At 66.8% G+C, this 57136-nt stretch carries 49 protein-coding genes and 1 tRNA gene; 23 read left to right on the top strand and 27 right to left on the bottom strand.

Going from position 1 to position 57136, the window contains the following annotated elements; all coding sequences use genetic code 11:
* Window positions 1–39 precede the first annotated feature (39 nt).
* Entirely contained in the window at window positions 40–231 is a 192-nt protein-coding gene (locus tag ASC93_RS26860) for a hypothetical protein (protein WP_056450169.1), read from the top strand.
* Here ASC93_RS26860 and ASC93_RS26855 read toward each other — a convergent pair.
* From ASC93_RS26855 to ASC93_RS26820, 8 genes are all read right to left on the bottom strand, one after another.
* Window positions 219–1781 (bottom strand): glycine betaine ABC transporter substrate-binding protein, encoded by a 1563-nt coding sequence (locus ASC93_RS26855; RefSeq protein WP_200958409.1) that lies wholly within the window; start codon window positions 1779–1781, stop codon window positions 219–221. The genes ASC93_RS26860 and ASC93_RS26855 overlap by 13 nt on opposite strands.
* Before the next feature lie 30 nt (window positions 1782–1811).
* Window positions 1812–3059, bottom strand: coding sequence for an imidazolonepropionase (hutI, locus tag ASC93_RS26850; RefSeq protein WP_056449988.1), 1248 nt, complete (start codon window positions 3057–3059; stop codon window positions 1812–1814).
* The gene (locus tag ASC93_RS26845) at window positions 3052–3669 is read right to left on the bottom strand and encodes a HutD family protein (RefSeq protein ID WP_056449986.1); all 618 of its coding nucleotides are present in this window, start codon (window positions 3667–3669) and stop codon (window positions 3052–3054) included. The genes hutI and ASC93_RS26845 overlap by 8 nt, the downstream gene beginning before the upstream one ends.
* Before the next feature lie 24 nt (window positions 3670–3693).
* The gene (locus ASC93_RS26840; protein WP_056449983.1) at window positions 3694–5055 is read right to left on the bottom strand and encodes a formimidoylglutamate deiminase; all 1362 of its coding nucleotides are present in this window, start codon (window positions 5053–5055) and stop codon (window positions 3694–3696) included.
* Window positions 5052–5852, bottom strand: coding sequence for an N-formylglutamate deformylase (gene hutG / locus ASC93_RS26835; protein ID WP_056449981.1), 801 nt, complete (start codon window positions 5850–5852; stop codon window positions 5052–5054). Before hutG ends, ASC93_RS26840 begins: the two co-directional genes overlap by 4 nt.
* A gap of 95 nt (window positions 5853–5947) precedes the next feature.
* Complete coding sequence (hutH, locus tag ASC93_RS26830) at window positions 5948–7498, bottom strand: histidine ammonia-lyase (RefSeq protein WP_056450165.1); 1551 nt, start codon at window positions 7496–7498, stop codon at window positions 5948–5950.
* Between the two features lie 8 nt (window positions 7499–7506).
* Entirely contained in the window at window positions 7507–9213 is a 1707-nt protein-coding gene (gene hutU, locus ASC93_RS26825; protein ID WP_056449979.1) for a urocanate hydratase, read from the bottom strand.
* 113 nt (window positions 9214–9326) lie between these two features.
* A complete protein-coding gene (locus ASC93_RS26820) occupies window positions 9327–11009 on the bottom strand; it encodes an amidohydrolase (protein WP_056449977.1) in 1683 nt (560 codons plus the stop codon).
* A 171-nt stretch (window positions 11010–11180) separates the two neighbouring features.
* On the opposite strand from ASC93_RS26820, the gene ASC93_RS26815 reads away from it, so the two are divergent.
* A complete protein-coding gene (locus ASC93_RS26815; protein WP_056449975.1) occupies window positions 11181–11819 on the top strand; it encodes a glutathione S-transferase family protein in 639 nt (212 codons plus the stop codon).
* 10 nt (window positions 11820–11829) lie between these two features.
* Here ASC93_RS26815 and ASC93_RS26810 read toward each other — a convergent pair whose 3' ends face one another.
* Window positions 11830–12330 (bottom strand): hypothetical protein, encoded by a 501-nt coding sequence (locus ASC93_RS26810; protein ID WP_056449973.1) that lies wholly within the window; start codon window positions 12328–12330, stop codon window positions 11830–11832.
* A 256-nt stretch (window positions 12331–12586) separates the two neighbouring features.
* Here ASC93_RS26810 and ASC93_RS26805 point away from each other — a divergent pair, with 256 nt between their 5' ends.
* Complete coding sequence (locus ASC93_RS26805; RefSeq protein WP_056449970.1) at window positions 12587–13255, top strand: transposase; 669 nt, start codon at window positions 12587–12589, stop codon at window positions 13253–13255.
* A 20-nt stretch (window positions 13256–13275) separates the two neighbouring features.
* On the opposite strand, the gene ASC93_RS26800 is transcribed toward ASC93_RS26805, so the two are convergent.
* On the bottom strand, window positions 13276–13965 hold the full coding sequence (locus ASC93_RS26800; protein ID WP_056449968.1) for a 2OG-Fe(II) oxygenase: 690 nt from the start codon (window positions 13963–13965) through the stop codon (window positions 13276–13278).
* A complete protein-coding gene (gene ada / locus ASC93_RS26795; RefSeq protein WP_056449966.1) occupies window positions 13962–15050 on the bottom strand; it encodes a bifunctional DNA-binding transcriptional regulator/O6-methylguanine-DNA methyltransferase Ada in 1089 nt (362 codons plus the stop codon). Before ada ends, ASC93_RS26800 begins: the two co-directional genes overlap by 4 nt.
* 137 nt (window positions 15051–15187) lie before the next feature.
* On the opposite strand from ada, the gene hutC reads away from it, so the two are divergent.
* The 6 genes from hutC to ASC93_RS26765 all read left to right on the top strand — a co-directional run bounded on the left by hutC (window position 15188) and on the right by ASC93_RS26765 (window position 20739).
* Entirely contained in the window at window positions 15188–15907 is a 720-nt protein-coding gene (hutC, locus tag ASC93_RS26790) for a histidine utilization repressor (RefSeq protein ID WP_229412885.1), read from the top strand.
* 355 nt (window positions 15908–16262) lie between these two features.
* The gene (gene trxA, locus ASC93_RS26785) at window positions 16263–16589 is read left to right on the top strand and encodes a thioredoxin TrxA (protein WP_036236119.1); all 327 of its coding nucleotides are present in this window, start codon (window positions 16263–16265) and stop codon (window positions 16587–16589) included.
* 138 nt (window positions 16590–16727) lie between these two features.
* Window positions 16728–17990, top strand: a complete 1263-nt coding sequence (gene rho, locus ASC93_RS26780; RefSeq protein ID WP_056449963.1) for a transcription termination factor Rho — start codon at window positions 16728–16730, stop codon at window positions 17988–17990.
* A 136-nt stretch (window positions 17991–18126) separates the two neighbouring features.
* A complete protein-coding gene (locus ASC93_RS26775) occupies window positions 18127–18399 on the top strand; it encodes a hypothetical protein (RefSeq protein ID WP_056449961.1) in 273 nt (90 codons plus the stop codon).
* Between the two features lie 143 nt (window positions 18400–18542).
* Window positions 18543–18812, top strand: a complete 270-nt coding sequence (locus tag ASC93_RS26770) for a type B 50S ribosomal protein L31 (RefSeq protein WP_056449958.1) — start codon at window positions 18543–18545, stop codon at window positions 18810–18812.
* 166 nt (window positions 18813–18978) lie between these two features.
* Window positions 18979–20739, top strand: coding sequence for a glycosyltransferase family 39 protein (locus ASC93_RS26765; protein ID WP_056449956.1), 1761 nt, complete (start codon window positions 18979–18981; stop codon window positions 20737–20739).
* A 27-nt stretch (window positions 20740–20766) separates the two neighbouring features.
* On the opposite strand, the gene ASC93_RS26760 is transcribed toward ASC93_RS26765, so the two are convergent.
* Window positions 20767–21378, bottom strand: a complete 612-nt coding sequence (locus ASC93_RS26760) for an FxDxF family PEP-CTERM protein (protein ID WP_082548371.1) — start codon at window positions 21376–21378, stop codon at window positions 20767–20769.
* A gap of 284 nt (window positions 21379–21662) precedes the next feature.
* Between ASC93_RS26760 and ASC93_RS26755 the strand changes: the two genes are divergently transcribed.
* Window positions 21663–22136 (top strand): hypothetical protein, encoded by a 474-nt coding sequence (locus tag ASC93_RS26755; protein WP_056449952.1) that lies wholly within the window; start codon window positions 21663–21665, stop codon window positions 22134–22136.
* A gap of 21 nt (window positions 22137–22157) precedes the next feature.
* Here the strand turns inward: ASC93_RS26755 and ASC93_RS26750 are convergent, their stop codons facing one another.
* Complete coding sequence (locus ASC93_RS26750; RefSeq protein ID WP_056449949.1) at window positions 22158–24125, bottom strand: APC family permease; 1968 nt, start codon at window positions 24123–24125, stop codon at window positions 22158–22160.
* A 148-nt stretch (window positions 24126–24273) separates the two neighbouring features.
* Here ASC93_RS26750 and ASC93_RS26745 point away from each other — a divergent pair.
* Window positions 24274–24358, top strand: a tRNA-Leu gene (locus ASC93_RS26745).
* 167 nt (window positions 24359–24525) lie between these two features.
* Here the strand turns inward: ASC93_RS26745 and ASC93_RS26740 are convergent.
* The 3 genes from ASC93_RS26740 to ASC93_RS26730 all read right to left on the bottom strand — a co-directional run bounded on the left by ASC93_RS26740 (window position 24526) and on the right by ASC93_RS26730 (window position 26682).
* A complete protein-coding gene (locus ASC93_RS26740) occupies window positions 24526–24945 on the bottom strand; it encodes a DUF6188 family protein (RefSeq protein WP_157202137.1) in 420 nt (139 codons plus the stop codon).
* 295 nt (window positions 24946–25240) lie between these two features.
* Window positions 25241–26083 (bottom strand): nucleotidyl transferase AbiEii/AbiGii toxin family protein, encoded by an 843-nt coding sequence (locus ASC93_RS26735; RefSeq protein ID WP_056449946.1) that lies wholly within the window; start codon window positions 26081–26083, stop codon window positions 25241–25243.
* The gene (locus ASC93_RS26730) at window positions 26080–26682 is read right to left on the bottom strand and encodes a type IV toxin-antitoxin system AbiEi family antitoxin domain-containing protein (protein WP_056449944.1); all 603 of its coding nucleotides are present in this window, start codon (window positions 26680–26682) and stop codon (window positions 26080–26082) included. Before ASC93_RS26730 ends, ASC93_RS26735 begins: the two co-directional genes overlap by 4 nt.
* Window positions 26683–27050: 368 nt before the next feature.
* Here ASC93_RS26730 and ASC93_RS26725 point away from each other — a divergent pair, with 368 nt between their 5' ends.
* The 3 genes from ASC93_RS26725 to ASC93_RS26715 are packed head-to-tail and all read left to right on the top strand — an operon-like array spanning window position 27051 to window position 29005.
* Entirely contained in the window at window positions 27051–27761 is a 711-nt protein-coding gene (locus ASC93_RS26725; RefSeq protein ID WP_056449942.1) for a hypothetical protein, read from the top strand.
* Window positions 27762–27768: 7 nt separating this feature from the next.
* Complete coding sequence (locus tag ASC93_RS26720) at window positions 27769–28674, top strand: hypothetical protein (RefSeq protein ID WP_157202136.1); 906 nt, start codon at window positions 27769–27771, stop codon at window positions 28672–28674.
* Window positions 28675–28732: 58 nt separating this feature from the next.
* Window positions 28733–29005 (top strand): PAAR domain-containing protein, encoded by a 273-nt coding sequence (locus tag ASC93_RS26715; RefSeq protein WP_056449938.1) that lies wholly within the window; start codon window positions 28733–28735, stop codon window positions 29003–29005.
* A gap of 551 nt (window positions 29006–29556) precedes the next feature.
* Here ASC93_RS26715 and ASC93_RS26710 read toward each other — a convergent pair.
* A complete protein-coding gene (locus tag ASC93_RS26710) occupies window positions 29557–30156 on the bottom strand; it encodes a PEP-CTERM sorting domain-containing protein (RefSeq protein ID WP_056449936.1) in 600 nt (199 codons plus the stop codon).
* A gap of 247 nt (window positions 30157–30403) precedes the next feature.
* Window positions 30404–31144: an ABC transporter substrate-binding protein gene (locus tag ASC93_RS26705; RefSeq protein WP_056449934.1), complete on the bottom strand. Its 741-nt coding sequence runs from the start codon at window positions 31142–31144 to the stop codon at window positions 30404–30406.
* A 238-nt stretch (window positions 31145–31382) separates the two neighbouring features.
* Between ASC93_RS26705 and ASC93_RS26700 the strand changes: the two genes are divergently transcribed.
* Together ASC93_RS26700 and ASC93_RS26695 are read left to right on the top strand one after the other, a co-directional pair.
* Window positions 31383–34760 (top strand): MHYT domain-containing protein, encoded by a 3378-nt coding sequence (locus ASC93_RS26700; RefSeq protein ID WP_056449932.1) that lies wholly within the window; start codon window positions 31383–31385, stop codon window positions 34758–34760.
* On the top strand, window positions 34757–35797 hold the full coding sequence (locus ASC93_RS26695) for a two-component system response regulator (RefSeq protein WP_056449930.1): 1041 nt from the start codon (window positions 34757–34759) through the stop codon (window positions 35795–35797). Before ASC93_RS26700 ends, ASC93_RS26695 begins: the two co-directional genes overlap by 4 nt.
* Window positions 35798–35857: 60 nt before the next feature.
* Here ASC93_RS26695 and ASC93_RS26690 read toward each other — a convergent pair whose 3' ends face one another.
* The 6 genes from ASC93_RS26690 to ASC93_RS26665 form a co-directional block, all read right to left on the bottom strand.
* Window positions 35858–37009, bottom strand: coding sequence for a glycosyltransferase family 4 protein (locus ASC93_RS26690; protein ID WP_056449928.1), 1152 nt, complete (start codon window positions 37007–37009; stop codon window positions 35858–35860).
* 28 nt (window positions 37010–37037) lie between these two features.
* Window positions 37038–38303, bottom strand: a complete 1266-nt coding sequence (locus ASC93_RS26685) for a glycosyltransferase family 1 protein (RefSeq protein WP_307189034.1) — start codon at window positions 38301–38303, stop codon at window positions 37038–37040.
* The gene (locus ASC93_RS26680; protein ID WP_056450159.1) at window positions 38300–39217 is read right to left on the bottom strand and encodes a GDP-mannose 4,6-dehydratase; all 918 of its coding nucleotides are present in this window, start codon (window positions 39215–39217) and stop codon (window positions 38300–38302) included. Before ASC93_RS26680 ends, ASC93_RS26685 begins: the two co-directional genes overlap by 4 nt.
* A gap of 37 nt (window positions 39218–39254) precedes the next feature.
* Window positions 39255–40298, bottom strand: a complete 1044-nt coding sequence (gene gmd, locus ASC93_RS26675; RefSeq protein ID WP_056449926.1) for a GDP-mannose 4,6-dehydratase — start codon at window positions 40296–40298, stop codon at window positions 39255–39257.
* A gap of 360 nt (window positions 40299–40658) precedes the next feature.
* Window positions 40659–42971: an NADP-dependent malic enzyme gene (locus ASC93_RS26670; RefSeq protein WP_056449924.1), complete on the bottom strand. Its 2313-nt coding sequence runs from the start codon at window positions 42969–42971 to the stop codon at window positions 40659–40661.
* Window positions 42972–43105: 134 nt separating this feature from the next.
* Window positions 43106–43642, bottom strand: a complete 537-nt coding sequence (locus tag ASC93_RS26665; RefSeq protein WP_056449922.1) for a carboxymuconolactone decarboxylase family protein — start codon at window positions 43640–43642, stop codon at window positions 43106–43108.
* A 127-nt stretch (window positions 43643–43769) separates the two neighbouring features.
* Here ASC93_RS26665 and ASC93_RS26660 point away from each other — a divergent pair, with 127 nt between their 5' ends.
* Together ASC93_RS26660 and thiL are read left to right on the top strand one after the other, a co-directional pair.
* Entirely contained in the window at window positions 43770–44714 is a 945-nt protein-coding gene (locus ASC93_RS26660; protein WP_056449920.1) for an AraC family transcriptional regulator, read from the top strand.
* Between the two features lie 26 nt (window positions 44715–44740).
* The gene (gene thiL / locus ASC93_RS26655; RefSeq protein WP_056449919.1) at window positions 44741–45715 is read left to right on the top strand and encodes a thiamine-phosphate kinase; all 975 of its coding nucleotides are present in this window, start codon (window positions 44741–44743) and stop codon (window positions 45713–45715) included.
* Window positions 45716–45809: 94 nt separating this feature from the next.
* Here thiL and ASC93_RS26650 read toward each other — a convergent pair whose 3' ends face one another.
* From ASC93_RS26650 to ASC93_RS26640, 3 genes are read right to left on the bottom strand one after another with little or no spacing between them, the layout of a single operon-like run.
* A complete protein-coding gene (locus tag ASC93_RS26650) occupies window positions 45810–48389 on the bottom strand; it encodes an EAL domain-containing protein (protein ID WP_056449916.1) in 2580 nt (859 codons plus the stop codon).
* Window positions 48390–48399: 10 nt separating this feature from the next.
* Window positions 48400–50415 (bottom strand): ATP-binding protein, encoded by a 2016-nt coding sequence (locus ASC93_RS26645; RefSeq protein ID WP_056449914.1) that lies wholly within the window; start codon window positions 50413–50415, stop codon window positions 48400–48402.
* Window positions 50416–50420: 5 nt separating this feature from the next.
* Window positions 50421–50963, bottom strand: coding sequence for a YfiR family protein (locus tag ASC93_RS26640; RefSeq protein WP_056449912.1), 543 nt, complete (start codon window positions 50961–50963; stop codon window positions 50421–50423).
* Between the two features lie 384 nt (window positions 50964–51347).
* On the opposite strand from ASC93_RS26640, the gene ASC93_RS26635 reads away from it, so the two are divergent.
* From ASC93_RS26635 to ASC93_RS26615, 5 genes are all read left to right on the top strand, one after another.
* Window positions 51348–51830: a CinA family protein gene (locus ASC93_RS26635; protein ID WP_056450157.1), complete on the top strand. Its 483-nt coding sequence runs from the start codon at window positions 51348–51350 to the stop codon at window positions 51828–51830.
* A gap of 2 nt (window positions 51831–51832) precedes the next feature.
* On the top strand, window positions 51833–52732 hold the full coding sequence (locus ASC93_RS26630; RefSeq protein WP_056449910.1) for a metallophosphoesterase: 900 nt from the start codon (window positions 51833–51835) through the stop codon (window positions 52730–52732).
* Between the two features lie 15 nt (window positions 52733–52747).
* Window positions 52748–55549, top strand: a complete 2802-nt coding sequence (locus tag ASC93_RS26625) for a pitrilysin family protein (RefSeq protein WP_056449908.1) — start codon at window positions 52748–52750, stop codon at window positions 55547–55549.
* Window positions 55550–55695: 146 nt separating this feature from the next.
* A complete protein-coding gene (locus tag ASC93_RS26620) occupies window positions 55696–56025 on the top strand; it encodes a helix-turn-helix transcriptional regulator (protein ID WP_056449906.1) in 330 nt (109 codons plus the stop codon).
* Window positions 56022–57044, top strand: a complete 1023-nt coding sequence (locus ASC93_RS26615; protein ID WP_082548368.1) for a cation diffusion facilitator family transporter — start codon at window positions 56022–56024, stop codon at window positions 57042–57044. Before ASC93_RS26620 ends, ASC93_RS26615 begins: the two co-directional genes overlap by 4 nt.
* Window positions 57045–57136 lie beyond the last annotated feature (92 nt).

The following is a 57136-nucleotide window of genomic DNA, read 5'->3' as shown; positions in this document are numbered from 1 at the left end:
GTCGAGCGGGACAATGTGGTCACTGACGAGGACACGGACATGAAAACGCCGACAAAACCGCACAGCACGTCGATTGCCAGATGGGTCTACCGGGCCTGGCTGCGTTCCCGGATCGACACCTATACCCGCAGCCTGCACGCGATCGCCGTCCAGCGCGAAAACGACTTCCACGCGGAACGCATCCTGCACCACGCGATCTCCACCACCCGTTCGAAACTTCAATCCCTGTAGCGGCGGCGCGCCAGCAGGCGCTCGCACAACTCGAAGGTCGCCTGGGTCAGCAAGGCCAGCAACGCGGCCGGGATCGCACCGGCCAGCAGCATGTCGTTGTCGTTCAGCGCGAGGCCCGTCGTGATGCGCTCGCCGAAGCCGCCGGCGCCGATGAAGGCGGCGATGGTCGCCGTGCCGACGCTCATCACGGCGGCCGTCTTGACGCCGGCCAGGATCGTCGGCGCGGCGAGCGGCACCTCGACCAGCAGCAGCGATTGCCACCGGGTCAGTCCCAGCGCCAGCGCGGCCGTGCGCAGGCCGGACGGCACCTGCAGCAACCCCGTGCACGTATTGCGCACGATGGGCAGCAACGCATACGCGCACAGGGCGACGAGCGCCGGCACCGTGCCGATGCGCCCGAGCAGCGGGATCAGGATCGCCAGCAGGGCCAGCGACGGCACGGTCTGCAAAACGCCCGCCACGGCCAGCACGGCCTGGCGCAGGCGCGGCACGAGCGCGGCCACGATGCCGAGCGGAATGCCGGCGAGGCAGCCCAGCAGGACGGCCAGCACGACCAGCAGCAGGTGTTGGCGCGCAAGGTTGATAAAACCGTTGCCGAAGGTTTTGGTCAGCAGGCCATCGCGTACGACGTTTGCAGTGTGGGCGGGTTTCCCGTCCACGCGTTCAACGTCCGGTCGACCGTCGCGGCAATTCGTACGTGGGTTGGACGCGTGGACGGCGCAGCCGTCCACCCTACCCAGCCATGTCTTCGCAATTGCCGCGAAACCCTGTCCATCCAGCTCGGCCGCAGCATTCATCGCGATCATGTCGTTGGCCGTGATGCTGCCCTCCAGCCGCTCGATGGCACGCCACGCTTGCGGAAAACGCTGCGGCAGGTCGAGCCGGTACAGCAGCACGGCGTCGTAGCGCGGAAAGTATTGTTTATCGTCGTCCAGCACGCGCAGGCCGTACTGGCGGATCTTGGCGTCGGTCGAATAGATGTCGATGGCGTCGACCTGGCGCTGCGCCAGCGCTTCGTACGCGATGCCGTGGTCGAGGCCGCGCGGTTGCTGCGCCAGGCCGTAGCGCCGCGCGAGGCCCGGCCAGCCGTCGGCACGGCCGAGGAATTCGTGCGACAGGCCGATTTTCATGTCCGGGTGCAGCGCCAGGTCGGACAGGCGGCGCAGGTCGGCATCGCCGCGCACGGCCAGCGCGTACCCGTTGGAAAACCCCAGCGGCACGGCCACGCCCAGGCCCAGCGGACGCAGTGCGGCGCGCATCGCATCCAGCGACGTCGGTTGCGGATTCTTGAGGATTTCCAGGTCGATGGTGCCCAGGTATTCCGGATAGACGTCGATCGCGCCCGAGCGCAGCGCGCCCAGCACGATGGCCGTGTTGCCCAGGCCCTGTTTATGTTCGGCCGGCCCGGCGCGCGCCGCGGTCTGGGTGAGGATCTCGCCCAGGATGTACGACTCGGTGAAGCGCTTCGAGCCCACGCGCAGCACATTGTCGGCGTGGGCGGACGACAGGATGCCGGCGCAGGCGAGCACCAGCACGGCGAATCTCAACATGCTGCTTCCGATGGCGTTGTGGATGAGCGGTCAGGATAACCGATCGCGCCAGACGCCGGCGTTGACGACGCCGCGGCACGGGTTCGCGCCGATGGCGTAGGCCAGGTCGGCCGGGCGGGCGATGTCCCACAGGGCGAAGTCGGCGCGCTGTCCCGGCGCCAGGCTGCCGGCGTCGGCGCGGCCCAGGGCGCGGGCCGCGTTGACGGTCACGCCGCGCAGGGCTTCCAGCGGCGTCAGGCGCCACAGCGTGCACGCCATGTTCAGCGCCAGCAGCAGCGACGTCATGGGCGACGTGCCCGGGTTGCAGTCGGTGGCGACGGCCAGCGGCACGCCCGCGGCGCGCAACTGGGCAAGCGGCGGCATGCGCGTCTCGCGCAAAAAATAATAGGCGCCGGGCAGCAGCACGGCCACGGTGCCGGCCTGCGCCATCGCGGCCACGCCCTCGGGCGACAGCCATTCGAGGTGGTCGGCCGACAGCCCGCCATGGCGCGCGACGAGCGCCGCGCCGCCCTGGTCCGACAGCTGCTCCGCGTGCAGCTTGACCGGCAGCCCGAGGCGCCGCGCCACGTCGAACACGCGCGCCGTCTGGTCGTGCGAGAAGCCGATGCGCTCGCAGAACGCGTCGACGGCATCCACGAGGCCCTGCGCCGCCAGTGCCGGCAGCATCTCGCCGCACAGCATGTCGATGTAGTCGTCGGCGCGGCCCGCGTACTCGGGCGGCAGCGCGTGCGCGCCGAGGAACGTCGTGCACACGTCCACCGGCAGCAACGCGCCCACGCGGCGCGCCACGCGCAGCATCTTCGCCTCCGATGCCAGGTCGAGGCCGTAGCCGGACTTGATTTCCAGCGTGGTGACGCCCTCGGCCAGCAGGGCGCGGATGCGCGGCAGGCTGGCGGCCAATAAATCGTCTTCGGATGCCGCGCGGGTGGCGCGCACCGTGGACATGATGCCGCCGCCGGCGCGCGCGATGTCCTCGTAGGTGGCGCCGTTCAGGCGCGCTTCCCATTCGTCGCTGCGGTTGCCGGCGTAGACGATGTGCGTGTGGCAGTCGACGAGGCCGGGCGTCAGCCACAGGCCGCCGCAATCGTGGACACGCTGCGCCGGCGGCGCCTCGGCACGGGGTCCGACCCAGGCGATGCGTCCGCCGCGCACGGCCACGGCGCCATCCTCATCGATGCCGTAGCCATCGCCACCGCCACCGCCACCGCCACCGTCCAGCGTGGCGAGGCGGGCGTTCGTGTACAGGACGTCGGCGCGGCTTGCCCCTGCATCACTCATAGGCGCCGTCCTCGTGTTCGAGGTCGTGTTCGTCGTCGTAGTAATGGATGTCGACGACGAAGATGGCACCCTGTCCCGCCTGCAGCTTCCAGGTCGTGTCCGGGTCGAGCACGACGGCGTCGAAGCGCACCAGGTTGATGCGCTGGTCGTCGCTGCACAGCTCCAGGCTGTCGCCTTCGGCAAGGAACAGCACGGTGACGTCGGCGCGCGCGACGAACGTGGAGTCGCCGTCCAGCTGGCGGCGGCCGAAACGGTGCCAGCAACGGTCCGTGCGGGTCATCACGTTGAAGTCGGTGCTGGGGCCGCGATTCAGCTTGGCCTCCACGCGCGACTCGCCGTCGAACGCGGCGACCGGTTCGGCTTTCGACAGCAAGGTGGGCGCGCCGTCGATCTCGAGCGTCATGCCGTGGCCGTCGACCAGCACCAGCGTGCGCTCGACCCCGTGGAACATGGAAAACGGGCCGTCGTTCGCGATCGTGGCCAGGCTCACGCGCCAGTCGAATTCGTCGAAACCGGCGTCGGGCGGGAACACGGCGATCTCGGTCGTACTGCCGCCACCGTTTTTCCACGATACCGGCGCCAGGCCTGCATACGGGATCAGCATCGTCATGACTTGCACCTCATCGTCTGAACATCAATGTGCGTGCAGTGTACGCACGGCCGCCTTGTAACGCTGCGCGATCGCATCCTGCGCCTTGTGGCGGCCGCCCTGCACCACCCAGTGGCCGCCGGCCAGCACGTCGCGTACGAGATTGTCGCTGCCGCTGAACAAAAAGCGGCCGAGCACTTCGTGCGGCGGCACCCCGTCCAGGTTCGGGTGCGCGCCGTCCAGCACGAGCAGGTCCGCGCGCCGGCCCGGTGCCAGCACGCCGAGACGGCGCCCGGCCGCCTGCGCGCCGCCCAGCAGCGCATGTTGCCACAAGAAGCTTGCGACGTCGCGCTCCTCGCCATGCACCGCGATATTGCGGCGCTGGTGCGCGAGGCGCTGGCCGTATTCGAGCCAGCGCAGTTCTTCGACGGGGCTCTGCGACACGTGGCTGTCGCTGCCGATGCCGAAGCGCCCGCCCGCCGCGATGTATGAATCAAAGGGGAACAGGCCGTCGCCCAGGTTCGCTTCCGTCGTCGGACACAGCCCCGCGACGGCGCCGCTGCCTGCCAACCGGTCGCGCTCCGCGTCCGACAGGTGCGTGGCATGCACGAGGCACCAGCGCGCGTCGACGTCCACTGCGTGCATCAGGTAGTCGACGGGACGCATGCCGGTGGCCTCCACGCACTGCGCCACTTCGAGCTGCTGCTCCGCGATGTGGATGTGCAGCGGCCGGTCGCCCGGCAGCGCCTGCGCCAGCTCGCGCAGCTGGCCGGCCGATACGGCGCGCAGCGAATGCGGCGCCGCGCCCACTTCCAGCTGCGGCCCGCGCAACGGGGCCAAGGCCTCGACGATGCGCAGCACCTGGGCGGGGTCCGTGCGAAAACGTTCCTGCTCCGGCTTGAGCGGCGTGTCGTTGAAGCCGGCATACGCGTACATCACGGGCAGCAGCGTCACGCCGATGCCCGATTCGTGCGCGGCCTGGGCGATGCGCTGCGCCGTCTCGGCCGGGTTGCCGTAGACATGGCCGCCCGGCGCCCGCTGCACGTAATGAAACTCGCAGACGGCCGTGTAGCCGTGGCGCAGGCATTCCGCGTACAACTGCGCGGCCACGGCTTCCATCTGCTCGGGCGTGATGCGGTTGGCGACGCGGTACATCAGGTCGCGCCACGTCCAGAAGCTGTCCGGACCGTCACCGGCACGTTCCGTCATGCCGCCGATCGCGCGCTGGAAAGCGTGGGAATGCAGGTTGATCATGCCCGGCAGGACGTAGTCGGCGCGCGCCACGCCGAGCGGCGGCGCGGCCTCCGGCGCGACCCGGGTCAGGTCGCCGCGCACGTCCCATTCGAGCAGCACGTCCCGGTGCCAGCCGCCGGCCAGCAAGGCGTGGCGCGCGAACAGGGCATTCATGCGTGTCCTCCCGCGCGGGCCCACGCGACGGCCGCCCCGATCAATTCGCGCAGCAGCGGCTGCACCCTGCCGGCGACGTCGGGCTGGTAGTCGAACGGCGGCGCTTCATCCATGTACAGGCATTGGCACATCTCGAGCTGGATCGCGTGCACGCCGGCAGCCGGGTCGCCATAGAAGCGCGTGATGTGGCCGCCCTTGAAGCGGCCGTTGAAGACGAAGGAAAAGCGGTCCTGCGATTCGGCCACGCGCATCATCTCGCCCTGCAGCTGCAACGAGCACGAGCGGCCGTCGGCCGTGCCGAAGTTCAGGTCGGGCAAACGGCCCTCGAAGAAGCGCGGGACGACGGACGCGATCGAATGCGCTTCCCACAGCACCACCTGGCCGTGCAGCGCGAGCAGCCGATCGAGTTCCGCGCGCAGCTGGCGGTGATACGGACGCCAGTACCGTTCCAGGCGCCGTTCGATGTCGGCGGCGTCCGGTTCCTGGCCGGGCAGGTACAGGCGCTCGCGCGCGAACGTGTCGACGGGACACAGACGCGTCGTGTCCTGGCCCGGGTACAAATTCGTGTCCTCGGGCGGCCGGTTCAGGTCGACGACGTAGCGCGACCAGCGCGCCGACAAGGTCGACGCGCCGAGGCTGCCGGCGAACGCGTACAGGTCGGGCAGGTGCCAGTCCGTGTCGGCCCGGACCAGCGCGCACGGCGCCATGCGCGCCGCGATGTCGTCGGGAATGTCGGTGCCGGCGTGCGGCATCGACAGCAGCAGCGGCACCGAACCCGCCTTGAACCTGAAATCCATCGTGACTCCGTAGTAGGGTGGGCACCCCGTGCCCACCATGCATTACCGCGACGCGCGTTCGGTGGGCACAGGCCGCCCACCCTGCCAGTTCGCCCTTAGTGCAGCGCGGCGAACAAATCCTTGCACGCGGCCGACAATTCGCCGTCCATCACCATCCGGCGCGCCGCCTCGATGTCCGGCGCGAAGAACCGGTCGGCGTCGAATGCCGGCACGTGCTCGCGCAATTTTGCGTGAACATGTTCCAGGTGGCTGGAGCTCGTCAGCGGGCGGTGGAATTCGATGCCCTGCGCGGCCGCCAGCAGCTCGATGCCGACGATGACACCCGTATTGTGCGCCATCTGGCCGAGACGGCGCGCCGCGAATGTCGCCATGCTGACGTGGTCTTCCTGGTTCGCGGACGTCGGCAGGCTGTCGACGCTGGCCGGATGCGCCAGCGACTTGTTTTCCGACGCCAGCGCGGCCGCCGTCACGTGCGCGATCATGAAGCCGGAATTGACGCCCGGCTCGCGCACGAGGAACGGCGGCAGGCCGGACAAGGTGGCGTCGATCAGCAGCGCGATGCGGCGCTCGGCCAGCGCGCCGATCTCGGCGATCGCCAGCGCCAGGATGTCGGCGGCGAAGGCGACCGGTTCCGCGTGGAAATTACCGCCGGAAATCACTTCCCCGGAATCCGGGAACACGAGCGGGTTGTCAGTCACCGCGTTCGATTCGATCAGCAGGGTGCGGCCGGCCTGGGCGATGAGGTCCATCACGGCGCCCATCACCTGCGGCTGGCAGCGCAGGCTGTACGGGTCCTGCACGCGCTCGTCGCCGACGAGGTGCGACGCGCGGATCGCGCTGCCCGCCACCAGCTGGCGATAAATCTTCGCCGCCGCGATCTGGCCCGGCTGGCCGCGCACTTCATGCACGCGGGGGTCGAACGGGGCGTCGCTGCCGCGCGCGGCGTCCAGCGACATGCTGCCTGCCACCATCGCCGCTTCCAGCAGGCGCTCGGCCAGGAACAGGCCGTGCAGCGCCAGCGCCGTCGACACCTGCGTCCCGTTGATCAGGGCCAGCCCCTCCTTCGCCGCCAGCACGACCGGTTCGATGCCGGCGGCCGCCAGCGCGGCGCGCGCATCCATGATCTCGCCGCGCATGCGCACCTCGCCCACGCCCAGCATCGCGAGCGTCATGTGCGCCAGCGGCGCGAGGTCGCCGGACGCGCCGACGGAACCCTGGCAGGGAATCGCGGGCATGATGCCGGCGTTGTACAGGGCGATCAGCGTGTCGACGATCAGCGTCCGCACGCCGGAATACCCGCGCGCCAGGCTGCCGATCTTGGTCAGCAGGATCAGGCGCACGACGTGGTCCGGCAGGTACTCTCCGGTGCCGACGGCATGCGACAGGATCAGGTTCTGCTGCAGCTGTTCGAGCTGCGCCTGCGGGATGTGGCGCTTGGCCAGGATGCCGAAGCCGGTGTTGATGCCGTAGGCCGGATCGCCCTTGGCGACGATGGCCTGCACGGTGGCGGCCGACGTCTCGATGGCGGCATACGCCTCCGGTGCGAGGGTCAGCGCGCCGGGCGTGCCCCAGGCCGCGCGCAGGTCGTCCAGGGACAATGCGCCCGGTTTCAGGATGAGGTGATGTGCTTGTGTCATGGTGTCGATATTCTGCATTACTTGATCATCGGGAGGCGCAGGCCGAAGCGCTTCGCCGTCTCGATCGCGAGTTCGTAGCCGGCATCCGCATGGCGCATCACGCCGGACGCGCAATCGTTGACGAGGACGCGGGCCAGGCGTTTATCGGCGGCCTCCGTGCCGTCCGCCACGATGACGACGCCGGCGTGCTGCGAATAGCCCATGCCGACGCCGCCACCGTGGTGCAGCGACACCCACGTCGCGCCGCCGGCCGTGTTCAGCATGGCGTTCAGCAGCGGCCAGTCGGACACGGCGTCGGTGCCGTCGCGCATGGCTTCCGTCTCGCGGTTCGGGCTCGCGACGGAGCCCGTGTCCAGGTGGTCGCGCCCGATCACGATCGGCGCCTTCAATTCGCCCGTGCGCACCATCTCGTTGAACGCGAGGCCGGCCAGGTGGCGCTCGCCGAGGCCCAGCCAGCAGATGCGCGCCGGCAGGCCCTGGAACGCGATGCGGTCGCGCGCCATGTCGAGCCAGCGGTGCACGCGCGCGTGCTGCGGGAACAGCTCCTTGATCTTCGCGTCGGTCTTATAGATGTCTTCCGGGTCGCCGGACAGCGCGACCCAGCGGAACGGGCCGCGGCCCTCGCAGAACTGCGGGCGGATGTAGGCGGGCACGAAGCCGGGGAAGTCGAAGGCGTTTTTCACACCCTGGTCGAACGCGACCTGGCGGATGTTGTTGCCGTAGTCGACGGCATGCGCGCCGAGCGCCTTGAAGTCGAGGATCGCCTGCACGTGGACGGCGCACGATTCCGCCGCCGCCTGTTTCAATGCCGCGTGCTGTCCCGGGTCGCGCTGTGCGGCCTGCCACTGTTCGATGGTCCAGCCGCGCGGCAGGTAGCCGTGGATCAGGTCGTGGGCCGACGTCTGGTCGGTGACGACGTCGGGCACGAGGCCGCCTTCCCTGGCACGGCGCACCAGCTCCGGCAACACGTCGGCCGCGTTGCCCAGCAGGCCGATGGAAACGGCTTCCTTGCGTTCCATATGCGTCTTGATCATCGCCAGCGCGTCGTCGATGTCCCTGGCCTGCTTGTCGAGGTAGCGGGTGCGCAGGCGGAAGTCGATGCTGCTCTGCTGGCACTCCACGTTCAGCGACACGGCACCGGCGAACGTCGCGGCCAGCGGCTGCGCGCCGCCCATGCCGCCCAGGCCCGCGGTCAGTATCCAGCGTCCCGCCATGTCACCGCCGAAGTGCTGGCGGCCCGCTTCGGCAAACGTCTCGTAGGTGCCCTGCACGATGCCCTGGGTGCCGATATAGATCCAGCTGCCGGCCGTCATCTGGCCGTACATGAACAGGCCTTTGCGGTCGAGCTCATTGAAATGCTCCCACGTCGCCCATTTCGGCACGAGGTTCGAGTTCGCGAGCAGCACGCGCGGCGCGTCGGGATGGGTCTGGAACACGCCGACCGGCTTGCCGGACTGGATCAGGAGGGTCTGGTCGTCGTCCAGCTCGCGCAGCGACGCGAGGATCTGGTCGTAGCACGCCCAGTCGCGCGCGGCGCGGCCGATGCCGCCGTAGACGACGAGGCCTTGCGGGTTTTCCGCCACCTCGGCATCCAGGTTGTTCTGCAGCATGCGGTAGGCCGCCTCGGTCAGCCAGTTCTTGCACGTGAGTTCGCTGCCGCGCGGGGCGCGGATGACGCGGGTGGGATCGAAACGCGGGTCGCCGGTGGGAGAGACTGTGGTCATGTTGGACTCCTCGAAAAGGATGCGCGGGAATAGCGGAGCACATCGGCGCCGCCCGCATTCCAGAAAGTCTAAGTTGTCTATACAACTACGTCAACCTATTCCGCGTGGGCGGCTCACTTTTTCTGCCAGACCTGGCGCCCGCCGACCCACGTTTGCAGTACGCCGATCTTGTGGATGTCATAGGGCGAAATCTTGAACATGTCGCGGTCGACGACGATGAAATCCGCGTACTTGCCGATTTCGAGCGAGCCTAGCGTTTTTTCCTGATGCCCGGCGTACGCCGCGTCGAGCGTGAAGCAGCGGAACGCTTCCTTGAGGGACATCTCCTGCTCGGGATACCAGCCGGCGATCGGATTGCCGGCAGCGTCCTGGCGCGTGACGGCCGCGTGGATGCCGAAGAACGGGTTCGGCGCTTCGACCGGGAAATCCGAACCGCACGCGATGCGCGAGCCCTGCTGCAGGAACGTGCGCCACGCGTACGCGCCCTTGATGCGCTCGGGGCCGATGCGCTGCTCGGCCATGTTCTTGTCGGACGTCGCGTGCATCGGCTGCATCGACGGGATGATGCCGATGCTCTTGAAGCGCGGGATGTCGGCTGGCGTGACGACCTGGGCGTGCTCGATGCGGTGGCGCAGTGCTTCTCCGTGATTGGCCGGGATCTCCTTGGCGAACGTGTCGAGGATCTGGCGGTTGCCGGCGTCGCCGATCGCGTGCACGTTGACCTGGTAGCCCTTCTTCATCGCCTTGGCGATCATCGCGTCGATTTCGCCGTTCGAGTGGAACAGCAGGCCGTGCGAATGCGGGTCGTCCGTGTACGGCGCCAGCAGCGCGGCGCCGCGGCTGCCCAGCGCGCCGTCGGCATACAGCTTCACGGCGCGCAGCGCGTACATGTCGTGGCCGTACGTGTTGAGCGGGCCGTTGTTCGACAGCTGGTCGAAGTCCGCGCCGGTGCCGCCAATCATGGCGTAGATGCGCGCCGTCAGCTTGCCGTGGTCGGCGTAATCGCGATACAAGCGGTCCTGGCCCACGCCGATGCCGGCGTCGTGCGCGCTCGTGAGGCCGACGCTGGCCATCTTTTCCAGCGCGCGGTCGAGCATCGTGCGGGCTTCCTGCTCCGTCGGCTGCGGCAGCACCTTCTCGATCAGCCCCTGCGCGGCGTCGACGAGCACGCCCGTCGCGTGGCCGGCGGCGTCGCGCACGATCTTTCCGCCGGCCGGATCAGGCGTCCGGTCCGTGATGCCGGCCAGCGCCAGCGCGCGCCCGTTGGCCCAGCCGGCGTGGCCGTCGACGCGTTCCAGCCACACCGGGCGGTCGGCGACGGCGCCATCGAGCTCCTGCGCCGTCGGGAAGCGGCCCAGCTTCCAGTTTTCCTGGTTCCAGCCGCGTCCGCGCACCCAGGCGCGATCGGCGTTGGCGCGCGCGTACGCGCCGATCGCGGCCAGCGCCTGCGGCAGCGACGTGGTCGCCGACAGGTCGAGCTGGGTCAGCATCTCGCCCAGGCCGAACACGTGGCCGTGGGCGTCGATGAGGCCCGGCAGGACGGTGCGGCCGGCCATGTCGACGTGCTTCGCCCGAGTGGCCCCGGTTGCTGTTTTTGCCGCCACGTCGCCCGCCGAGCCGACGGCGAGGATGCGGCCGGCGTCGTCGAACGCGAGCGACGCGAACTGGACGACGTCGCCCTTCGCGTCCAGCGTGTAGCCGTTGGCGTTGTCGATGACGGTGGTGGCGTGGGCCGTGGCGGCGGTGAGGGCCAGGGCGATCAGGGTGTGCCTCGTTTGCTTGTGGCGCAGGCGCATCGCGGTCTCCGTTCGATGGTGGATGAACCGGGGTACGGTTCAACAGCAAGAAACAGAGTGTATAGAATTTTACATTCTGGTCAATCGCCGGGCCGGCGTTCGATCGCAAGAACCGGAGGGTGCGGCGCGGCGCGCGATGGTCCAATCGTGGCTCAACCAATGGAGACCACGATGCTCACCCTGTACGATTACCTGCCATCCCAGAACGCCTGGAAAGTCCGCCTGCTGCTGAACCACCTCGACATGCCCTACCGCACGGAGATCGTGCGCATCTTCGAAGGCGAAGGCCAGCGCCCCGGATTCCTGGCCGTGAGCCCGACCGGCGCGGTGCCGGCGCTGCGCCTCGCGGACGGCCGCACGCTGGCCGAATCGAACGCCATCCTGACGTATCTGGCGCACGGCACGCCATATTCTCCGGCCGATCCGTTCGGCCAGGCGAAGGTGCAGCAATGGCTGTCGTTCGAGCAGGACCACGTGGCGTCGATCGCCACCTTGCGCCACTGGACGCTGACGGGCAAGCTGGCGCGGCGCGCACCGGCGCTGGTCGAACGCCTGCGCCGCGTCGCGCACAAGGCGCTGGCGATCCTCGAGCGCGAGCTGGCGGAACGCCCGTTCATCGCGGGCGACACGTACACGATCGCCGACATGTCGCTGTTCGCCTACGTCCACCGGGCCGACGAAGCCGCACTGGCGCTGGCCGACCATCCGCATGTCGTCCGCTGGATCGCCCGGGTGCGCGCGCAGCCGGGCTTCCTGGGCACCGTGTACCCCTACTCGATCGACCCGTTTTCGGGCGGCGACCTCCCCTGAACGCGCGCGTTCATTCGAACTGGATGCGCGTGATGTAATAAGGCGAATACGCGGTGCCCTGGCCCTGCCAGATGATGGCGTCGATGGTCTTGCCGGCCGCGTTGATGTCCTTGAGCGGCACCTCGACGACGGCCCAGGTCTTCGCCTTGGGCTGGATGACGTAGTCGGCGTCGATCGCCTTGCCGTCCGCCATGGCCTTGACCATCAGGGTCTGGCCGCCGTCCTTGCCGCCGTTGATGACGAAGGTCAGCTTGCTGTACCCCTCGGTGGAAAACGCATCATGGTGCAGCGCGAGGGCGCTCCATGGATCGCCCTCGACGCGGATCGGCTTGCCGTTGCCGATGGGGACCGCCAACTGCGTCCTGGCCCAGCTCCAGTTCTGGAAACCGTTCTTCAACTCGTCATCGTAGGCGACGAGGGGTTGCGGCAGGTTCCCGGCCCGGGCCAGGCTCCCGCCGGCCACGCCGGCCGCGCCGAGGGCGGCCAGGAACAGGCGACGCGATACGCTCATGCTTGTCTCCGTTGGAATCGTTTTTATGCCTGCGGCAACGCAGGTATGTCGATGTTACGACCGAAACATATGCATGCCTGGCGCCTGGTAAAAATTATGCGCCGCCTGGCAAATTTCATAACGTCGGGGTCAGAGCCCGGTTTTTGGAAAGTTCCTCACGCCCCTGGCCCGGACACTGTTGCACGGTTGATCTTGCTCACCCACGCCGCGGGACGATTTTGTATCCTCTCGCCTTCCGCCGCCTCCTGTTTTCGCCATGCCACGTCCGCGCCGCCTCGTCCTGCCGTCGGTTCCGCTCCATGTCATCCAACGGGGCAACAACAGGCTTCCGTGTTTCACCTGCCGGAGCGACTATCTCGTCTATCTCGACATGTTGCGTGAATGCGCATACGACTGTGGCTGTGCCCTGCACGCCTACGTACTGATGACCAACCACACTCATTTACTTTTCTCTCCGGATGATGAGCATGGCGCGAGCGTACTGATGCAGCGCCTGGGCCAGCGTTACGTGCAATACTTCAACCGTCGTCACACACGTACGGGAACCTTGTGGGAAGGCCGCTTTCGCTCTTGCCTCGTGCTCGACGAGCAATACTTTCTGGCATGCCAGCGCTACATCGAGCTGAATCCCGTCCGCGCGCAGATGGTGGACGAGCCGGAGCACTACCCCTGGTCCAGTTACCGGATCAATGCGTTCGGACAGGACAGCTCCCTGATCAAACCGCATCTTGCTTATCTACGTCTGCATCACGAAACGATCCCGCGCCAGGCTGCATACCGCCAGCTATGCGGGGAAGCGTTGCCCGATCAACTCCTCGCAGAAATCAGGGACGCCAGCAATGGCAACCGTTCTCTCGGCATCGAAGAAGCGAGAGCCACGGTGCTTGATGATGCGGTAGCACAATTTCCAAAAACCGGGCTCTGACCCCGGTTCTGGCGCCGGTATCAGGCGGCGTCGTGGAAGATGATGCCGAGGGTATGCCGATGGCCGCTGCGCACGCGGCTGACGCCGTGCCGCATGTTGACCCGGTAGATGCCGCGCGTGCCGTTGACGGGGCGCGTGTGCACGGGGAAGACGACGGCGTCGCCCTGCCCCAGCGGCACCACCTCGGCGCGCGACTGCATGCGCGGACGCTGCTCCGTCAGGACGAATTCGCCGCCGCTGAAATCGACCCCGGGGCGCGCCAGCAGCACGGCCACCTGCAGCGGGAACACGTGGTCGCCGTACAGGTCCTGGTGCAGGCAGTTGTAGTCGCCCGGGCCGTATTGCAGCAGCAGGGGCGTCGGCCGCAGCTGGCCCGCCGCGTGGCAGCGCGCCAGGTAGTCGGCGTGCGCGTCCGGATAGCGTTCGTCCAGCCCGAGCGCGGCCTGCCAGCGGTTGGCGATGCGCGCCAGCGGCGGATACAGCGCCGTGCGCAGGCTTGCCAGGCCAGGCGGCAGCGGATACGCGTAGTAGCGGTACTCGCCGCGTCCGAAGCCGTGGCGCTCCATCACGACGCGGCTGCGGAAGCGCGCGTCGTCCGTGTAACCGGCCGCATAGGCCGCGCACTGGTCGGGGTCCAGCAGCGCCGGCAGCACGGCGCATCCGAACGCATCGAGGTCGGCGCCGGCGCGGTCCCAGTCGATGGCCGTCATGCCTCGGCCTCGCGCTGGAGCAGCGCCTGCTTGCGCTCGACGCCCCAGCGGTAGCCGGAGATCGAGCCGTCGTTGCGCACGACGCGGTGGCAGGGAATCGCCACCGCCACCGGATTGGCGGCGCAGGCCCCGGCGATGGCGCGCGCGCCCCGCGGCATGCCCAGGCGCGCGGCCAGTTCGGCATAACCTACCGTCTGCCCGGCCGGGATCTGGCGCAGCGCCTGCCAGACGCGCTGCTGGAACGCGGTGCCGCGCACGTCGAGCGGCAGGTCGAGGCCGAGGCGCGGCGCTTCGACGAACGCGACGACCTGGGCCACCGTGCGCTCGAAGCCGGGTTCGGCGCCGATCAGGTCGGCCTTCGGGAAGCGGTCCTGCAGGTCGCGCACGAGCGCGTCCGGATCGTCGCCCAGCAGGATGCAGCAGATGCCCTTGTCGGTGGCCGCCACGAGCAGCGCGCCCAGCGAGCACTGCGCCACGGCGAAGCGGATGGCCTCGCCGCCGCCGCCCGCGCGATAGCGCCTGGGCGTCATGCCCAGCATGCCGGACGATGCGGCATAAAAGCGGCCGCTGGAATTGAAGCCGGCGTCGTAGGCGGCCGCGGTGACGCTGCCTGCCTGCGCGAGTCCCTGCTTGAGGCGCTCGGCGCGCCGCGCCGCCGCATAGGCCTTGGGCGTGATTCCCGTATGGGCCTTGAAGATGCGGTGGAAGTGGAAGCGGCTCATGCCGCAGGCCTCGGCCAGGCTGGCGAGATCCGGTTCTTCCTCGGCGGCCTCGATCAGGCGGCAGGCCCTGGCCACGGCGTCGGCCTGGCGTTCGGCCAGCGGCGGCGCGTCCGGACGGCAGCGCAGGCAGGCGCGGAAACCCGCCGCCTCGGCGTCGCCCGGCGTCGCGTGGAAGGCCACGTTGGCGCGGCGCGGCGTGCGCGACGGGCACGAGGGCCGGCAGTACACCCCGGTGCTGCGCACGGAATAATAAAACTGGCCGTCGGCGTCGCGCGCGCGGGCGACGACGGCCGCCCAGCGCTCGTCGTCGGTGACGTAGGCGGCGGGTGTGGCCGCGGATTGGCGGATGGTGGCGGTGTTCATCTCGTTCTCCAGATTCTCGATGGCCCCATCGTAAGCGCGGGCGTGGCGGCAAACACTTCGGGTCTTGCTTTCGAATTCGCGGTGTTAGAATGGCGCCTCTAATCGCCGAGGTGGCATCCAGAATTCCGGAGAGTAGTTTGGACGAACAGATCGCGCAAGACAGCACGCCCATTTTCCAGCGCATCAAGGACTACCTGCTCGGCGAAATCGCGTCGGGCCGCTGGAAGGAAGGCGACCTGGTGCCCTCCGAGCAGGCGCTCGTGCGCCAGTTCGGCGTCTCGCGCATGACCGTCAACCGCGCGGTGCGCGAACTGACGGCGGAACAGGTGCTCACGCGCCGCCAGGGGTCGGGCACCTACGTCGCGCCCCAGAAATACCAGGCGACGCTGGTCGAGATCCGCAACATCGCCGACGAAGTCCACGCGCGCGGCCACGTGCATGCGAGCCGTCCGCGCCTGCTGGAACAAAGCCCGGCGGGCGAGGCGCTGGCGCACCAGTTCGAACTGGAACCAGGCACGTCGTTGTTCCATTCCCTGATCGTGCACGACGAGAACGGCCGGCCGATCCAGGTCGAGGACCGCTGGGTCAATCCGGCCTGCGCGCCGGCCTACCTGGAACAGGATTTTTCACGCATCACGCCCAACGAACACCTGATGACGGCCGCGCCGCTGCAGGGCGCCACCTACAGCATCGAGGCGCTGCCGGCGCCGCGCGACGTGGCGGAGATGCTCGACGTCGCCCCCGGCACGTCGTGCCTCGTGCTCAAGCGCCGCACCACGTCGAACGGCCGGGTGGCGTCGGTCGTGACGATGTGGCACCCAGGACATTTGTATAAATTCACGGGCAGCGTCGGCTGACGATGCCACTTGGACCACGGCGCGAAAAATAGTTCCGCCCGGGTCGCCACATCGACCGGACTTCCGTGATAATGGCTGCGGTCAATCAGGAACGCTGCGCATGCCGCGGCATATGTTGAGATTTTGTACAAAGCTCACGAACACGTTCCAAAAAAATCGGTTATTATTCCGATTAAACCCCGCCTGACATCCTCTTGCAGCTCTTCCACTATTGAATATTGCACACATCGGCACCACCTTTGTGCAGCAAGCCAGTCTGACAAGTACGGGAACCGGCTGACACTACCGAGCAGGATCGATGAAGGTCCAAGAAGACCTGCAGGGATTAATTGACCTACCTCTCACTGAGGAAAACATGAGCGAAAACATCAAACACATCAGCGATGCATCTTTCGAAACCGACGTGCTGAAGTCCGAGCGTCCGGTCCTCGTCGACTTCTGGGCCGAGTGGTGCGGCCCTTGCAAGATGATCGCGCCGATCCTGGAAGAAGTCGCGAAAGAATACGATGGCAAGCTGCTGATCGCGAAGATGGACGTCGATGCGAACCAGGCCGTGCCGGCCAAGTTCGGCATCCGCGGCATTCCGACGCTGATCCTGTTCAAGAACGGTGTCGCAGCCGCCCAGAAAGTCGGCGCCATGGCAAAAGGCCAGCTGACTGCTTTCATCGATAGCAACATCTGATACCATTGGTGGCGGCAGCGCGCCCGCACTGCCGCCTGTTCCGGACCGGGTAGGCGATCGATTCCGATCCTATCCCTTTGATTAACCCACGCAGTCCCCTCCCCTACCTTTACATTCCCGTCACGGGACACCCGACACATGCACTTATCTGAACTGAAGGCAATGCACGTCTCCGCCCTTCTGGAGATGGCGATCAGCCTGGATATCGACAACGCAGCTCGCCTGCGCAAACAAGAACTGATGTTCGCGATCCTTAAAAAGCGCGCGAAACAAGGCGAACAGATTTTCGGCGACGGTGCGCTCGAAGTGTTGCCGGACGGGTTCGGTTTCCTGCGTTCGCCGGATGCGAGCTACATGGCTTCGACGGACGACATCTACATCTCGCCGTCGCAGATCCGCCGCTTCAACCTGCATACGGGTGACTCGATCGAGGGCGAAGTACGTACGCCGAAAGACGGCGAGCGCTACTTCGCGCTGGTGAAGGTGGACAAGGTCAACGGCGAATCGCCGGAAGCCTCGAAGCACCGCATCCTGTTCGAAAACCTGACCCCGCTGCATCCGAACGAGCCGCTGCGCCTCGAGCGCGACATGAACGGCGCGGAAAACATCACCGGCCGCATCGTCGACCTGATCTCGCCGATCGGCAAGGGCCAGCGCGGCCTGCTGGTCGCCTCGCCGAAGTCGGGCAAGTCGGTCATGCTGCAGCACATCGCCCACGCGATCACCGCCAACCACCCGGACTGCACGCTGATCGTGCTGCTGATCGACGAACGTCCCGAGGAAGTCACGGAGATGCAGCGCTCGGTGCGCGGCGAAGTCGTGGCGTCGACGTTCGACGAACCGGCCACCCGCCACGTGCAGGTCGCGGAAATGGTGCTGGAAAAGGCCAAGCGCCTCGTCGAGATGAAGAAGGACGTCGTGATCCTGCTCGACTCGATCACCCGCCTGGCACGCGCCTACAACACCGTGATCCCGGCGTCGGGCAAGGTGCTGACCGGCGGTGTCGACGCCAACGCGCTGCAGCGTCCGAAGCGTTTCTTCGGCGCCGCCCGTAACGTCGAGGAAGGCGGCTCGCTGACCATCGTCGCGACCGCGCTGATCGAGACCGGCTCGCGCATGGACGACGTGATCTACGAGGAATTCAAGGGCACCGGCAACATGGAAGTCCACCTCGAGCGCCGCCTGGCCGAGAAGCGCGTCTACCCGGCGATCAACCTGAACAAGTCGGGCACCCGCCGCGAGGAATTGCTGATCAAGCCGGACCAGTTGCAGAAGATCTGGATCCTGCGCAAGCTGCTGTACTCGATGGACGAGATCGAGGCGATGGAGTTCATCCTCGACAAGATGCGCGCGACCAAGAACAACATCGAGTTCTTCGACCTGATGCGTCGCGGCGGCTGATTCCAGTCGCAGGCATCCCACGAAAAGGCGAGTCGTACTCGCCTTTTCTGCTTTTTGCGCTACGATTCATTTAGGTCAAGTCCCGGGGTGGTCAGGCGCGGAGAATCCGCACCGAGACCACCACCAGGAGATTCACATGACTCCCCACGAATTGCATGACGCCCCGGCGCAGCGCAACAAGGAGTTGCTGCTCGACCGCCGGCTGACTGTCCTCGAAACGCGCTTCGATACGACAATGACCATGCTGCCCAACAAAGCCGACCTCTCGGAACTGAAAGCCGAACTCAAGACCGACATCCATGGCGAAGCCGCCCGTCTGAGCAAATGGATGGCGGCAACAGCCGTCACGATGGTCCTGGGCTTCGCCGGCATGATCCTGACCATGATGGGGCGCCTGCACGGCGTCTGAGCGCCGCCGGTTGCCTTGGCGGCACGGCTGGCTTATAATCGCCGGTTCCGTATCCACCCCTGGCAAGTGATCGGCAATCGGGTCAAGAAGCAGGTCGACCGACGAAGTGCCGTTTGGCTACCAACTTAAACCAAGGCAAAACCATGAAGACCGATATCCATCCGGATTACCGCGAAGTCGTGTTCCACGACCTGTCCTGCGATTTCAAATTCATCACCCGTTCGACCATCTCCACCCGCGAAACGATCAATTTCGAAGGTAAAGATTACCCGCTGGTCAAGATCGAGGTGTCCGCTGAGTCGCACCCGTTCTTTACCGGCAAGCACAAGATCGTCGACACCGCTGGCCGCGTTGAAAAATTCCGCCAGAAGTTCGGCACGGTCGGTTCGAAGACCAGCGTCGCCAACGGCTAAGTCCCCGACGAGCGAACACCGGAAGGCCTGCGGCCTTCCAAAGAAGGAAGCCCGCAGGCTTCCTTTTTTTTTCGCGTTACGCTTCGTAGCAATGCCACCCGCGACGCTTTTCCTTGCTCCCCTTATACTACGCGACATTAATTTACTGCATTACTTCGCGCTATCGATGAAACCCGTCCGCCTTCCCGCCGCCGCCACCCTCGCGCTGCCACGCTGGGCTTTGTATGCACTCGGCCTGTTGTACATCCTGCCGGGCCTGATCGGGCGCGATCCGTGGAAGGATGACGCCGCCAGCTTCGGCATCATGTGGACGATGGCGCACGGCGGCATCCACGACTGGCTGCTGCCGAACATCGCCGGCCTGCCGTCGCCCGATGAGGGGCCGCTGACGTTCTGGCTGGGGGCATTGTGCATCAAGCTGTTCGGCTGGCTCGTGGGCGACGTGCTCGGGGCGCGCATCTCGACCATCGGCATCTTCGCGCTGGGCACGATATCGCTGTGGCACACGGCCTTCCACCTGGGCCGGCGTTCGGAAGCCCAGCCGCTGCGCCTGGCCTTCGGCGGCCAGCCGGAACCGGACGACTACGGCCGCACGCTGGCCGACACGGCCGTCCTGATCTATCTCGGCTGCCTGGGCCTGCTGCTGCACAGCCACGAGACGCTGGCCGTCACCCTGCAGGGCGCGCTGCTGTCCTGGTTCCTGTTCCGCGCCGTGCGCTACATCGAGGACGGCACGCCGCGTAACGCCGTGCTCGTCGGCGCCGTGCTGGGGCTGCTGATCCTGACGCGCGGCTTCGCCCCGTCGCTGGCCCTGCTGGCCGCGCTCTACCTGTGCACCCGCTTCCTCAAGCTGCCGACGGCGCCCCTGCTCCGCCACCTCGGCCAGGCCGCCGGCACCGCCCTGCTCATCACGCTCGCGTGGGCCGTGCCGGCCACGCTGGCGCATCCGTACGGCCTGTCGCCCGTCTCCGGCTGGCTGACCTGGAACGCCGAGCAGCTGAGCGTGCCGGGCTGGCATGCGATCAAGGCCTTCTTCCGCGTCGGCATCTGGTATTTCTGGCCGGCCTGGCCGTTCGCCGCCTGGGCCGCCTGGGCCTGGCGCCGCCAGCACGGGCTGCTGCACATCATCCTGCCGACCTGCTTCGTCGGCGTCCTCGCGCTCGTGGTCCTGTGCGACCCCGTGCCGGAACGCGGCGACCTGCTCAAGCTGCTGCCGCCGATGGCATTGATGGCCGCGTTCGGCCTGCCGACGATGAAGCGCGGCGCGATCAATGCGATCGACTGGTTCTCGGTGATGGTGCTGACCCTGCTGGGCGGCCTGGTCTGGATGTTCTGGATCGCCAAGCTGACGGGCTGGCCCGCGCAACTGGCCAAGAACGCCCTCAAGCTGGTGCCGGGCTTCAAGCCGGAATTCGGCATCGTCGCCTTCCTCGTCGCGGCCGCGACGACGGTCGGCTGGATCTTCCTCGTGCACTGGCGCCTGTCGCGCCAACCGTCGGTGCTGTGGCGCGCCGTGGTGCTGTCGTCGGGCGGCCTGATCCTGCTGTGGGTGCTCCTGATGACGCTGTTCCTGCCCGACCTGAACTACGGCAAGAGCTACGCCAGCGTGGCCCAGCAGATCGCCGCGCGCCTGCCGGCCGACGCCGACTGCATCGACACGAACGTCGGCGCACCGCAGCGCGCCTCGTTCGCCTACTTCGGCCACCTGCCCTTCGCCCCCGTCGACGGCGGCGAGTGCCGCTTCCTGCTGCTGCAGGACAGCGTCGCCCGGACGGCCCCCGTTCCGGACAGCGCAATACAGAACGGCGCACCCGTGCGCGGCGGTGCCGCGCTTCCCTTCCACGCACGCGACTGGACGCTGCTGTGGGAGGGCCGCCGCCCGTCCGACCGCGACGAACGCTTCCGCCTGTACCGGCGCGTGCGCTGATCCGCAGCGCGCCGGCGCGCTATCCGTTCAGGACGGACGCCGGATGCGCCTGTCGTCCGCGCGCACGAACTGGCGCCGGCGCCAGGCCAGCGTCGAGCACACGCCCAGGCCGGCCAGCAGCATGCCCCAGGTCTGCGGCTCCGGCACCGGCGAGATCGTCAGGTCGGCGCCGAACGCCCCGCCGCCGACGCCGCGCACCTGCCCATCCACCTGGATCGCGTAGGAACCGCTCGTCAGCCCATAGCCGGAGAGCGACCAGGAATCGGGGGCATCGGTACCGGTCCCGGTCCCGTCGATGCCGGCGATCGCCGTACCGAGCATGGCCTTCGTGACCGGATCGTAGCGATACAGCGAGAAGCCCGTGATCAGGAGGTCCTTGGCCTGCGGCGTGTTGAGGTAGGACGACGTCAGCGAGGCGGCAGCGTCGAATGGCGTGCCGACGTCGAAGGTGAAGATATCGGTGAAGGTGCTGCCGGTGGTCGATTGCGCAAACGTATCGCCGAAATGCGCATTGAAGCCGCCGAGGCCGTCGTCCGCCGTCACGAGCGGCGCCGTGCGATCGACCGTTGCCGCCCCCGCGCCTTGCGCCATGAGGGCTGCGCCCGCGACCACGGCCAGAACGAGAGATTTGAGTGTCATGATAGTTCCGTTGAAAGATTAATCGGACTCGCTATCCAGGAACGCGTGTCTTGCACCGATCCGTCGCCACAGCTTAAATTCCGCAAGCCTGACCAACCGTTAGGTCTCGCACAAATTTCACTCATTTCTGTTCAGAAAAGAATTTTCCTTCTAGGAATTTTTCGTTCTAAAAACAGTTCATTTCGGAAAAAGCGAGTTTGAGGGAAGTCAATCCGCTGCGAAGGCGCTTGATCAAAATGGAGTATGCGGCCGGTCCCAGCCGTCGTTCAACGAAAGGACTCTCCATGAAAAGCGTGACGTTTTCCGAGATCGAGCGCGTCCGGAAGGGACCGCATCGCCCATCCCCGGCCGTCCCCGTCCAGCGCGCGGCGCTTTTATTGCTGAGCATGGTGCTGGGCCTGCCCGCCCTTGTCCTCGCCTTCCACCTGATCGATCCGACGGCGCCGCTCGGCTACATCGTCGTGCCGGTGCTGCTGGGCGGCCTGCTGCCGGCCGTCGCGCGGACGCTTCCCGGCCGGTTCGAGGTCACGACGCGCTTCTCCGCCTGCCACCTGGTCGGCACGCTGGACGACGCCATGGAGCGGCTCGGCTATGCGGCGGACGAACGCAGTCCCGGCACCGTGCGCTACCGCATGCGCACGGCGCGCTGGCCGACATGGCGGGGCGCCGACATCACGGTCACCGTGCGCGATCACATGCTCGAAGTCACCGGCCCGATGTGCACGCTGCGCGCCCTGCGCGGCCAGCTCAGCTGCTGAGCCTGGCCTCGCCGGCCGGCCTCACACCTTCATCGGCAGGATCACCATCTGCAAGCCTTCCAGGTGCAGCCGGCGCTGCACCGCCAGTGACGCCTGGTTGTGCAGCAGCCGCGTGAACCAGTTGTCGGATGCGAAGATCAATTTACTGGTGAAGAAAATGGTGTTCGGGTACTCGCGGTTGATCTGCTCGCACATGCGGGTCACTTCTTCCACCGCGTCCGTGCCGAAGCCGATGTAGGACGCCGACGCCATCCCATGGCTCTGGCAGAAATCGACGAAGTATTCCAGCGTCCGCGCCGCATCCTTGCGCATCTTTTCGAGCGCACCCTCGCCGCCGTACGCGTGCGAGTCGACCGTGCGCGCGTTCACGAACAGGAAGTTCTTGAAGTGGCCGGGGAACATGCGCAACACCCACAGCAGCGCATGCAGGCCACCGCCACGGGAATTACCGACGATGAACACGGCCGTCTGCGCCTCCGGCTCCGGCTCGGCGACTTCCTTCACCGGGCCGAACGGCTGGTTGGCGAACACCCGGTCGACCGAGCGGATGGCGCGCTTGGTTTCGCGGTAGTGGTTGCGGATGAAGATGCACAGGCCGGCGATGGCGGCGATGATGAGCGCCGTGGCCCAGCCGCCCTGCGTGAAGCGCTCGACGAGCAGCACGGCCAGGATGCCGGCGCAGATCACGAAACCGACCAGCGACAGCAGGAAGCGCCGCACCCAGCGCACATTGTCGGTGTCCTTGCGATGGCGCCACCAGTACAGGCACAGGCCGAACAGCGAGATCGCGAACGTCAGGAACACCGAGATCGAATACAGCACGACGAGCAGCGTGACCTGGCCGCGCGTCCAGAACAGGATCGCCAGCGCGGCGATGCCCATCACGAGGATACCGTTCTGCGTCACGAGGCGCGTGGACAGGTAGCGGAACTGGTGGGGCACCCACGAATCCGACGCCATGTTCGACAGCACCGACGGCCCGCCCAGGAAGCCCGTGTTGGCCGCCACGAACAACAGCCCGGCCTCGAAGGCGAGAGCGACGGCGAGCACTACCTGGTTCACCAGTTCGCTGCCGAGGCCCATGTGGGCGATGATGCGGCGGAACGTGGTCGCGTTCAGCGTCTCGCCGGCCGTCGGCCGCGCATCCCACAGCAGGTACAAGAGGATGATGCCGCCGGCCGTGATCGCCAGCGACAGCGCCATGTAGAACATCGTCACCTTGCCCGTGCGGACGCGCGGCTCGGCCAGCAGGTTGACGTTGTTCGACACGGCCTCCAGGCCCGTATAAGTACCGCCGCCCTGGGAATACGCGAGCAGCAGCATGCCGGCCACGCCGGTCCAGCCGATCTGGCCGGCGAGCGAGCCCGTTTCGGCCATCGTATTCGGCAGCAGCTGCGGCAGGTGCGACGCGTGCGCCACGATGCCGTACACGATCAGCACGATGTGCGTGGCGACGAAGCCGAGGAAGATCGGCAGCAGGATCTGGATCGCCTCCTTCAGCCCGCGCAGGTTCATCACGATCAACAGGCCGATGAAAAACGCTTCGGCCCAGAGTTTATAAGGCTGGAAGCCGAGCGGCAGGAACGACGCGAGCGCATCGACGCCGGACGCGATCGAGATCGCGATGGTGAGCACATAGTCGAGGATCAGCGCGCAACCGGACACGAGACCCAGGTACGGCCCGACGAGCTTGGTGGCCACACGGTAGCCGCCGCCCCCGGTCGGGAACAGCTCGATCACCTGGTTGTAGGCGAGCGCGATGATGAACACCGTGACGGCGGTGGCGACGGCCATGTACAGGCCGAGGTGCGTATGGGGACCGAGCGCGCGAAAGGTTTCTTCCGGACCGTACGAGGAGGAGGACAGGCCGTCCGCCCCGAGCCCGACCCAGGCCAGGAAGGCGACCAGGGCCATCGAGTGGCGCGTCTCGCTCTTCATGGGATCGAGCGGCTTGCCGAGGATGATCTCGCGTATTTTCTTATTCTTCATCGTCCAGGCCGCTTCAGGGCGGCGCGTTAGCTCAAGTAGGCGAGATCATACGCCGGAACGCCCCCTGCGCCCACTGCCGGCAATACGCCATCCTCGCGCGCTGGTCAGTTTGGCATCACATGTGCTAATATGCGCGCCTGCGCTTGCAGCCTCTGTGGCGGAATTGGTAGACGCACTTGACTCAAAATCAAGCGCCGAAAGGCGTGCCGGTTCGATTCCGGCCGGAGGCACCAACAGCTTGCATCGCACGACCCCTCAAAATCCCGCAATCTACTGTTTCTTCAATACTTTCAGGGATTTAGCCCTTCAGTCCCTTGTGCTGAAGATCCGCACATTACCGCAAATCGCCGCATCTTCCGTCGATCAATTACGCACAAATTACGCGGCATTTACGCCTGACTTACCACTCTTTGGTCACGTCGATCGAATCCCCCGCAATTTGGAGGTGGTAGGACTCATACCCCTGCTCGTCCACGACCAGTAGCAATTCTGAACCGTCAGAGAACTTCAGGCTGAGTTGATTGTTAGCTTGGCGTTCAACTGAGGTAATCTCCTGTCCGAGGAGCGGAAGCAGATGAGCCGCCTTCAACGACAGATCCGCATTGCGAGCAGTGATGATCTCTCCCGATGGCGTTTCGAGCCTGAAGCCAGCTTCGATCCAGATAGATGCGCCGTCTTCGTATTTTGGTGTGCCAGCCACTACGGCTCGAACTCGTGTAAATGCCATGGCAAGGGAGTGGCGTCCGATCGAGATGTTTGCCAGTTCTTGGGCTACGAAATCCTGCAAGGGGAAATCATCGGGAATTGAAAATCCAGGCATTGGTTTCTCTGAAAAGATCAGGTACAGGTACGCAGAATTTACGCGCCAGGGCTATAAGCAGTTGATTTTATTGTAGTTCGGATTCCGGCCGGAGGCACCACCTACTCATCTGTAGTAGTCCCGCAAAGTCCAAGAAACCGCGTTTCTCCCTCTGGGAACGCGGTTTTTTTGTGCGCCGAAGTTTGAGCTCGTCCATTACCAGCCCGCGTTTTTGTATCCATACTTTGTTCACGGATGCCGAACGCCAAACGTCATGGACCTAAAATGCCTAAAGCGTCTGCGGGCGAGTCCGATCTCAGTCCCCAATTGCAAGCAAGCGTCGCAGCGTCGCTATCACCTCATCTAGGCCCGGGGCTTCAAGCTTGCTTTTGGAGAGAAACGCGCGCCACTGCTGCTGCTTGACCGGGCTCGCCAAAAAGGCGCTGCTCAGCCCCATCGGGACGGTCGCAGGCACTTCGGTTCGTCGGCGCGCGAACGTCGCCTGAACAGCTTGTCGCAGGACAGCGGCATCGATCTCGACATAGGTCGCAAGGAACCAGAGATCAAAGTAATCTTTCATGCGCGTATTCGCCATGCCGAGGCTGACGATCGCTTCGTACTTCTCTGCGATCACGGTGTACACCGGATAGGCGCGCAGCGACGGTGCCTCGACATCGTCCAGAAGAGCCGGGAACTGCACGAGTTCCGGAGCCGGCGTGACGGCATCGCCGTAGCCCACATCAATCTGCACCGAGCAGCGTGCATTATCCAGAGTGCCGGTCAGGGTGACGCGCACGCCCTCATAATTCGCCTCTTTGCGAACCGGTGCCGCCCGCACGCTCGCGTGGTCGAAGAGGATGCCATCATCGGACGACGTCGTGCAGACCTGCTGAAAGACCGCGATCAAATGGTCGATCTCCGAGGGACCAAACCCGAGGAGGTCGATGTCCCGGGTTGGCCGATGCGGCTGGTCGAACCACAGGTCGAAGAGCAGCGCACCCTTCAACAGGAACTGGTCGGCCCACGGCGATACGCTCAATCGGTACAGCAGGCGTTCAAGCGAATACCGCGTCAGCATCAGGTTAAAGTCCGCCCTCTCGGCGCGTGCGCGGTTCAGTAGGCGCGCGCGGATGGATGCGGCGCGATTCGTCACCTTCATGCTACCCCTACGGTTTCCAGGTACGGACGCATGACGTTCGCCACCCTACAGATCTCGGCGTAGCGCCACAGTTCATCCATCGTTGTGCGCTTACCGTTCCAGGCTTCGCGCAGCGCTTCCAGGGCGACGTCGAGACCGATCTTATTGCGGAATTTGAAGCAGTCGGCAACCGTCTTCGCCACGCCGAACACGCGCACCTGCGTACCGGCGACATCGACCGTCTCCACACCTTCGGTCATCGCCGGTCCGGACATGCGAATCACGCGCAGAGGTGGATAGTCGAAGCGCGGCGCGTGGGCCTTGTGCGGGATGGCGAGCCACACGTCGGAGGACTGCTGCGTCGTCAGGTCGTGGAAGCGCAGCGCGGACAGCAGACATAGCACGCCATTTTCGCTGCGCGCGGCCACTTCGGCGAAGGTGTCGTAGGCAGATGCTGCGCGGTCGGGCAGAACATACAAGCCGCGACCAAGCTTGAGCAGCTTGCCTTCATCGGTCAGCGACGCGAGGAGCGCGCGCGATGCGCCGGCACTGTCCACGTCACGGGTACGCAGCACGCCCTTGGATCGCGCCAGCTCAAGAATTCTGTCGGCCTGGTTCATCTCACCAGTCTATACAAAATATAGGTAATTATCCATATTTGCCGAGGTTTTGTTCATCATCTCAGCCGGTGTTGGGCAAACACGCTGCGATTTCGTCATGACGAAATTTGTTATCCCAAACCTGTCAAAAATTGCCCAATTGAAACAAAAATATGGATATTGAACAGTGCCACATTACAATAGCAATCAGCTCAACAGCAGGGACAACAGCCGATGTCCGCCATCCCCTATTACGAACAGCATGCAACTCGGCTGGTTACCCAGTACGAGTCGCTATCATTTGAGGACGTCCACGCGGACCTGATTGCCATACTGCCGGCGCCGGGCAGCACGAGAAGGATGAGCCCCAAACCCAAGCGTCGCGACCGGTGCCGGGCGAGGTCACGGTGGCGCAATTGCGGAAGATTTTCACGGACTCGAAGCGCGCCACCGACGCGTACCTGCAAAGCATTGCGAACGAGGTGAACGCTGACCTGGCAACCTTCAAGCTCGACACACCATTGCGGCGGGCGCACTTTTTCTCGCAGGTGAAGGGTGAAACCGGCAACAGCATGCAACCTGTACGGGAGAGTTGGGAATACTCGCCAGAGGCGCTGCTGAGCTTCAGCGAGTACTATCGGGCGCACCCGAAAGAGGCTGAGCAGGATGGTTACCTCAAGGACCCGAAAAATTCCAAGAAGTTCATCCGGCATGCCGACCAGAACGCCATCGGCAGAAAGCATTTCCTGCGTCTCAACAACAATCGTCTCGACCATCCCGACGACGGCTCCAATTTTCGCGGACGCGGGCTCTTGCAAATTACTGGCTATGAAAAGTATTCATTATTCCCCGCGGAATATTCGCGCTATTGGTCCGGGCCGGTGCCCAACTGCGTCGACGATCCCGACTTGATTGTCAAGTATCCTTACTCGATTCGTTCGGCGATCTGGTTCTGGATGAAATACAAGGTGTACGAAGTGGCGGACAAAGGCGCCACGCACCAGGTCGTCGCAAAAGTCACCCAGCGGGTCAACGGCGGCAACAACGGCCTGAAGGAACGTCGGGAAGCGTTCGACGTCGCCTATCCCGCTTTTAAGTGAAAACGAAATGAACAACATGAAAAAACTGTTTGCATCTCTGGCGGTGGCCAGTGCCTGCTTGAGCATAGTGCCCGCTGACGCGGCAACCCCATCGTCGAAAATAGAGAGCGTGACACTGAGCGCCGTGCGCAAGCCGCCAACACGCTACGAGGGGACCCTGTCCAACAAGCGCATCCTGATGGTGCTGTCACAGGAAGGAACGACCGTTGAGGGGGCCTACGCCTACATGAAGCAGGGTGCGCACGACGCGCCCCGCTGGATCGACCTGAGCGGTACAGCGAATGCCGCGGGCGGCGTCACGCTGGTCGAGAAGTTCAAGGATAAAGTGACCGGCCAGTTCGACGGCAAAATCGCCGGCAACATCTTTTCGGGAACATGGCGTTCGCCGGACGGCAAGAGCCTGGAATTCACGGCGACCGCCGTCGGGGCGGCGGACAACCTCAGGATCGTGGCCCGCGTCGCGAGCACGGGCGGCGACACGAAGTTGAAGGGGCTCGACATCTATCGCGACCAGAAGCTGACGCAATCGATCCCGGCCGACGCAAACATCTTCACATCGCTCTCGAATCTCCATTACGACAATCGCGACCTGAATTTCGACGGTTATCCCGATCTCGCGGTACCGGTCGAGAACGGCGAACAGCTCTACTGGCTGTACGACCAGGCACAACACCGTTACGTGGACGCGCCGGCGTCGCTGCGCGACATTAACGTCACGCACACGCGGTACAGCACCGATGAGATCTACGAGGAGTACAGCGGCGGATCCAAGTACAAAGGCATGAACGTCTACAAATATACAGACGGCAAATACTGCCTGATCGAGGAAAACATGGTGTCCGGCGACCCCGAGAAGGCCAAGATCAGCAAGAAAAAATATCCGGTCTCGCAATGCAAGGCCAAGGAAGACTGATGGCGCGCGAGATAGCGATGCGCTCCAGTCGACGTCATTCCGCCATCGGCAGAACCCCATGACGAACGCGGGCTTCGTACGCGTTGGCGACAAGACCGAGTGTGGCGGCACCGTGCTCGAAGGCGATGCCACCTGCGTCAGCCACGGGCGCGCTTACGCTTTCCAGGGCGCGCGCGTCTCCTGCCGCAAACGCTGCGTGATCGCCGAGGGCGACATGCGCCACATCCTCTCCAACGGGCGACCGCGCGTCGTGCATGGCATGAAGACGAGCGGTGGATGCGTCTGCGAATCCACGCTGAACGGCACCGATGGTATTGGCAGCGGTGCGTGAGCGGATCGGCCCGGCCGACGTACGCAAAGCGCAGGCCGCCGCGTATCTCGTCGTCTTCTCCTGGCCATCTCTCCCGGGGAAACGACAGTGAACTAACATCGTCGACAAGGGTCAAAGTGATCAGCGGGATTCCGCATTCGAAAACCGCACCCATACCCTAACCGGCTTTGTATCCATGCGTGTACCCATGCCACAGCTGAGCCCGCAACGAAAACCCAGCAGCCACGCGGCTTCCAGCAAACTCATCGATTCCGGCCGGAGCACCAAAACACTGCATCACCACGCATCACCACGCAGCACCACGATCAAAACCCGCGGCTCTCATGGAGGACGCGGGTTTTTTGTTGTGCTGCGCCGTGCTTGGTCACGGCTTCGGTATGGGGCAATCCGCGCAGCGATCCGCGGTTGCAGCGCAACCGCAAACGGTCTTGAGGGCTGGCACCGGCAACGGCGGCGAGTGGCAAAGGCGCCGTGATGTCATCCACGAGTCAAACCGGGCCCTGCGTAGAATCCGGGAGCCGTTCCCTTCCAACGGGTGCCCCCAAACCGGATCAAGCCGATTTCCGGCGTCGTGCGGCAGCCAGAGCCGCGAGGCTGAGGCCAATCAGCGCGAGCGAGCCAGGTTCAGGCACCGCGTTGTCACGGATGGCTGCCGTGTCCGAGACGCGCACAAAATTATTATTCACCAGATAGGCATACTGGGTGCCAGGATTGGCTGCAACGTTGAGACCGTTCAGTGAGAATACGTAACCGGTCGACGAAGCCGTCACGATGTCGCCAGTGGCAACGACACCGATGGCCGAACCGAAGGCGTCGTGAATCGTCACGAGCAGATCGTTGTGATGCACGTCGTGATAGTCGGCGTAGGCGCCGGTGCAAGTGTTGCCAGTCAATGTTTGCGAGGGGCCGCCGTTTACGTTTGCCAGCACCGATCCGCTCACGTAGTTGCCACAGCTACCCGAATTGGACGCAAAGAAATCTTTAAATACGACGGCGGCGACTTCCCCGCCGCTGGTCACGTTGAAGGACACCGGATCAAATTTCGCCTCGTATTGGTTGCCACCGAGCGAGGTGAGCGTCGGGGTGGCGTGGGCGAGCCCAGCAAACGAAATCAAAGTTGCACCGGCAATCCTGGTCCAAAAGCTGCTCATCTTTAATCCCTAGTCAAGTATTGTTATAAACAGACGGAATTTTTCTGAGCAATAATTATTCCATATCATCTATCTAATTGATTATATTCAACTTGTATTGAATTTTCTTGCGTCGGCAGGGACATACGAACTGAATGTGTAAATGTTTCCGACACCGTGCGCATCGGGATCGGCTTGCCCTGGTTGCGCACGGCGACGATGGCGCGCTCGTGTTCCCGATGCCGTCATGTCGATCGGCACGGCCAGCCTAGTGCGCCGGCAATCCCCAATCGTCATACTTGTGCACGATCGCACGCGTCGTACCGTCGCGCTCCATGGCTTCCAGCGCCCCGTTCATGCGCGCCACCAGGGCATCGGGCACAGCGCGATTGCAGGCCAGGTAGACGCGGATGCGGTTGAACACGAACACCGGCACCACCTTGCCGGCATAACCCATGCGGTCCACCGTCAGGCTGTCGCGGCGGATGCTGGCGGCCCACAGGTCGATGCGGCCCATCATGAGTTTGCGGGGGTTGATCGAATCGATGGGCGCGGGGTCGACGTTGAACCCGTGCGCGCGCAGGAACTGGTCGCGCGCGTCGCCGTTGTAGGTGCCGACGCGGTAGGCGCGCGCGTCGTCCAGGCTGTGCAGGTCGTAGTGGCGGTCGGCGCGGCCCATCATGACCCACTCGGCCTCGCCGATCGGTCCGACCCATTTGAAATGCGGTTCGCGCTCGGGCGTGCGGGTGGTCGAGTAGACGCAGGCGTCGCCGCGTTCCAGCGCGGCCGTGTAGGCGCGCTTCCACGGCAGCAGGTCGATCGAATAGCCGATGCCGGAGCGGGCCATGATCTCGCGCACCATGTCGGTACCGATCCCGGTCACGCGGTCGCCGTCGCGCATGCTGTACGGTGCCGAGGTCTCGGTGGTCAGGTACAGCCGCGGTGCCGGCTCCGCCCGGGCCAATGTGCAGGCCAGCGCCAGCAGTGCGGCAAGAACTGTCGTTTTCATACGTCGCACCCTATGCGGGCGTCCCCGGCGGACGACCCGTTTAACTAGCATAGCAGCAACATCACAAATGCGGCAACGCGTAACAACTCAGCAACATTGTCCGTCTTCCGGTGGCGTCCATGCGACAACTTTCGTGTTCATCCGGCATTTGATGCTGACAGGAAAGACTTTCAGTTCTGAAAATGCCATACTGACGAGTAACAACCAAATTCGTCATTCTCTCGAAAAATCACACGCCATGCTGTCCGTGTTCACGCTCCCTTCCGATCCGTCGCTGCTCAGCTACGGCATGTACACGCCCAAGCTGGTCGCCTTGTCCGTGCTCGTCGCGATCTTCGCCTCCTGGATGGGCCTGCAGATCGCGGGCCAGGCCGCCGCCAACCGCGGGCAGCGCTGGGTCGTCCTCGGCACCGGCAGCCTGGCGCTCGGCGCCGGCGTGTGGGCGATGCACTTCATCGGCATGCTGGCCTTCGACCTGTGCACGGACGTCGACTACGACCCGACCGCCACCATCCTGTCCAGCCTGCCGAGCATCGGCGCCTCGTTCGTGGCGCTGGCGGTCATCGCGCGCAAGCGCCTGAGCGGCTGGGGGCTGCTGGCCGGCGGCGTGCTGGTCGGCGCCGGCATCGGCGTCATGCACTACGCCGGCATGGCCGGCATGCGCATGGGTCTCGAATTGCGCTACGACCCGTTCATGTTCGGGATGTCGATCGTCGTCGCGGTGGTGCTGGCCACGCTGGCGCTGTGGGTGCGCTTCGGCCTGTCCAGCCTGTCGCACCGGCTGAGCGAACAACGGCGCCTGCTGCTCGCCGCCGTCGTGATGGGCTGCGCCATCGCGGGCATGCACTACACCGGCATGGAGGCGGCGCGCTTCGTCGGCCACGTTTCGACGCTGACGCCGCACAGGGCCAGCAACGACACCTTCCTGGCACTGGCGATCACGCTGATCGTCGTCGCCTTCACCGTCTTCGTGCTGGCCGCCAATGCCCTGCTGCGCTACCGCCAGGTATTCCGCGAACTGTCGCGCAGCGAAGCATGGATGCGCGCCCTGCTCACCACCACCGTCGACGGCGTGATCACGGTCGACCGCCAGGGCACCATCCGCGAATTCAACGCCTCGGCCGAGCGCATCTTCGGCTGGAGCCGCGAGGAAATCGTCGGCCAGAACATCCGCCTCGTGATCGGCAACGAGTCCGCGTCCGAGGAAGTCGGCCTGCTGCGCTCGCTGCAGACGGGAGAAATCAGCACCAGCGCGCGCGGCGCCGACGTGACCGGCCGCCGCAAGGACGGCAGCATCGTGCCGATCCGGCGCGCCCTCGGCCATGCGCGCCTCGACCAGCAGGACCTGTTCGTCTGCTTCATCACCGACATCAGCGAGCGGCGCAAGATGGAGCAGGCGCTGCGCGCCAGCGAGCAGCAGTTCCGTTCGCTGATCGGCAACATCCCCGGCATTTCCTACCGCAGCAGCCTGATCGAGGGCGAGCCGCCGATGCTGTTCATCAGCGACGCCGTCGAGCGCGTCACCGGCTATCCGGGCCGCGACTTCCTGGGCGCGGCGCCGCGCCGCACCTTCGCGCCGCTGATCCACGCGGCCGACCGCGTGCGCGTGTCGGAGACGATCGCCACCGCGCTGCGCGAGGACCGCCCCTACCTCGTCGAATACCGCCTGCTGCACGCGGACGGCAGCAGCCGCTGGATGTGGGAGAACGGCACCGGCGTGCGCAACGAGGACGGCGAGCTGTGCTGGCTGGACGGCGTCATCCTCGACATCACGGAACGGCGCCAGATGGAAGACGCGCTGCGCGAAGCCAAGGAAAACGCCGAACAGGCGGCGGCGGCGCGCGCCAGCTTCGTCGCCAACATGAGCCACGAGATCCGCACGCCGATGAATTCCATCCTCGGCTTCACCGACGTGCTGCTGGACGGCGAACTGAACACCGACCAGCGCCGCCACCTGGACACGATCCGCAGCTCGGGCCGCGCCCTGCTGCGCCTGCTCAACGAGATCCTCGACACGGCCAAGCTGGAAAAAGGCGCGGTGGAGCTGGAGCAGAACGACTACAACCTGCTGTCGCTGATCGACGAACTGTCGTCGACGCTGGCGGCGAACGCGCGCGCCAAGGGCCTGCACGTCGACATCCAATACGATCCGGCGCTGCCGACCTGCCTGCGCGGCGACGAGCTGCGCGTGCGCCAGGTGCTCACCAACCTGCTCGACAACGCGATCAAGTTCACGGAAAAAGGCAGCGTCACCCTGCGCGCCGAGTTCAAGGACGAACAGCTGCACTTCATGGTGAGCGACACCGGCATCGGCATCCCGCCGGCGCGCCTCGCCGCCATCTTCGAGCCGTTCACCCAGGCCGACGCCTCGATGACGCGCCGCTTCGGCGGCACGGGCCTCGGCACCACGATCAGCAAGCAGCTGGTCGAGCTGATGGGCGGACACATCTGGGCCGAAAGCGAGCTGGGCCAGGGCACGACGTTCCACGTGGTGCTGCCGCTGGTGCTGGCGCGCTTCGCCCCGCAGCAGCCGCGCGTGCGCACCGCCGCCGCCCTGCCGCCGCTGCGCGTGCTGGTGGCCGACGACGTGCCGCAGAACCTGGAACTGCTGCAACTGCTGCTGGCGCGCCGCGGCCACACGATGACGGCCGTCGGCGACGGCGCCGCCGTCGTCGACATGGCGGCCCGCGAGCGCTTCGACGTGATCCTGATGGACTTCCAGATGCCGACCATCGACGGTCTCTCGGCCACGCGCCTGATCCGCCGCCAGGCCGAAGAAGCCGGCAGCCCGCGCGTGCCGATCATCGCCATGACCGCCAGCGTCCTGGCCGAGCACCGCCGCGCCAGCGCCGAGGCCGGCATGGACGGCTTCGCCAGCAAGCCCGTCGACTGGTTCGCGCTGTCGCATGAAATCGCGCGCGTGCTGGGCCTCGGCCCGGGCCAGCAGGCGGAAGACCTGCCGGCGCAGGAACGCCAGACGCACAACCGCCACGTCGGCCTGCGCCGCTGGAGCGGCAAGGAAGACGCCTACCTCGAAGCACTGGCCCACTTCGCCGCCCAGCACGCCGACCTCGGCGCGACGCTCGCGGCCCACGCCACGGCCGCCGACTACCGCGCGCTGCGCATGCAGGCGCACAAGGTCCGCGGCATCGCCGCCAACCTCGGCCTGGAACTGCTGGCCGACGCGCTGGCCAATCTGGAAGGCCTCGTCGACAGCGACAGCGGCAAGCTGTATCCCGGCGCCGAGACTGCCCTGGACGCGGCGCTGGACGGCCTGGGCAGCCTGCTCGAGGCATCGCTGGATGCGATCCGCGCGGCGCAGCCCGTGCCGGCCGGCGCGTTGTCCGCCACGGCGAAACACCAGGCCGCGCGTCCCGTGGCCGACATGGACCGCGCGCGCCGCGCCGGCAACGTCCTGCGCGACGCGCTCAAGCGCGGCGGCCTGGACGACGCCGCGCTGGCCGGCCTGGCCGCCGCCGCCAGCGGGCATCCGCTGGCCGCGCGCGTGGCCCAGGTGCACGCCGCCATTTCCGATTTCGAGTTCGACCTCGCCCTGCAACAACTTGACGCCATGCTGGCCGCCATCGACGAACCGGCACAGGAGATTATCGAATGACCACCGTCAACCAGCCGCTGATCCTTGCGGTCGACGACGAAGCCAGCAACCTGCAGCTGCTGCGCCAGATCCTGCAAGACCATTACCGCCTGCGCTTCGCCAAGGACGGCCCGCGCGCGCTCGAGCTGGCGCGCGAGGAGTTGCCCGACCTGATCCTGCTCGACGTGATGATGCCCGGCATGAGCGGCTATGAAGTGTGCGCCGCCCTCAAGGCCGACCCGGCGCTGGCCGCCGTCCCGGTCATTTTCGTCACCGCGCTGAACGACACGGACGACGAGCTGGAAGGCTTCGAGGCCGGCGCCGTCGATTACATCACCAAGCCCGTCAGCCCGCCGATCGTGCGCGCGCGCGTGCGCACCCACCTGTCGCTCGTGCGCATGGAAGAATTGCGCGCGTCGCGCCTGGAAATCGTCCAGCGCCTCGGCCTGGCCGCCGAATACAAGGACAACGAGACCGGCCTGCACGTCATCCGCATGAGCCATTTTGCGCGCATCCTCGGCCTGGCCGCCGGCATGACGGAAGCGGAAGCGGACGACCTGCTGCACGCCGCGCCCATGCACGACGTCGGCAAGATCGGCATCCCCGACCGCGTGCTGCTGAAACCCGGACCGCTCGATCCGGACGAATGGAAGATCATGCAGGCGCACGCGCAGATCGGCGCCGAGATCATTGGCCGGCACGAGCACGGCGTGCTGGCGCTGGCGCGCAACATCGCCCTCACCCACCACGAGAAATGGGACGGCACCGGCTACCCGAACGGCCTGGCCGGCGATGCGATCCCGCTCGAGGGCCGCATCTGCGCCGTCGCCGACGTGTTCGACGCCCTGACGTCGATCCGGCCCTACAAGAAAGCGTGGACGGAAGAAGAAGCGCTCGACTTCCTCGTCAAGCAGAAGGGCCGGCATTTCGATCCGGTGCTGGTCGACCTGTTCCTCGCGCAGATGCCGGCCATCCGTGCGATCCGTACGCGCTGGGCGGAGGAAAATGTGGCGCCGACGCCGACGCCGACGCCCGTACCGATACCCGTGGCGGCCTGATTTGTTCGCGTGCTGCGGTGGGCACCCTGTGCCCACGCGGACGTGCGCGACGTGTTGACGTTACCCGAGCCGGGGCGCCGCAGTGAATTGCACTTCCGCCTTGCGCGCCACCAGTTCCTGGTACAGGCGTGCGTAGTTGTCGGCCATCTGCGCCGACGTGAACAGCTGCCAGTACCGTGCCTCGGCCCGCTGCCCCATCTCCTGCGCCATCTGCGGATCGTTCCACAGCCTTTGCATGGCCGCGCGCAAGGCGTCGTGGTCGGACGGCGGCACGACCAGGCCCGTCTCGCCGTGCACGTTGATGTAGGTGGTGCCCGTGCCGATCTCGCTGGAGATCATCGGCTTGCCGTACATCGCGCCTTCCAGCAGCGAGATGCCGAACGCTTCCGAACGCAGGTGCGACGGGAAGGCGACCGCGTAGCACAGCTTGAGCAGCGCGGCCTTGTCGACGTCGTCCACGGCGCCCACGAACTGCACGCGCGTGAGGCCCAGGCGTGCGGCGTGCGCCTTGAGTTCCGCCTCGATCGGCCCCGCGCCGACGATCACGACCGGGTAGTCGGTGCCGGCCACGGCGTCGAGCAGGATGTGCAGGCCCTTGTAGTAGCGCAGCACGCCCACGAACAGGAAGAATTTCGGACCGACCCGCGCGCGCCAGTGGTCCAGGTGCGCCTGGTCCGGTTCCGGATAGCTGGTCTTGTCGAGGCCGAAGGTGATCACGCGCGTCTTGTCGCGGTAGCCGTCGAGCACGGCCGACGATGCGAGGTAGTTCGGCGACGTGGCGACGATCGTGTCGACGCTTTTCAGGAAACGGTGTTTCAGCGGCTGGTACAGCTTCAGCAGCGCTTTCTGGCGCACGATGTCGGAGTGGTACGTCACGACGGTCGGCTTGTCGATGCGCGCCAAAAAGTGCGCCACGTCCATGAAGGGCCACGGGAAGTGGTAATGCACGACGTCGGCCTCCGCCGCCATGCGCGCCAGCTTGCCGATCGCCTGCACCGACACCGCATTCGACGCCACTTCGAAATTCAGGGGCACGCGGTGCACCGTATGGCCTTCGTAGTCGAAGGGTTCCAGGCGGCGGTCGCGCGACAGCGACAGCACCTGATTCGTGATGCCCAAGCGCCCTGTCCCCACGCACATCTGACGGATGACCTGTTCGACCCCGCCTACCGAATCCGGGTAATAGGTCTTGTAGAAGTGGAGGACACGCATGGGTTTTGACATGTATACGGTCGGTTCGTCAGAGGAGGGAGCGGTAGACGGCGGCCGTCAGCCGTGCCGTCGCGTTCCAGGTCAGCTGGAGGGCGCGTGCCCGTCCGGCCGTGATGCAGCGCGACCGCACGGCGGATTCGCGCGCCAGCGTGAGCATGGCGTCGGCGATCGCGCCCGTGTCGAGCGGATCGACCTCCAGTGCCGCGCCGGCCGTCACTTCCGGCAGCGACGTCGTGTTCGACGCGACGACCGGCACGCCGGACGCGAACGCTTCCACCACCGGGATGCCGAAGCCCTCGTACAGCGAGGCGAACACGAACACGCCCGCGCCCGCGTACACGTGGCGCAGCTCGGTATTGTCGGTGAGGTGGTTCAGCCACACGACGTCGGCGCCATCCTGCACGGCGGCGGCGATGCGGCGCAGCACGTCTTCCGAGCGCGCGCCGGCACTGCCCACGATGACGAGCTGGCGCTCCGCGCGCACGGCGGCCGGCAGCGACAGATAGGCGTCCAGCAGGCGTTCGACGTTCTTGCGCGGCTGCAGCGTGCCCACGAACAGGAAATACCCGGGCCGCAAGCCGTTGACCCGCAACGTCGTCGCCACGGCGTCCGCCGGCGGCGGGTTCAGCCATTCGTCGTCCACGCCGCAGGGCACGACGGTGATGCGGCGCTCGTCGATGCCGAAGCAGTCGACCAGTTCGTCGATGGCGAAGTGCGACAGCGCGATCACGTGGTCGGCCTTTTGCGCGGCCTTGCGCTGCAGCCAGTTCTTCAACCCGCGCATGCGCGGGTTGCACCATTCGGGATGCTTGACCGGCAACGCATCGTGCAGGCTCGCCACGACCGGGCAATCCATGCGCACGACGCGGTAGTCCGTCACGTGGAACACGTCGACCGGCATGTGCACCCGGTGCGCGCCGGGCGTCACCAGGTCGACGAAGGATGCCCGCTCGAACGTGTGGGGCAGCGCCGCGCCGGCCGTGACGGGGCCGGCACTGCGCAGGCGCGGCCAGGAATACGGCGCCATCGCGCAACCGGCGCGCGGCAGGTGGCGCAGCAGCGCCTGCGTATAGACGCCGATGCCGTCCAGGTGCCCGCCCGTGAAGGCCGGCTCGATCATGGTCGTGCCGATGCCGATGCGCAGGTCGGGCTGCGCCGCCGCGTCGTTCGCCGCGGTGGCGGCGCCCGGCACGGTCCGGACGCGGTCCTGCAGCCCGGTCGCACCGTCCGGTCGTCGTTTGGGGAGGCCCAGTTCGATCATGGTCGCATCCAGGGCGGTCGGCACCGTGCTCACGCCCGGTACATCCAGCGCAGCGTCTCGACCAGCGGGGTGGGCTCGATGGCGCCGATCGCACCCGCCAGCTTGGCGTTGCTGCCGGACAGCGTGAGCACCTCGTTGGCGCGCACGAAGGCCGGGTTGACGTGTACTTCGATGCGGTAGCCGGCGATGTCGCTCATCATGTCGACCAGGCTTTCGAGCGAATGCGAGCGGCCGGAGCAGACGTTGAAGACTTCCCCGGCGGGCGCCGCCGCGAGCAGGCGGCGGTAGCTTGCGACGACCGTGCGCACGTCGGAAAAGTCGCGCGCGACGCCCAGGTTGCCCAGTTCGATGCGGCGCGCGCCCTTGCGGAAGTGCGACACGATCTTGGGCAGCAGGAAGTTCTCGGTCTGGCCGACGCCCGTGTAGTTGAACGGGCGCGCGATCACGATCGGCAGCTTGTCCATCCACAGGCGCGCCATGTATTCCATCGCGAGCTTGCTCACGGCGTAGTCGTTGGCCGGCGCGGGTGCCACGAATTCGTCGATCACGGGCACGTCGGCATTGCCGTAGATGTTGGCCGACGAGGCGAGCAGCACGCTGGACGGCTTGTGCGAACCGTTCGCCAGCGCTTCCAGCAGGTTGCGGGTGCCGACCACGTTGACGCGGTACATCTGCTCGGCGTCGTTGTGGGCCACGAACGCGATGGCGGCCAGGTGGGCGACCACGTCCGGCCGCACCTGTTCGATCACGGCGGCCAGCGCGGCGCGGTCGTTCAGGTCGACGGTGAAGATGTCCGGTCCGGTCTCGTCGCCCGGCAGCACCGTGCCGTAGACGTGATAGCCCGCCGCGGTCAGCTCGCGCGCCATGTAGTAGCCGGTGAAGCCGCGCAGGCCAGTGATCAGGGCGCGCTTGCCCTCGCCTTCGCGCGGTTCGCTCAGCGGCCCCATCATACGGACGAGATCTTCCGTGACCATGCGGTTCATGTCAGAACGAGAATCCGGTTTCGTTGCGACGCAGGTCGGCGTCGACCATCATCTGGCACAGCTGTTCGAGCGACGTCCCGGCCTTCCAGCCCAGTTCGCGCTGCGCCTTGGACGGGTCGCCGATCAGCAGCTCGACCTCGGCCGGACGGTAGAACTTGGGCGACACGCGCACCAGCAGCTTGCCGGTACGGGCGCAATGCCCCGTTTCCTGCTCGCCCGCGCCCTTCCATTCGATGTCCAGATTGGCGCCGCGGAAGGCCATGGTGACGAAGTCGCGCACGGTTTCGGTGCGGTTGGTGGCCAGCACGAAGGTGTCCGGCTCGTCGGCCTGCAGGATGCGCCACATGCCTTCCACGTATTCGCGCGCATAGCCCCAGTCGCGCTTGGCGTCGAGGTTGCCCAGCTCCAGGACGTCGAGCTTGTTCAGGACGATCTTGGCGACGGAGTCCGTGATCTTGCGCGTGACGAACTCGCGGCCGCGCAGCGGCGATTCGTGGTTGAACAGGATGCCGGAGCTGCCGAAGATGCCATAGGACTCGCGGTAGTTCACGGTCATCCAGTGGGCGTACAGCTTGGCCACGCCGTACGGGCTGCGCGGGTAGAACGGGGTCGACTCGACCTGGGGCACGGCCTGCACCTTGCCGAACATCTCGGACGTCGACGCCTGGTAGAAGCGCGCCTTCGGATGCACGATGCGGATCGCTTCGAGCAGGTTGACGGCGCCGATGCCGGTGATCGACGCGGTGGTCACGGGCTGCTCGAACGAGACGCCGACGAAGCTTTGCGCGGCCAGGTTGTACACCTCGTCGGGACGCGAGGATTCGATCAGGCGGATGCTCGAGGAGAGGTCGGTGAGATCGTATTCGACGAGGGACAGGTTGGGATGCTGCTCGATACCGAGTTCGGCGATGCGCCAGAAGTTAACCGAGCTGGACCGGCGGAAGGTGCCGGTCACGTGGTAGCCCTTTTCCAGGAGTAGTTGCGCCAGATAGGCGCCATCCTGCCCGGTAATACCGGTGATCAGGGCCTTTTTTGTTGTTTGCATGTTCTTGGTGATCCAGTGGTGGTCCGTGACGGCCGCCGCGGCAGCCGAGGCGGGACGGCATGCGGGATGTCAGCCGCATGTGGCGCGGACCGGTAAATTTCCGACAACCTCGCATTGTATCAGAGTGGTGCTTGTATCATTACGCAAGAGAAATCGTGCAAAATATACAATAAGTACTCGTCTATTATCGCCTGAAACCGTATCAGGACGTCGCGTGATTACGCATTGTTACGAGTCCCTCAAGCTTTATTACATATTCACGAATTGTCGGGAACTTCTACATTTGAATGACAAAAGGGCCGCGAACGGCCCTTTTGTCAGATTTTGTCGCCGGTGGCGAATCTACAACACCAGACTGTGTCAGCGCTCCGACACGGCGTCGACGACACAAAGTGCCGTCATGTTGACGATGCGGCGCACGGTCGCCGACGGGGTCAGGATGTGCACCGGACGCGCGCAGCCCAGCAGCACCGGGCCCACGGCGACGCCGCTGCCGGCCGCCGTCTTGAGCACGTTGTAGGCGATGTTCGCGGCTTCGATGTTCGGCATCACGAGCAGGTTGGCGTCGCCCTTGAGCGTCGATTGCGGCATGATCTTGGCGCGCAGCTTCGAGTCCAGCGCCGTATCGCCGTGCATCTCGCCGTCGACTTCCAGGTTCGGGGCCTTCTGCTGCACCAGCGCCAGCGCGGCGCGCATCTTTTTCGCCGACGCGCTGTTCGAGGTGCCGAAGTTGGAATGCGACAGCAGCGCCACGCGCGGGGTGACGCCCAGGCGCTCCAGTTCCTCGGACGCCATGATCGTGATCTCGGCCAGTTCTTCCGCGGTCGGATTCTCGTTCACGTGGGTGTCGACCATTGCGATCTGGCGTTCCTGGGTGATGATGAAGTTCAGCGCCGCATACACATTGCTGCCGGCACGCTTGCCCAGCACCTGGTCGATGTACTGCAGGTGGACTTCGGTCGTGCCGTAGGTGCCGCAGATCATGCCGTCGGCGTCGCCCTTGTGGATCATCATCGCGCCGATCAGCGTGTGGCGGCGGCGCATCGCCAGGCGGGCGAGGTCTTCCGTGACGCCCTTGCGCATCACCATCTGGTGGTAGGTCTGCCAGTAGTCGCGGTAGCGCTCGTCGAAGTCCGGGTTGATGACGTCGAAGTGCTCGCCCTGCTTCAGGCGCAGGCCGAATTTCTCGATGCGCTTTTCGAGCACGGCCGGACGGCCGACGAGGATCGGACGGGCCAGCTTCTCGTCGACGACGGCCTGCACGGCGCGCAGCACGCGCTCTTCCTCGCCCTCGGCGAAGACGATGCGCTTGCGCTCGGCCGGCGCGCTCTTGGCGATCTGGAACAGCGGCTTCATGAAGCTGCCGCTGCGGTAGACGAATTGCTGCAGGCTCTCGGCGTAGGCGGCCAGGTCGGCGATCGGACGGGTGGCGACGCCGCCGTCCATCGCGGCCTTGGCCACGGCCGGCGCGATGTGCGTCAGCAGGCGCGGGTCGAACGGCATCGGGATCAGGTATTCCGGACCGAACGACAGGTTCGAGATGCCGTACGCGGATGCCACGATGTCCGACTGCTCGGCGTGGGCGAGGTCGGCGATGGCGTGCACGACGGCGATTTCCATCTCGCGCGTGATCGTCGTCGCGCCGCAGTCCAGCGCGCCGCGGAACATGTACGGGAAGCACAGCACGTTGTTGACCTGGTTCGGGTAGTCCGAACGGCCGGTGGCGATGATCACGTCGCCGCGGACGGCCTTCGCGTCTTCCGGCAGGATTTCCGGGTTCGGGTTGGCGAGCGCCAGGATCAGCGGGTTCGGCGCCATCTTCGCGACCATCTCCGGCTTGAGCACGCCGCCGGCGGACAGGCCCAGGAAGATGTCGGCGTCGGGGATGATCTCGGCCAGCGAGCGGTGCGGCGTGTCCTGGGCGAAGCGTTCCTTGTCCGGGTCCATCAGCTCGGCGCGGCCTTTGTAGACGACGCCGGCGAGGTCGGTCACATAGATATTCTCGATCGGGAAGCCGAGGTCGACGGCCAGGTCGAGGCAGGCCAGCGCCGCCGCGCCCGCGCCGGACACGACCATCTTGCACTTCTTGAGGTCCTTGCCGACGACCTTCAGGCCGTTCAGGATGGCGGCGCCGACGATGATCGCGGTGCCGTGCTGGTCGTCGTGGAAGACGGGGATCTTCATGCGCTCGCGCAGCTTGCGCTCGATGTAGAAGCACTCGGGCGCCTTGATGTCCTCGAGGTTCACGCCGCCGAACGTCGGTTCCAGCGCCGCGATCACTTCGATCAGCTTGTCGGGATCGTTCTCGTTGATCTCGATGTCGAACACGTCGATGCCGGCGAACTTCTTGAACAGCACGCCCTTGCCTTCCATGACCGGCTTGCTGGCCAGCGGGCCGATATTGCCCAGGCCGAGCACCGCGGTACCGTTCGAGATCACGGCGACGAGATTGCCGCGCGCCGTATATTTATAGGCGGTGGCGGGGTCCTTGACGATTTCTTCGCAGGGCGCGGCGACGCCCGGCGAGTACGCCAGGGCCAGGTCGCGCTGGTTCAAGACGGATTTGGTCGGGGTGACGGCGATCTTGCCGGGAGTGGGAAACTGGTGGTACTCGAGCGCGGCAGCCCGCAGTTGTTGACGTAATTCTTCTTTTTTATCGATTGACGAATCCATGCTCTGCTGCCTTTTTGAACTGACGGGGGGTCTCCGATTTTAGCAGAGTGTCACGGCCCCCCGTCTACGTATTTCTTGGTATCGACAGCAGCAACCGGGGCCGGGTAGCATGGCAACCCGGCCCGTCGCCCGTGTCAGGCGGGCGCTTTCGGGAAGTCCAGCGCCGTGTCGTTGATGCGGTTGACCAGGTTCGTGAACGTGATGCTGGAGATCGCGAAAATCGTGTCCACCACCTGCGCATCCGTGTAGCCGGCCGCCTTGACGGCATCGACGACCGGTGCCGGCACGGTACCGCGGCTGCCCGTCACCTCCCGCACGAACGTGGACAGCGCATCCAGCCTGGCATCGCCGCCCGGCGTGCCGCGGCGGGCGGCCAGGATCGCATCCGCCGACAAGCCGGCCGCCTTGCCGGCCAGCGTATGCGCCGCCAGGCAGTAATCGCAGGCGCTCACTTCGCTCACGGCCAGCTTGATCACTTCGATTTCCCGTTTCGACAGGCTCGTGTCGGCCAGCTTCGCATCGAAGTTCAGCAGCGCTTCGAGCGCCACCGGGCTGTTGCTGCCGACGGCATCGTAGGCGTTCGGGACCTTGCCCAGCTTGGCCTTGACGGCGGCAAACAGCTCGGCGGTGCGGCCGGTGGCGTTGGAACCAAGTGCGTTAAGACGGCTCATGATGCTTCCTTTCTCGTTCGTGGATGAAATGCCGTTTGGCATGGAAAGAAGTCTACGCGTCGAGGTCGGCACGATGAATGCCAGGATGCTGCGATAATTTGCCCATTCGTCTCATTCAAACACGCACATGGACACCCTGAGCCGCCTGCTTTCCCTGTACACGATCCGCACCTCGCTCGACATCCGCTGCGAGCTGGCCGCGCCCTGGGTGCTGGACGAACCGGCCGCGACGCCGGGCGTGGCGCCGTTCCACGTGGTCGTCGAAGGCGGCGCACGCGTCGACGTGTCCGGCCACGACAGCCTCGACCTCGCCCCGGGCGACGTCATCGTCTTCCCCGGCGGCAGCGCGCATCGCCTGCACGCCGGCGCGGCCGCCGACGCCGTCCCGGTCCGGCCGCTCGCCGGCGACGGCCCGCTGCAACGCCACGGCAACGGCGGCGACGGCCCCGGCACCGCCATCCTGTGCGGCAGCTTCGTGTTCGAGGGCGCCGCGCGCGCAGCCCTCGTGCGCGCCCTGCCCGAGGTGATGGTCGTGCGCGCCAGCCGCGCCGACGACTTTCCCGGCCTGCACGCGCTGGTCCGGCTGCTGCAGCACGAGACGGCCTCCGTGCGGCCGGGCGCGGACGTCGTCGTCGCCCAGCTGTCGGGCGCCCTGTTCGCACTGCTGCTGCGCGCCTGGCTGGCAGGCACGCGCCACGACGCGCCCGGCCTGTTCGCCGTGCTGGCCGACCGGCGCCTGGGCAATGCGCTGCACCGGATGCTGGAATCGCCCGAGCGGGCGTGGACAGTGCAAGACCTGGCCGCGGCGTGCCACATGTCGCGCGCGACGTTTGCGCGCCTGTTCGCGCGCCTGTGCGGCATGCCGCCGGCCGACATGCTGACCCGGCTGCGCATGGCGCGCGCCGCGCGTGCCCTGCTGCAGGGCGAAGGCGCCGTGGGCGACGTGGCGCTGGCCGTCGGCTATCAATCGGAAGCCGCGTTCAACCGCGTGTTCAAGCGCCACTACGGGGTCGGACCCGGCACCTGGCGGCGCACGGCGCGGGCGGCGGCGGCGGCGCCGGTTGCCGCCTGACGGGTGTCCCGGATTAGAATCGCGGGATGCTCTCCGAATTCGATCTCATCAAACGCTACTTCCAGCGCGACCGCGCTTGCGGCCCGAACACCGTCCTCGGCGTCGGCGACGACTGCGCCCTGCTCGCGCCCACGCCCGGCAAGCTGCTGGCCATTTCGTCCGACATGCTGGTCGAGGACCGCCATTTCTTTGCCGGCGCCGACCCGTTCCTGCTGGCCCACAAATGCCTGGCCGTGAACCTGTCCGACCTGGCCGCGATGGGCGCCAGGCCGCTCGGTTTCACGCTCGCGCTGGCGCTGCCGGCGGCCGAGCCGGACTGGCTCGACGGCTTTTCGCGCGGCCTGTTCGCGCTGGCCGACGCCCACGGCTGCGAACTGCTGGGCGGCGACACGACCAAGGGCCCGCTGAACATCTGCATCACGATCTTCGGCGAACTGGCGCCGGCCCAGGCATTGCGGCGCGACGCCGCGCGCGCGGGCGACGACATCTGGATCTCCGGCACGCTGGGCGACGCGCGCCTGTGGCTGGCCGCGCGCCGCAGCGAAGTCGCACTGGACGCCGCCGACCACGCCGCCACCGGCCAGCGCATGCACGCGCCGACGCCGCGCGTGGCGCTCGGGCGCCTGCTGGCCGAAGGCGGCCTCGCGCACGCCGCGCTCGACATCTCGGACGGCCTCGTGGGCGACTTGAAGCACATCCTCGCCGCGTCGCGCGTGGGCGCCGTGCTGGACGTCGACGCGCTGCCGGCCGGCCCCGCGCTGGCGCGCCAGCCGCGCGCCCTGCGCCGCCGCTTCGCCGCCGCGGGCGGGGACGATTACGAACTGTGCTTCACGGCGCCGGTAGAGAAGCGCGACGCGATTCGCGCGGCCGGAGAAGCCAGCGCGACGGCGGTCACGCGCGTCGGCACGATCACGGCCGAACCGGGCCTGCGGCTCGTCGATGCCGACGGCGCGGCGCTCGATTTGCAGCTGGTCGGTTGGGATCATTTCAGCCCGGGCTGACTGCCGCGCGGGCTCGGGGAGCCCGCCCTACGATGTCAACGCTGCCGTAGGGCGGGCGCGGCCGGCGTAGGCACCCCGTGCCCACCATGCACGATCACGCCGCTTCCTCATCCCCGCGCGGCGTCTTGCGATCATCGTACGGCCCGTGGGTAAGCCAGTACTGGCGGAACGCGAGCCGCACGTTGTCGCGCAGTTCCGTGTCGTTCCACGGCTTCGTGTAGAAGCGGTAGATCGCGCCCCGGTTGATCGAATCGAGCACCGTCTCCACGCCCGTGTAGCCGGACAGGATGATGCGCATCGTGTCCGGATACATCTCCTTGACCTTGCTGAGGAATTCGGTGCCGTTCATCGCCGGCATGCGCTGGTCGCACAGGATCACCTGCACGCGGTACAGCGCCAGCAGTTCGAAGCCCTCGGCCGGCGACGCGGCCGTCAGCACGCGGTAGTTGTCGCGCCTGAACAGGCGGTGCAGCGTGGCCAGCACGTTGACGTCGTCGTCCACCACGAGCAGCGTCTGGACGTTGCGGTCGTCCTCCGCCGGCCGCGTGGGCTGGGAACGGTTTTCCAGGACCAGCCGCGCCAGGTCGACGGGGGCAAGCGCGCGCGAAAAATGGAAGCCCTGGATCTCGTCGCAGCGGTGGCGGCGCAGCAGCGCCATCTGGGCGCGCGATTCCACGCCTTCCGCGATCACCTGCATGTGCAGGCTGTGCGCCATGCTGATGATGGCCAGCGCGATCGCGGCGTCGTCCGGATTCGTCGTGATGTCGCGCACGAACGCGATGTCGATCTTGAGCTTGTCGATCGGGAAGCGCTTGAGGTACGCGAGGCTCGAATAGCCGGTGCCGAAATCGTCGATGGCGACGCGGATGCCGAGCAGCTTCAGGCGCTCCAGCACCTGCACCGTGTGTTCGAAGTTCGACATCAGCGCGCTCTCGGTCAGTTCCAGTTCGAGCAGGCCCGGGTCCACGCGATGGTGTTCCAGCGCGGCGCGGATGTCGCCTTCCAGGTCGCCCTCGACGAACTGGCGGCTCGACACGTTGACGGCCACGCGCACGTCGCGCACGCCCTCCGCATTCCACGCGGCGATCTGGCGGCAGGCCTCGCCGAGGATCCACGCGCCCACGCGCACGACCATGCCCGTGTCTTCCAGGATGGGGACGAATTCGGCCGGGTACACGAGGCCCACGCCGGGACGGCGCCAGCGCAGCAGCGCCTCCACGCCGCTCACGCGGCCCGTGTTCAGGTCCAGCTTGGGCTGGTAGTGCAGCTCGAACTGGTTGTCGTCGACGGCGCCGCGCAGCGCGACTTCGAGGTCCAGCCGCGCCAGCACCTGCACGTTCATCCCGGCCGTGAAGAAGCGGTAGCCGTCGCGGCCGGCCTCCTTGGCGCGCACCATCGCCACGTCGGCGTACTTGACGAGCGTGCCCGGGTCGGTGGCATCGTCCGGGTACATCGCGATGCCGATGCTGGCCGTCAGCACGGCCTGCTGGCCATTCAGGTCGAACGGCGCGCGCAGCGCCTCGCGCACCTCGTTGGCCACGCTCACGGCTTCGTCCTCGGTCTGCTCGCGCGTCATCGTGAGGATCAGCGCGAACTCGTCGCCGCCCAGGCGCCCGATCGTGTCGCGCAGGCGCACGCAGCGCACGAGCCGCGTGCTGAACTGGCGCAGCAGTTCGTCGCCCAGCGCGGGGCCGAGCGAGTCGTTGACGATCTTGAAGCGGTCGAGCGTGATGAACAGGACGGCGATGCGCCAGTTCTTGTCCTGCGCGAGTTCGATGGCATCGCGCAGCGTGTGGAAGAACAGGCTGCGGTTCGGCAGGCCGGTCAGGCTATCGTAGTTCGACATGTGCTTGAGGCGCTGCGCGGCCTGCAGGCGCTCGCTGATGTCGCGCGCGACGGCGATCAGGATGCGGGTGTGGTCCGACGACTGCAGCTGCCAGCTGATCTCGACCGGCACCGCGCCCTGCCCGTCCGAGCGCAGCAGCTCGGTCTCCACGATGTCGTGCTCGCGCGACGTGGATGCCGGGTCGGCATAGCGTTCCAGCTGCGCGCGTTCGGCCAGGCCCAGCGCGACCGGGTCGATGCGCAGCAGCGCCTCGCGCGAAAAGCCCAGCATGCGGCAGGCGCCGTCGCTGACGTCGACCATCGCCATCGTGCGCGCGTCGACGAGGAAGATGGCGTCGGTCGTCGCATCCATCGCGCCGCGGAAACGCTGCAGTTCGGCCGTCCGCTCGCGCACCTTGCGCTCCATGCGCGCGCCGTAGTCGCGCGACTCCTGGTGGAACAGGCGCACTTCGAGCAGGTTGCGGATGCGCGTCAGCACCTCGACGGTGTCGAACGGCTTGCCGATGAAGTCGCGCGCGCCCGCTTCCAGCGCGGCCAGCTTCTTGTCCGGCTCCGCCGTCACCACGAGCACGGGCAGCCACGATTCGCGCTCCATCGGTTTCAGCGCCTCCATCACCTGGAAGCCGTCCATGTGCGGCATCTGCAGGTCGAGGATGATCAGGTCGTAGCGGTGCTGCAGGTGCAGCGCGGCGACCTGGCGCGGATCGGTGGTGCTGGCGACGTTCTCGTAGCCGCTCGTCTTGAGCAGGAATTCGAGCAACTGCACGTTCACCGGCTCGTCGTCGACGACGAGGATGTGCGCGCGGCGGATGTCGTTGGGCGAAATCATGGGGTGGTCCTCACTCGGGCTGTCTGTGCTCGGCGGGGCGCTGCGCCAGCACGCCGTCGATGGCCTCGTTGAACTGGCCGATGTCGATCGGCTTGGTCAGGTAACGCACGAAACCGACCGCCAGCGCGCGCTCGATGTCGGCGCGCATGGCGTTGGCGGACACCGCGACGACGGGAATCCGCGCCGTCTCGGGTTCGCGGCGCAGTTGCGCCAGGACCTCGAACCCGGAGAGGCCCGGCAGGTTCAGGTCCATCAGGATGATGTCGGGCCGCTGGCTGCGCGCGAGCGACAGGCCGAAATGGCCGTCCGGCGCGCTCACGAGGCGCAGGTCGGGCCGGAAGCGCACGATCTCCTGCACCAGTTTCAGGTTGGCCGGATTGTCCTCGATGTACAGGACGGTGGACGGCCGTGCCGGCGCATCGCCCTCGTCCGCCGCGGCCGCGGCGCGCGCGGCCGGCGCCGATGCGGGCGCGGCGCCGGCCGCATCGGCGCAGGCCAGTTCGATCCAGAACACGCTGCCGACGCCCGGGCTGCTGGTGACGCCGATCTCGCCGCCCATCAGCTCGACGAGACGGCGCGTCACGACCAGGCCGATGCCGGTTCCTTCCTGCGTGCCGGTTTCCTGGCCGAGGCGATTGAAAGGCTGGAACAGGCCGGCCACCTGCTCGGGCGACAGGCCCATGCCCGTGTCCTGCACGGACAGGCGCAGGCGCTGCGGCGCCGGCTGCGCGCAATCGACGACGACGGCCCCGCCCTCGCGGTTGTACTTGACCGCGTTCGACAACAGGTTCAGGAGCACCTGCTTCAGGCGGGTGCGGTCGGCCTGCACGCGCACCGCGGGCGCCTGCGGGAACAGGACCCGCACCCCGCGCGCGGCCGCCAGCGGCGCGATCATGCCCTGGCATTCGTCCAGCACCTCGGCCAGCAGCACCGGCTCCATCGAGAGGCTCAAGGCCCCCGCCTCCACCTTGGCCAGGTCGAGGATCTCGTTGATCAGGGTGAGCAGGTGGCGGCCCGACTTGAGGATGTGGCCCGCGAATTCCTTTTTCTGGTCGAGCGTCGTCGGCATGTTGTCGGCCGCGAGGATCTGGGCGAAGCCGAGGATGGCGTTGAGCGGCGTGCGCAGCTCGTGGCTCATCGACGACAGGAACGCGGACTTGGCCTGGTTGGCGTTGCGCGCTTCCTCGATCGCCAGCTCCAGTTCCGAGTTGGCCAGTTCCAGCTGGGCCGTGCGTTCCTGCACGCGCGCTTCGAGCCGTTCGTTCAGGCGCACGATCTCGCTGTTCGAGTCTTCCAGCGCGCGCGTCCGCTGCTCGATCTCGGTCAGCATGGCGTTGAAGGAATCGACGAGTTCCGCCGCCTCGTCCTCGCTGATGCGCGGCGCGCGCCGCGAATAGTCGCGCCGCGCCACGACTTCGCGCGCGATGTTCGTGATGGCGTCGATGGGCGTCGTGATCGTGTGGCCCAGGCGGCGCACGAGCAGCCACGCGATGAACAGCGCCAGCACCGTCACGCAGGCGCAGATCACGAGGTAGTCGCGCATCCGTTCCATCATCTGGTTCTGCGAGCGCAGGTAGACGGTGCCGAGCAGGTCGCCGTTCTCGCTGATCGGCTTGTACAGCACCAGGTCCTCGCCGCTGCCGACATAGGTTTCCTTGCCGCCGGCATGCACCAGCCGGCCGCCCTGCGCCGGACGCACGGGGAACGCGCCGGTCTCGCCGGGCGCCACGTAGGTCGCGAACAGCGTGCCCTTCTCGTCGTAGATGGCGGCCGCACGCACCGACGGCCGGCTGCGCAGCAGGGCCAGGTTCTCGCGCGCCAGGCGCGCATCGTCGAAGGCCAGCGCGGCCGACGTCATGTGGCCCACCAGTTCCGCCTGCGTCGCGAGGTCGTTCAGCAGCGCGCTCTTGTAGCTGCGCAGGTCGTAGGCGACGACGGTGCCCACCGAGACGGCCAATGCCGCGAGCGTCGTCGACATCACGATCGTGACGAGCTTTTCGCGGATCGAGCGGCGCGGGCGGATCATGCTTGTCACCACGCCGCCAGCGCCAGCAGGCGCGCGCTGACGCGCAGCTGCGCGGCCGTCGCCTCGAGCCGGTCGACGCGCGGCCGCAGGTGCGTGCCGTCCGCCACCAGCCCGACCACGCAGCCGTGTCCGGGCGCGCCGTCGCAGACCGTCAGCACGGGCTGGCTGCGCACGGCATCCAGCAAGCGGCCGCGCGCGGGCGAGGCGGCCACGAACAGCACGTGCGGCATGGCATGCGGATCGAGGCGGCGATCGATGCGCACGACCGCCAGCGGCCGGCCGTGCACGAGGCGTCCGCCCATGAAGCGCGCGGCTTCGGCGGCGAGCGCGTCGTCACCGGCGACGCCGACCAGGAGCGGCGCGCCGGCGCGCGCGAACGCGGCGTCCGGCCAGCCGACGAACGTGGCGACACGGTAGATATAGGCCGCCTTGAGCTTGCGCTCAGGGGTGGCCGGGAGGTCGGGCCGGGCCTGGGCGGCACCCGCGAGGATCAGCAGGCACAGCACCGCCTGGCGGGACGGGCGCGCGGCTGCGAGGGACAGCGCCATCACGGGTATGCCGGCCCCGGATGGTCATGCGCGAAACGGTCGAGCGGCATGCGAAGTCCTGGTTCGGTCAATAACAACGGTGCGGGCGCGCCCGCACGGCCAGCCCGCAAGACGGGCAGGATAGCAGCACGGCCGAGGGTAATGTCGCACGGAACGAACAACTTCATTAACGCCGATAAATACAATGACATTTGTAAGGACGGCCCCGCATCGGGCAAGCATGGCTTTTCGTTAAGATTCCGACGCCGCACGCCGGGAAGGCGCGCTAGAATGGACGCGAGCGCGCAGCGGATCATTTCACGCCCGGCACACGGGGCGCGCCCGCGAAAGATCCTGGAGACCCTGGCGGCCCTCTGCGGCCGCCGTTACAAGGAGGAGCGACACGTGACGAACGACATCATCGACCTGGCCACCCGTGTGGGCCGGGCACTCGAAGCCAAGGGCCTGCTGCTGGCCACCGCCGAATCCTGCACGGGCGGCGGCGTCTCCCAGGCCATCACGGAAATCCCCGGCTCGACCGGCTGGTTCGAATGCGGCTTCGTGACGTATTCGAACGCCTCCAAGACGGAGATGCTGGACGTGTCGGCCGCGCTGATCGCGCAATTCGGTTCCGTCAGCGAGGAAGTCGCGGGCGCCATGGCCGAAGGCGCGGTCGCCAACAGCAATGCCCACGTGGCGGTGTCGACGACCGGCATCGCCGGCCCCACCGGCGCCGTCCCCGGCAAGCCCGTGGGCACGGTGTGCTTCGGCTGGTCGAAGGGCGATACCACGTACACGGAGCGCCTCGTGTTCTCCGGCGACCGCCACGCGGTGCGCGAGCAGACCGTGGCGCACGCGCTGGCCGGCCTGTTGCGCCTGCTCGAGTAAGGATGGCGCGCCTGCAGATGCGTGCCGCGGCCGCGCTCGCGGCATTCGTTTCCGCGAGCGCGCTCGCCGCGGGCGTGGACCCGGGCATCACCGTGTACGCCGCCGGCGACATCGCGCGCTGCGCCTACCCTGACCCGGCGTATTCGGTCGCGGCCGAGACAGCCGCCACCGTCGCCGCCGGGCTCGCGCAGGATCCGCGGGCCGTCGTGCTGGCGCTGGGCGACCTGACCTATCCGGTCGGCGCCGCGAAGGAATTCTCCGACTGCTATGCGCCGACGTGGGGCCGCTTCAAGGACCGCACCTGGCCCGCGCCCGGCAACCACGAGTACTACACGCCGGGCGCCAAACCCTATTTCGCGTACTGGGGCGCGCGGGCCGGCCGCGGCTACTACAGCTTCGAGCTGGGCACCTGGCACGTCATCTCCCTGGACAGCAACCTGGCCCCGGCCCAGCACGCGGCCCAGCTGGACTGGCTGCGCGCCGACCTGGCGCGCCACCCGGCCCGCTGCACGCTCGCGTACTGGCACCATCCGCTGTACAGCTCGGGCGGCCATGGCAGCGTCCCGAAGATGCGCGACGCCTGGAAGCTGCTGTACGACGCCGGCGCCGAGCTGGTGCTGTCCGGCCACGACCACGACTACGAACGCTTCGCCCCGCAGGATGCGGACGGCCGGCTCGATGCGGCGCGCGGCATCCGCCAGTTCGTCGTCGGCACGGGCGGCGCGTATCCGACGCCGTTCCTGCTGACCGTCGCGCACAGCGAGGTCCGCGACAGCAACCGCACCGGCGTGCTGCGCCTGCAGCTGTACGCGGGCGGCTACGGCTGGGAATTCGTCGAGTCGACGCGGCTGTCGTCTTTCGGCGTCGCGCCGCCCGACCGGGGCAGCGCCGCCTGTCACTAAAAAAACGGAGCCCGCATGAACCGCCTCCTGTCCTTTGTCCCCCTGCTGCTGGTCCTTGCGGGGCCGGCGGCGGGGCAGGCGCAACCCGCGCCGGCGGCAGCGGCCGCGCCGCAGGTCCGCTACGACAAGACCAAGCTGCCCAACGGCCTGGAGGTGATCCTCGTCGAGGACCACCGCCTGCCCATCGTGGCCGTCAACATCTGGTATCACGTCGGCCCCGCCAACGAGGCGCCGGGCCTGACCGGCTTCGCCCACCTGTTCGAGCACATGATGTTCGCCGGGACCCGGCACCTGCCGCGCGGCCTGGCCGACCGCCTGCTGGAAGGCGCCGGCGCCACCGACAGCAACGGCAGCACGGACTACGACCGCACCAATTACTACGACACCGTGCCCTCGAACCAGCTCGAACTCGCGCTGTGGGTGCACGCCGACCGCATGGGCTATCTCCTCGACGTGCTCGACCAGGCCGCGCTGTCGAACCAGCAGGACGTCGTGCGCAACGAGCGGCGCCAGAGCGTCGAGAACCGGCCGTACGGCATCGTCGAGGAAGCGTTGAACCACGCGTTGTTCCCGAAGACCCACCCGTATTACGCGGCCGTCATCGGCTCCCACGCCGACATCCAGAACGCGAAGCTGGCCGACGTGCGCGACTTTTTCAAACGCTACTACGGCCCGAACAACGCCAGCATCGTGATCGCCGGCGACATCGACAAGACCAGGACGCGCGCCCTCGTCGCCAAGTACTTCGGCAGCTTCAAACGCAGCGCGCCGGTGGCGCACCCGCGCGTGGCCACGCCCCCGATCACGCGCGAACGCCGCATCACGGTCGCGGACCGCGTCGAGCTGCCGCGCGTGTACATGGCGTGGCTCACGCCGCCCGCGTTCCAGCCGGGCGACGCCGAACTGGCAGTGACGGCGCAGATCCTCGCCGGCGGCAAGGCGAGCCGCCTGTACAAATCGCTCGTGTACGAACGCCAGATCGCGCAGGAGGCATCGGCCGCGCAGAACTCGAATGCGCTCACGTCCACCTTCATCGTCGACGCCACCGCGCGCCCGGGCCACGACGCGGCCGAACTGGAGGCGGCGCTCGACGGTGAACTGAAAGCGCTGCGCGACACCGGACCGTCCGAGCAGGAAGTCGAACGCGCCCGCAACACGATCGAGACCGCGATGCTGACGTCGATCGAAAAGCTGGGCGGCACCGGCCTCGCGAACCAGATCAACCAGTACAACCAGTACACGGGCGACCCCGGCTATCTGCCGAAAGACATCGAACGCCTGCGCCGCGTCAGCGCGGCCGACGTGCGCCGCGTGGCACAAGCCTACCTGCAGCCGAACGCGCGCGTGATCGTCGCCGGCGTGCCGGGCAAGCCCGACCTCGGGCCCGACGTCCCGGCGCCGGCGCCGCCCAAGGCATCCGGCGCGGGCCCCACCGCCGGCATCAACCGCGACGAACCGTGGCGCCGCACACCGCCGAAACCGGGGCCGGCGCCGCGCTTCACGCTGCCGCAGGGAGAGTCGTTCAAGCTGCCGAACGGCCTGACCGTCATCTTCCATCCGAATCCGGCGCTGCCGCTCGTGGCGGCGGAACTGGTCGTGAAAAGCGGCTCCGGCGCCAACCCGTCCGACCAGCCGGGCCTCGCCGGCTACACGGCGCAGATGCTGGAAGAAGGCACGGCCACGCGCAGCGCGCCGCGCATCGCCGACGAAATCGCCCAGCTGGGCGCCTTCCTCGGCAGCACCGCGTCGCCCGACGCGTCGACGGTGTCGCTGCTGGCATTGCGTTCCACGTTCCCGCAGGCGCTGGACGTGCTGGCCGACGTCGTGCAGCACCCCGCCTTTCCCACCGCCGAAGTCGAGCGCCAGCGCGCCGCGCGCCTGGGCGAACTCACGCAGCAGCGCGACGATCCGGCACGGGTCGCGGCCGTCGCCGCGGCCGGCGCGCTGTACGGACCCGACCACCCCTACGGCTACGGCCAGCTCGGCACGGAGCAGGCGATCCGCGCCACGACGCGCGAAGACCTCGTGCGCTTCTGGCGCCGCCACTACCTGCCCGGCAACGCGGCCCTCGTCGTCTCCGGCGACATCACGCTGGAGACGCTGCGCGCGCTGGCGACGGCACGCTTCGGCGGCTGGGAGCGCGCCGACGCGGCCGTGTCGGCGGTCGACGATCCTGCCGGCAGCAAGGCGCGCCTCGTCGTCGTCGACAAGCCCGGCGCCCCGCAGACTGCGCTGCGCGTCACGACCATCGCGGCCGCGCGCAAGACGCCCGACTACCCGGCCATGCAAGTCATGAACGCGGCGCTGGGCGGCCTGTTCTCGAGCCGCATCAACCTCAACCTGCGCGAAGAGAAGGGCTACAGCTACGGCGTGTTTTCCGACTTCCGCTACCACCGCACGCCGGGCCCGTTCGCCATCGCCGGCAGCGTGCGCACGGATGTCACGGGCCCTTCCGTCGCCGAGATTCTCAAGGAAGTGAACGGCATGCGCGACAAGCCGCTGCCGGGCCCCGAACTCGCCGGCGCGCGCGACTCGCAGGTGTACTCGCTGCCGGGCCAGTTCGAGACGAACAGCGGCATCGGTGCGAGCCTGGCCGAGACATATGTGTTCGACCTGCCCGCCGATTACTGGCGCGCCCTGCCCGACCGGTTCCGCGCCGTCACCGCGGCCCAGGTGCAGGCGGCGGCGCAAAAATACGTCAGGCCGGACCAGCTGAAGGTCATCGCCGTGGGGGACCGTGCGGCGATCCTGCCGCAGCTGCAAAAGCTCGGGCTGGGAACGCCGGAGCTGCGCGATGCGGACGGACAGCTCCCGTAGGGTGGACGGCTATACCGCACGGTTCGTGTCATGCATGCGTGTACGCCGTCCACCCAACCGTCGCATTTACGGCCCCGGCCGCAATCGTCTCTTGCCTCCGCCACGCCCGTGCGTTTAACATGTGAACAGTTCTTCACACGTTAAGCATGAGCATCCCACCCGACATCGACAATGCCGTCGACGAACTCGCCGACCTGTTCCACCTGCTGGGCGACCCCACGCGGCTGCGCATCGTGCTCGCCTGCCTGGCGCAGCCGACCGCCGTGGGCGATATCGCCGCCGCGCTGAACCTGTCCAGTTCGCTGGTCAGCCACCACCTGCGCCTGCTGCGTGCGGCCCGCATCGTCAAGGCCGAGCGCCAGGGCAAGCAGGTGTTCTATGCGGCCGCCGATGCCCACATCAGCGGACTGCTTGCCAACATGTTCGAACACATCGCCGAACCGATCGCCGAATCAACTACCGGACTGGACGCATGAGTCACCATCATTCCCACGGCCATGACCACGGCCACCATCACCATCATCCGACACCGGACGGCAACGGCCGCGCGTTCGGTATTGCGATCGCCCTGAACACGGCCTTCGTCGCCATCGAATTCGTCTACGGCTTCATCGCCAACTCGACGGCGCTGATGGCCGACGCCGGCCACAACCTGTCCGACGTGCTGGGCCTCGGCCTCGCCTGGGGCGCCGCCCTGCTCACCAGGAGCGCGCCGACGCGCCGCTTCACATACGGCCTGCGCGGCACGTCGATCCTCGCCGCCCTCGCCAACGCCCTGCTGCTGATGGTGGCCTGCGGCGCCATCGCCTGGGAAGCCGTGCACCGCGTCGCCCATCCGGAACCGGTGGCCGGCACGACGGTTTCCATCGTGGCGCTGATCGGCGTGCTGATCAACGGCTTCTCGGCCTGGCTGTTCGTGGCCGGCAGCAAGGACGACATCAACGTGCGCGGCGCCTACCAGCACATGGCGGCCGATGCCGTACTGTCGCTGGGCGTGGTCATCTCCGGCGTCGTCATCATCTACACGGGCTGGACGTGGCTCGACCCGGCCGTCAGCCTCGTGCTCGTCGTCGTGATCGTCGCGGGCACGTGGTCGCTGCTGAAGGAGTCGATCCAGATGGTGCTGGCGGGTGTGCCGGACAGCGTCGACGCGACGGGTGTGACGGCCTTCCTGGCCGCGCAACCCGGCGTGACCGAAGTGCACGACGTCCACATCTGGGCGATGAGCACGACGGAGACGGCCCTCACGGCCCACCTCGTGATGCCGGCCGGCTATCCGGGCGATGCGGCCATCGACGACATCGTCGGCCACCTGCGCGAAGATTTCTCCATCCACCATTGCACGCTGCAGGTGGAGCAAGGGACGACCCAGCACAGCAGTTGCTGCCTGCAAGACGGGCTGGAGGCGCATGCGCATGACGACCATGGCCATGATCACCACGACCACGATCATCACGATCACGATCACGATCACAAGCACGACCACGCGCACTGAGCATCGTTAATGCGTCGTCCCCGCGGAGGCGCACTGCTGTCCGGAATAAAATTCTTGACAGTTTCATCAGATGAGGCTCAGCTGGAGCTCTG

It is taken from the genome of Massilia sp. Root335, from assembly GCF_001425685.1.
GTDB classification, from domain to species: domain Bacteria; phylum Pseudomonadota; class Gammaproteobacteria; order Burkholderiales; family Burkholderiaceae_D; genus Telluria; species Telluria luteola.
Note: the sequence above shows the minus strand (reverse complement) of the source record. Positions and strands in the feature narration are given on the sequence as shown.

Excerpts from the sequence above, each read along its gene's own strand:
- ASC93_RS26860 (WP_056450169.1), top strand. The coding sequence starts at position 40 with ATGAAAACGCCGACAAAACCGCACAGCACGTCGATTGCCAGATGGGTC.
- ASC93_RS26855 (WP_200958409.1), bottom strand. The coding sequence starts at position 1,781 with ATGTTGAGATTCGCCGTGCTGGTGCTCGCCTGCGCCGGCATCCTGTCG.
- hutI (WP_056449988.1), bottom strand. The coding sequence starts at position 3,059 with ATGAGTGATGCAGGGGCAAGCCGCGCCGACGTCCTGTACACGAACGCC.
- ASC93_RS26845 (WP_056449986.1), bottom strand. The coding sequence starts at position 3,669 with ATGACGATGCTGATCCCGTATGCAGGCCTGGCGCCGGTATCGTGGAAA.
- ASC93_RS26840 (WP_056449983.1), bottom strand. The coding sequence starts at position 5,055 with ATGAATGCCCTGTTCGCGCGCCACGCCTTGCTGGCCGGCGGCTGGCAC.
- hutG (WP_056449981.1), bottom strand. The coding sequence starts at position 5,852 with ATGGATTTCAGGTTCAAGGCGGGTTCGGTGCCGCTGCTGCTGTCGATG.
- hutU (WP_056449979.1), bottom strand. The coding sequence starts at position 9,213 with ATGACCACAGTCTCTCCCACCGGCGACCCGCGTTTCGATCCCACCCGC.
- ASC93_RS26820 (WP_056449977.1), bottom strand. The coding sequence starts at position 11,009 with ATGCGCCTGCGCCACAAGCAAACGAGGCACACCCTGATCGCCCTGGCC.
- ASC93_RS26815 (WP_056449975.1), top strand. The coding sequence starts at position 11,181 with ATGCTCACCCTGTACGATTACCTGCCATCCCAGAACGCCTGGAAAGTC.
- ASC93_RS26810 (WP_056449973.1), bottom strand. The coding sequence starts at position 12,330 with ATGAGCGTATCGCGTCGCCTGTTCCTGGCCGCCCTCGGCGCGGCCGGC.
- ASC93_RS26805 (WP_056449970.1), top strand. The coding sequence starts at position 12,587 with ATGCCACGTCCGCGCCGCCTCGTCCTGCCGTCGGTTCCGCTCCATGTC.
- ASC93_RS26800 (WP_056449968.1), bottom strand. The coding sequence starts at position 13,965 with ATGACGGCCATCGACTGGGACCGCGCCGGCGCCGACCTCGATGCGTTC.
- ada (WP_056449966.1), bottom strand. The coding sequence starts at position 15,050 with ATGAACACCGCCACCATCCGCCAATCCGCGGCCACACCCGCCGCCTAC.
- trxA (WP_036236119.1), top strand. The coding sequence starts at position 16,263 with ATGAGCGAAAACATCAAACACATCAGCGATGCATCTTTCGAAACCGAC.
- rho (WP_056449963.1), top strand. The coding sequence starts at position 16,728 with ATGCACTTATCTGAACTGAAGGCAATGCACGTCTCCGCCCTTCTGGAG.
- ASC93_RS26775 (WP_056449961.1), top strand. The coding sequence starts at position 18,127 with ATGACTCCCCACGAATTGCATGACGCCCCGGCGCAGCGCAACAAGGAG.
- ASC93_RS26770 (WP_056449958.1), top strand. The coding sequence starts at position 18,543 with ATGAAGACCGATATCCATCCGGATTACCGCGAAGTCGTGTTCCACGAC.
- ASC93_RS26765 (WP_056449956.1), top strand. The coding sequence starts at position 18,979 with ATGAAACCCGTCCGCCTTCCCGCCGCCGCCACCCTCGCGCTGCCACGC.
- ASC93_RS26760 (WP_082548371.1), bottom strand. The coding sequence starts at position 21,378 with ATGACACTCAAATCTCTCGTTCTGGCCGTGGTCGCGGGCGCAGCCCTC.
- ASC93_RS26755 (WP_056449952.1), top strand. The coding sequence starts at position 21,663 with ATGAAAAGCGTGACGTTTTCCGAGATCGAGCGCGTCCGGAAGGGACCG.
- ASC93_RS26750 (WP_056449949.1), bottom strand. The coding sequence starts at position 24,125 with ATGAAGAATAAGAAAATACGCGAGATCATCCTCGGCAAGCCGCTCGAT.
- ASC93_RS26740 (WP_157202137.1), bottom strand. The coding sequence starts at position 24,945 with ATGCCTGGATTTTCAATTCCCGATGATTTCCCCTTGCAGGATTTCGTA.
- ASC93_RS26735 (WP_056449946.1), bottom strand. The coding sequence starts at position 26,083 with ATGAAGGTGACGAATCGCGCCGCATCCATCCGCGCGCGCCTACTGAAC.
- ASC93_RS26730 (WP_056449944.1), bottom strand. The coding sequence starts at position 26,682 with ATGAACCAGGCCGACAGAATTCTTGAGCTGGCGCGATCCAAGGGCGTG.
- ASC93_RS26720 (WP_157202136.1), top strand. The coding sequence starts at position 27,769 with ATGAACAACATGAAAAAACTGTTTGCATCTCTGGCGGTGGCCAGTGCC.
- ASC93_RS26715 (WP_056449938.1), top strand. The coding sequence starts at position 28,733 with ATGACGAACGCGGGCTTCGTACGCGTTGGCGACAAGACCGAGTGTGGC.
- ASC93_RS26710 (WP_056449936.1), bottom strand. The coding sequence starts at position 30,156 with ATGAGCAGCTTTTGGACCAGGATTGCCGGTGCAACTTTGATTTCGTTT.
- ASC93_RS26705 (WP_056449934.1), bottom strand. The coding sequence starts at position 31,144 with ATGAAAACGACAGTTCTTGCCGCACTGCTGGCGCTGGCCTGCACATTG.
- ASC93_RS26700 (WP_056449932.1), top strand. The coding sequence starts at position 31,383 with ATGCTGTCCGTGTTCACGCTCCCTTCCGATCCGTCGCTGCTCAGCTAC.
- ASC93_RS26695 (WP_056449930.1), top strand. The coding sequence starts at position 34,757 with ATGACCACCGTCAACCAGCCGCTGATCCTTGCGGTCGACGACGAAGCC.
- ASC93_RS26690 (WP_056449928.1), bottom strand. The coding sequence starts at position 37,009 with ATGCGTGTCCTCCACTTCTACAAGACCTATTACCCGGATTCGGTAGGC.
- ASC93_RS26680 (WP_056450159.1), bottom strand. The coding sequence starts at position 39,217 with ATGGGGCCGCTGAGCGAACCGCGCGAAGGCGAGGGCAAGCGCGCCCTG.
- gmd (WP_056449926.1), bottom strand. The coding sequence starts at position 40,298 with ATGCAAACAACAAAAAAGGCCCTGATCACCGGTATTACCGGGCAGGAT.
- ASC93_RS26670 (WP_056449924.1), bottom strand. The coding sequence starts at position 42,971 with ATGGATTCGTCAATCGATAAAAAAGAAGAATTACGTCAACAACTGCGG.
- ASC93_RS26665 (WP_056449922.1), bottom strand. The coding sequence starts at position 43,642 with ATGAGCCGTCTTAACGCACTTGGTTCCAACGCCACCGGCCGCACCGCC.
- ASC93_RS26660 (WP_056449920.1), top strand. The coding sequence starts at position 43,770 with ATGGACACCCTGAGCCGCCTGCTTTCCCTGTACACGATCCGCACCTCG.
- thiL (WP_056449919.1), top strand. The coding sequence starts at position 44,741 with ATGCTCTCCGAATTCGATCTCATCAAACGCTACTTCCAGCGCGACCGC.
- ASC93_RS26650 (WP_056449916.1), bottom strand. The coding sequence starts at position 48,389 with ATGATTTCGCCCAACGACATCCGCCGCGCGCACATCCTCGTCGTCGAC.
- ASC93_RS26645 (WP_056449914.1), bottom strand. The coding sequence starts at position 50,415 with ATGATCCGCCCGCGCCGCTCGATCCGCGAAAAGCTCGTCACGATCGTG.
- ASC93_RS26640 (WP_056449912.1), bottom strand. The coding sequence starts at position 50,963 with ATGGCGCTGTCCCTCGCAGCCGCGCGCCCGTCCCGCCAGGCGGTGCTG.
- ASC93_RS26630 (WP_056449910.1), top strand. The coding sequence starts at position 51,833 with ATGGCGCGCCTGCAGATGCGTGCCGCGGCCGCGCTCGCGGCATTCGTT.
- ASC93_RS26625 (WP_056449908.1), top strand. The coding sequence starts at position 52,748 with ATGAACCGCCTCCTGTCCTTTGTCCCCCTGCTGCTGGTCCTTGCGGGG.
- ASC93_RS26620 (WP_056449906.1), top strand. The coding sequence starts at position 55,696 with ATGAGCATCCCACCCGACATCGACAATGCCGTCGACGAACTCGCCGAC.
- ASC93_RS26615 (WP_082548368.1), top strand. The coding sequence starts at position 56,022 with ATGAGTCACCATCATTCCCACGGCCATGACCACGGCCACCATCACCAT.